Annotated in this window: 46 protein-coding genes, 6 tRNA genes and 1 pseudogene (1 of these 53 cut by a window edge); 30 read left to right on the top strand and 23 right to left on the bottom strand. The window is 65.5% G+C overall.

From position 1 onward, the window contains the following. A protein-coding gene (locus tag V6F88_RS25565) for a DnaJ C-terminal domain-containing protein (RefSeq protein ID WP_332613327.1) crosses the window boundary here: on the bottom strand, positions 1-929 show its 5' portion. Its footprint begins 13 nt before the window's first position; only the first 929 of its 942 coding nucleotides appear in the window; the start codon lies at positions 927-929; its stop codon lies beyond the left edge, outside the window. A gap of 222 nt (positions 930-1,151) precedes the next feature. Here V6F88_RS25565 and V6F88_RS25560 point away from each other — a divergent pair, with 222 nt between their 5' ends. From V6F88_RS25560 to fabI, 6 genes are all read left to right on the top strand, one after another. Continuing rightward, positions 1,152-1,481 (top strand): DHCW motif cupin fold protein, encoded by a 330-nt coding sequence (locus V6F88_RS25560; RefSeq protein WP_046804375.1) that lies wholly within the window; start codon positions 1,152-1,154, stop codon positions 1,479-1,481. Between the two features lie 157 nt (positions 1,482-1,638). Continuing rightward, positions 1,639-2,274: a glutathione transferase gene (gene yfcF / locus V6F88_RS25555; protein ID WP_332613103.1), complete on the top strand. Its 636-nt coding sequence runs from the start codon at positions 1,639-1,641 to the stop codon at positions 2,272-2,274. 262 nt (positions 2,275-2,536) lie between these two features. Continuing rightward, entirely contained in the window at positions 2,537-5,164 is a 2,628-nt protein-coding gene (locus tag V6F88_RS25550; RefSeq protein ID WP_332613102.1) for a DUF3141 domain-containing protein, read from the top strand. Continuing rightward, positions 5,161-6,105 carry a phosphate acetyltransferase gene (locus tag V6F88_RS25545; RefSeq protein ID WP_332613100.1) on the top strand — a complete coding sequence of 315 codons (945 nt, stop codon included), beginning with the start codon at positions 5,161-5,163 and terminating at the stop codon, positions 6,103-6,105. Before V6F88_RS25550 ends, V6F88_RS25545 begins: the two co-directional genes overlap by 4 nt. A gap of 93 nt (positions 6,106-6,198) precedes the next feature. Beyond that, on the top strand, positions 6,199-7,392 hold the full coding sequence (locus V6F88_RS25540; RefSeq protein ID WP_332613098.1) for an acetate/propionate family kinase: 1,194 nt from the start codon (positions 6,199-6,201) through the stop codon (positions 7,390-7,392). An 11-nt stretch (positions 7,393-7,403) separates the two neighbouring features. After that, the gene (fabI, locus tag V6F88_RS25535) at positions 7,404-8,210 is read left to right on the top strand and encodes an enoyl-ACP reductase FabI (RefSeq protein ID WP_332613097.1); all 807 of its coding nucleotides are present in this window, start codon (positions 7,404-7,406) and stop codon (positions 8,208-8,210) included. Positions 8,211-8,212: 2 nt separating this feature from the next. Here fabI and V6F88_RS25530 read toward each other — a convergent pair whose 3' ends face one another. Beyond that, a complete protein-coding gene (locus V6F88_RS25530) occupies positions 8,213-9,904 on the bottom strand; it encodes a SulP family inorganic anion transporter (protein ID WP_332613096.1) in 1,692 nt (563 codons plus the stop codon). Between the two features lie 341 nt (positions 9,905-10,245). Between V6F88_RS25530 and V6F88_RS25525 the strand changes: the two genes are divergently transcribed. Further along, positions 10,246-11,229 carry a Bug family tripartite tricarboxylate transporter substrate binding protein gene (locus V6F88_RS25525; protein WP_332613095.1) on the top strand — a complete coding sequence of 328 codons (984 nt, stop codon included), beginning with the start codon at positions 10,246-10,248 and terminating at the stop codon, positions 11,227-11,229. 103 nt (positions 11,230-11,332) lie between these two features. Here V6F88_RS25525 and V6F88_RS25520 read toward each other — a convergent pair whose 3' ends face one another. The 3 genes from V6F88_RS25520 to tkt all read right to left on the bottom strand — a co-directional run bounded on the left by V6F88_RS25520 (position 11,333) and on the right by tkt (position 15,684). After that, positions 11,333-12,529: a phosphoglycerate kinase gene (locus V6F88_RS25520; protein ID WP_332613093.1), complete on the bottom strand. Its 1,197-nt coding sequence runs from the start codon at positions 12,527-12,529 to the stop codon at positions 11,333-11,335. 93 nt (positions 12,530-12,622) lie between these two features. After that, positions 12,623-13,633 (bottom strand): type I glyceraldehyde-3-phosphate dehydrogenase, encoded by a 1,011-nt coding sequence (gene gap / locus V6F88_RS25515; RefSeq protein WP_046804368.1) that lies wholly within the window; start codon positions 13,631-13,633, stop codon positions 12,623-12,625. A gap of 14 nt (positions 13,634-13,647) precedes the next feature. Continuing rightward, entirely contained in the window at positions 13,648-15,684 is a 2,037-nt protein-coding gene (gene tkt, locus V6F88_RS25510; protein WP_332613090.1) for a transketolase, read from the bottom strand. A gap of 217 nt (positions 15,685-15,901) precedes the next feature. Here tkt and V6F88_RS25505 point away from each other — a divergent pair, with 217 nt between their 5' ends. Beyond that, positions 15,902-16,633 carry a 16S rRNA (uracil(1498)-N(3))-methyltransferase gene (locus V6F88_RS25505; RefSeq protein WP_332613088.1) on the top strand — a complete coding sequence of 244 codons (732 nt, stop codon included), beginning with the start codon at positions 15,902-15,904 and terminating at the stop codon, positions 16,631-16,633. Positions 16,634-16,688: 55 nt separating this feature from the next. Here the strand turns inward: V6F88_RS25505 and V6F88_RS25500 are convergent, their stop codons facing one another. The 4 genes from V6F88_RS25500 to V6F88_RS25485 form a co-directional block, all read right to left on the bottom strand. Next, complete coding sequence (locus V6F88_RS25500) at positions 16,689-17,156, bottom strand: barstar family protein (protein WP_046804365.1); 468 nt, start codon at positions 17,154-17,156, stop codon at positions 16,689-16,691. Continuing rightward, a complete protein-coding gene (locus V6F88_RS25495) occupies positions 17,153-18,382 on the bottom strand; it encodes a patatin-like phospholipase family protein (protein ID WP_442880397.1) in 1,230 nt (409 codons plus the stop codon). Before V6F88_RS25495 ends, V6F88_RS25500 begins: the two co-directional genes overlap by 4 nt. Continuing rightward, positions 18,363-20,651, bottom strand: coding sequence for an NADP-dependent malic enzyme (locus V6F88_RS25490; RefSeq protein ID WP_332613086.1), 2,289 nt, complete (start codon positions 20,649-20,651; stop codon positions 18,363-18,365). The genes V6F88_RS25495 and V6F88_RS25490 overlap by 20 nt, the downstream gene beginning before the upstream one ends. A 143-nt stretch (positions 20,652-20,794) precedes the next feature. Next, positions 20,795-21,721, bottom strand: a complete 927-nt coding sequence (locus tag V6F88_RS25485; protein WP_332613084.1) for an FAD-binding protein — start codon at positions 21,719-21,721, stop codon at positions 20,795-20,797. 44 nt (positions 21,722-21,765) lie between these two features. On the opposite strand from V6F88_RS25485, the gene V6F88_RS25480 reads away from it, so the two are divergent. Beyond that, on the top strand, positions 21,766-22,926 hold the full coding sequence (locus tag V6F88_RS25480) for a pyridoxal phosphate-dependent aminotransferase (RefSeq protein ID WP_332613082.1): 1,161 nt from the start codon (positions 21,766-21,768) through the stop codon (positions 22,924-22,926). A gap of 103 nt (positions 22,927-23,029) precedes the next feature. On the opposite strand, the gene V6F88_RS25475 is transcribed toward V6F88_RS25480, so the two are convergent. Beyond that, positions 23,030-23,848, bottom strand: coding sequence for a lytic transglycosylase domain-containing protein (locus V6F88_RS25475; RefSeq protein ID WP_046804361.1), 819 nt, complete (start codon positions 23,846-23,848; stop codon positions 23,030-23,032). 83 nt (positions 23,849-23,931) lie between these two features. Between V6F88_RS25475 and ubiD the strand changes: the two genes are divergently transcribed. Beyond that, a complete protein-coding gene (ubiD, locus tag V6F88_RS25470) occupies positions 23,932-25,476 on the top strand; it encodes a 4-hydroxy-3-polyprenylbenzoate decarboxylase (protein ID WP_332613080.1) in 1,545 nt (514 codons plus the stop codon). Between the two features lie 150 nt (positions 25,477-25,626). On the opposite strand, the gene V6F88_RS25465 is transcribed toward ubiD, so the two are convergent. From V6F88_RS25465 to V6F88_RS25425, 9 genes and pseudogenes are all read right to left on the bottom strand, one after another. Beyond that, positions 25,627-25,977: a hypothetical protein gene (locus V6F88_RS25465; RefSeq protein ID WP_332613079.1), complete on the bottom strand. Its 351-nt coding sequence runs from the start codon at positions 25,975-25,977 to the stop codon at positions 25,627-25,629. 3 nt (positions 25,978-25,980) lie between these two features. Next, positions 25,981-26,394 (bottom strand): phage holin family protein, encoded by a 414-nt coding sequence (locus V6F88_RS25460; protein ID WP_332613077.1) that lies wholly within the window; start codon positions 26,392-26,394, stop codon positions 25,981-25,983. Between the two features lie 66 nt (positions 26,395-26,460). After that, positions 26,461-26,778, bottom strand: a complete 318-nt coding sequence (locus V6F88_RS25455) for a DUF883 family protein (protein WP_006221213.1) — start codon at positions 26,776-26,778, stop codon at positions 26,461-26,463. An 84-nt stretch (positions 26,779-26,862) separates the two neighbouring features. Next, complete coding sequence (locus tag V6F88_RS25450; RefSeq protein WP_332613325.1) at positions 26,863-27,588, bottom strand: hypothetical protein; 726 nt, start codon at positions 27,586-27,588, stop codon at positions 26,863-26,865. A 125-nt stretch (positions 27,589-27,713) separates the two neighbouring features. Continuing rightward, positions 27,714-30,443 carry a nitrate reductase gene (locus V6F88_RS25445; RefSeq protein ID WP_442880396.1) on the bottom strand — a complete coding sequence of 910 codons (2,730 nt, stop codon included), beginning with the start codon at positions 30,441-30,443 and terminating at the stop codon, positions 27,714-27,716. Between the two features lie 48 nt (positions 30,444-30,491). Continuing rightward, positions 30,492-31,715 (bottom strand): annotated as a pseudogene (locus V6F88_RS25440) (NAD(P)/FAD-dependent oxidoreductase); the annotation flags it as partial. Positions 31,716-31,738: 23 nt separating this feature from the next. Further along, positions 31,739-32,656 carry an ABC transporter ATP-binding protein gene (locus V6F88_RS25435; RefSeq protein WP_332613076.1) on the bottom strand — a complete coding sequence of 306 codons (918 nt, stop codon included), beginning with the start codon at positions 32,654-32,656 and terminating at the stop codon, positions 31,739-31,741. Between the two features lie 4 nt (positions 32,657-32,660). Further along, positions 32,661-33,491: a nitrate ABC transporter permease gene (ntrB, locus tag V6F88_RS25430; protein WP_332613074.1), complete on the bottom strand. Its 831-nt coding sequence runs from the start codon at positions 33,489-33,491 to the stop codon at positions 32,661-32,663. 27 nt (positions 33,492-33,518) lie between these two features. After that, a complete protein-coding gene (locus tag V6F88_RS25425) occupies positions 33,519-34,820 on the bottom strand; it encodes a CmpA/NrtA family ABC transporter substrate-binding protein (RefSeq protein ID WP_332613073.1) in 1,302 nt (433 codons plus the stop codon). A gap of 395 nt (positions 34,821-35,215) precedes the next feature. Between V6F88_RS25425 and V6F88_RS25420 the strand changes: the two genes are divergently transcribed. Further along, complete coding sequence (locus V6F88_RS25420) at positions 35,216-35,797, top strand: ANTAR domain-containing response regulator (RefSeq protein WP_332613071.1); 582 nt, start codon at positions 35,216-35,218, stop codon at positions 35,795-35,797. Between the two features lie 109 nt (positions 35,798-35,906). Next, positions 35,907-37,325 carry a siroheme synthase CysG gene (gene cysG, locus V6F88_RS25415; protein WP_332613070.1) on the top strand — a complete coding sequence of 473 codons (1,419 nt, stop codon included), beginning with the start codon at positions 35,907-35,909 and terminating at the stop codon, positions 37,323-37,325. A 144-nt stretch (positions 37,326-37,469) separates the two neighbouring features. Here the strand turns inward: cysG and upp are convergent, their stop codons facing one another. Continuing rightward, positions 37,470-38,108: a uracil phosphoribosyltransferase gene (upp, locus tag V6F88_RS25410; protein WP_332613068.1), complete on the bottom strand. Its 639-nt coding sequence runs from the start codon at positions 38,106-38,108 to the stop codon at positions 37,470-37,472. Positions 38,109-38,251: 143 nt separating this feature from the next. Continuing rightward, complete coding sequence (gene dacB / locus V6F88_RS25405; RefSeq protein ID WP_442880395.1) at positions 38,252-39,700, bottom strand: D-alanyl-D-alanine carboxypeptidase/D-alanyl-D-alanine endopeptidase; 1,449 nt, start codon at positions 39,698-39,700, stop codon at positions 38,252-38,254. Positions 39,701-39,893: 193 nt separating this feature from the next. Here dacB and queA point away from each other — a divergent pair, with 193 nt between their 5' ends. From queA to V6F88_RS25370, 7 genes are all read left to right on the top strand, one after another. Next, complete coding sequence (gene queA / locus V6F88_RS25400; protein WP_332613067.1) at positions 39,894-40,952, top strand: tRNA preQ1(34) S-adenosylmethionine ribosyltransferase-isomerase QueA; 1,059 nt, start codon at positions 39,894-39,896, stop codon at positions 40,950-40,952. Then, complete coding sequence (gene tgt / locus V6F88_RS25395) at positions 40,949-42,085, top strand: tRNA guanosine(34) transglycosylase Tgt (RefSeq protein WP_332613066.1); 1,137 nt, start codon at positions 40,949-40,951, stop codon at positions 42,083-42,085. Before queA ends, tgt begins: the two co-directional genes overlap by 4 nt. A gap of 250 nt (positions 42,086-42,335) precedes the next feature. After that, positions 42,336-42,680: a preprotein translocase subunit YajC gene (yajC, locus tag V6F88_RS25390; RefSeq protein ID WP_006221220.1), complete on the top strand. Its 345-nt coding sequence runs from the start codon at positions 42,336-42,338 to the stop codon at positions 42,678-42,680. Positions 42,681-42,790: 110 nt separating this feature from the next. Next, entirely contained in the window at positions 42,791-44,671 is a 1,881-nt protein-coding gene (gene secD, locus V6F88_RS25385; RefSeq protein WP_332613065.1) for a protein translocase subunit SecD, read from the top strand. A 54-nt stretch (positions 44,672-44,725) separates the two neighbouring features. Continuing rightward, positions 44,726-45,661 carry a protein translocase subunit SecF gene (gene secF, locus V6F88_RS25380; RefSeq protein WP_332613063.1) on the top strand — a complete coding sequence of 312 codons (936 nt, stop codon included), beginning with the start codon at positions 44,726-44,728 and terminating at the stop codon, positions 45,659-45,661. 539 nt (positions 45,662-46,200) lie between these two features. Further along, a complete protein-coding gene (locus V6F88_RS25375; RefSeq protein WP_332613062.1) occupies positions 46,201-46,878 on the top strand; it encodes a VOC family protein in 678 nt (225 codons plus the stop codon). 36 nt (positions 46,879-46,914) lie between these two features. Beyond that, positions 46,915-47,652: an alanyl-tRNA editing protein gene (locus tag V6F88_RS25370; RefSeq protein WP_332613061.1), complete on the top strand. Its 738-nt coding sequence runs from the start codon at positions 46,915-46,917 to the stop codon at positions 47,650-47,652. A 62-nt stretch (positions 47,653-47,714) separates the two neighbouring features. Here the strand turns inward: V6F88_RS25370 and V6F88_RS25365 are convergent, their stop codons facing one another. After that, entirely contained in the window at positions 47,715-48,482 is a 768-nt protein-coding gene (locus tag V6F88_RS25365; RefSeq protein ID WP_332613060.1) for a phosphatase PAP2 family protein, read from the bottom strand. Between the two features lie 192 nt (positions 48,483-48,674). Here V6F88_RS25365 and miaB point away from each other — a divergent pair, with 192 nt between their 5' ends. The 5 genes from miaB to lnt all read left to right on the top strand — a co-directional run bounded on the left by miaB (position 48,675) and on the right by lnt (position 54,341). Continuing rightward, positions 48,675-50,129 (top strand): tRNA (N6-isopentenyl adenosine(37)-C2)-methylthiotransferase MiaB, encoded by a 1,455-nt coding sequence (gene miaB / locus V6F88_RS25360; protein WP_332613059.1) that lies wholly within the window; start codon positions 48,675-48,677, stop codon positions 50,127-50,129. Further along, positions 50,126-51,151, top strand: coding sequence for a PhoH family protein (locus tag V6F88_RS25355; protein ID WP_104145559.1), 1,026 nt, complete (start codon positions 50,126-50,128; stop codon positions 51,149-51,151). Before miaB ends, V6F88_RS25355 begins: the two co-directional genes overlap by 4 nt. Next, positions 51,141-51,617 carry an rRNA maturation RNase YbeY gene (gene ybeY / locus V6F88_RS25350; protein WP_332613057.1) on the top strand — a complete coding sequence of 159 codons (477 nt, stop codon included), beginning with the start codon at positions 51,141-51,143 and terminating at the stop codon, positions 51,615-51,617. Before V6F88_RS25355 ends, ybeY begins: the two co-directional genes overlap by 11 nt. Before the next feature lie 205 nt (positions 51,618-51,822). Next, positions 51,823-52,713, top strand: coding sequence for an HlyC/CorC family transporter (locus tag V6F88_RS25345; RefSeq protein WP_332613055.1), 891 nt, complete (start codon positions 51,823-51,825; stop codon positions 52,711-52,713). Then, positions 52,710-54,341, top strand: coding sequence for an apolipoprotein N-acyltransferase (gene lnt / locus V6F88_RS25340; RefSeq protein WP_332613054.1), 1,632 nt, complete (start codon positions 52,710-52,712; stop codon positions 54,339-54,341). Before V6F88_RS25345 ends, lnt begins: the two co-directional genes overlap by 4 nt. Positions 54,342-54,353: 12 nt before the next feature. On the opposite strand, the gene V6F88_RS25335 is transcribed toward lnt, so the two are convergent. Continuing rightward, positions 54,354-55,409: an aldo/keto reductase gene (locus V6F88_RS25335; protein ID WP_332613052.1), complete on the bottom strand. Its 1,056-nt coding sequence runs from the start codon at positions 55,407-55,409 to the stop codon at positions 54,354-54,356. A 359-nt stretch (positions 55,410-55,768) separates the two neighbouring features. Between V6F88_RS25335 and V6F88_RS25330 the strand changes: the two genes are divergently transcribed. From V6F88_RS25330 to V6F88_RS25305, 6 genes are all read left to right on the top strand, one after another. Continuing rightward, positions 55,769-55,844, top strand: a tRNA-Ala gene (locus tag V6F88_RS25330). A 48-nt stretch (positions 55,845-55,892) separates the two neighbouring features. Next, positions 55,893-55,968: transfer RNA gene (locus V6F88_RS25325), tRNA-Glu, on the top strand. 69 nt (positions 55,969-56,037) lie between these two features. Beyond that, a tRNA-Asp gene (locus V6F88_RS25320) sits at positions 56,038-56,114 on the top strand. A gap of 104 nt (positions 56,115-56,218) precedes the next feature. After that, positions 56,219-56,294 (top strand) — tRNA-Ala (locus V6F88_RS25315). A 60-nt stretch (positions 56,295-56,354) separates the two neighbouring features. After that, positions 56,355-56,430 (top strand) — tRNA-Glu (locus V6F88_RS25310). A 77-nt stretch (positions 56,431-56,507) separates the two neighbouring features. Beyond that, positions 56,508-56,584, top strand: a tRNA-Asp gene (locus V6F88_RS25305). Positions 56,585-56,617: the final 33 nt, after the last annotated feature.

Genomic DNA, 56,617 nt, shown 5'->3' with positions numbered 1-56,617 from the left:
TGGCGTCGCGGGTTGAACGGCGCATCCTGTTGCAGCTTGCGATAGGCCGCCTTGGCCGCCTCGCTATCGGCGGGCGGCAACACCAGGTCCAGCACCAGATACAGGTCGCCCGGTGGGTCGCCGGGAATGCCGCGGCCGCGCAGGCGCAGCTTGCGGCCATTGCCGGACCCCGCCGGAATAGAAACTTCGACCGTACCACCGGGCGTGGGCGCGTTCACCTTTGCGCCCAGCGCGGCCTCCCAGGGGGCCACCGGCAGGGTCATGTAAAGATCACGGCCATCGGCGCGATAGCGCGAGTTCGGCTTGAAGCGCACCTCCAGATACAGGTCGCCGTTTTCGCCACCGCCGTAACCCGGCATGCCCTGCCCCGACAGGCGGATGTACTGGCCTTCGCGTACGCCGGCGGGAATGCGCACGCTGAGGGTGCGCGTCTTCATCCGCGGGCGTCCCTGCTCGTCCATTTCCATGGATCGCAGGCTGATGTCGCGCGTGGCGCCCTTGAGCGCGTCTTCCAGGTCCACTTCGATGGCGGCGTGATGGTCGTCCCCGCGCGCGCGAAACTCCTGTTGGCGCGCGCCGCCGCGTTGCCCACGGCCGCCGAACAACGACGAAAAGAAGTCGCTGAACTGCGCTTCGTCGCCGGGTGCCGCGCCTCGGTGGAATTCGAAACCTTCGTCCCATCCGGGCGGGGGCTGAAAGCCGCCGTCGGGCGACACGCCGGCCGCCAGGTTGTCATAGGCCAGCCGCTTTTCCTGGTCGCGCAAGACGTCATAGGCTTCGTTCACGTCGCGCATGCGGGTCTCGGCGTCGCTTTCCTTGCTGACGTCGGGATGGTATTTGCGGGCGAGTTTACGGTATGCGCGCCGGATCTCGTCTTCCGACGCGCCGCGCTCCACCCCGAGAATGCTGTAGTAGTCCTTGAACTCCATATGCCAGCTCACCTTAAGGGTTTCGGCCGCCGCGGGCTGTGCCGTATCCGGCCTGGGATATCAACAAGATAGGGGTTGCGGTCCGATTTATCAATGCGCAATATCAGACCAAGTCGCGGATGCGGCCTGTCACCCGAGTGGCGTAGTATTTGTTTTTTACCGGTGTTGTTACCGGTGTTTTGCCGGTGGCACGCCACCGCCCTACCCCACGCAGGATCCACGATGAAGATGAGCAACATCCCCTTCGGCACCACGGATTGGTCCGAAGTCGAACGCACCGAACACGCCGGCGACACGGGCATGGCCTACTGGCGCACCCGCCAGTTTGGCGACGTGCGCGTGCGCATGGTGGAATACACGGCGGGCTACCTGGCCGACCACTGGTGCACCAAGGGACACATCCTTTTCTGTCTGGAAGGCGAACTGCACACTGAACTGGAAGACGGCCGCCAGTTCGTGCTGACGCCCGGCATGAGCTACCAGGTGGCCGACCAGGCCGAGCCGCACCGTTCGTCCACCACCACGGGCGCCAAGCTCTTCATCGTGGACTGATACCGCCGCGCAACGCTGCGATGCCACGGGGACGCAGTGACGCGGCCACGCGACACGCAAAATTGCAGTTGCGTTACGCTTTGCAAATCATGCGGCACATCGCCGCGTGTCCATGCATTGCCACCCCGCCAGACCCTCGCCTGACCGGAGACTAGATTTGGGCGCCCCGATTACGCTTTACGTAGATTCCCAGTTCCTTAGCCCCTACGCCATGTCGGTGTACGTGGCGCTGACCGAAAAGCAATTGCCTTTCGAAGTGCGCCCCATTGACCTGAGCGCCGGCGAGCAACGGATGCAGCCCTACCAATGCCGGGCGCTGACCGCCCGCGTGCCCGCGCTGACACACGACGATTTCAACCTGACGGAATCCAGCGTCATCGCCGAATACCTGGAAGAAGTTTTTCCGGCGCCCAAACACGCGGCGCTATATCCGTCGGGCATGCGTGAACGCGCCCGCGCCCGCCAGTTGCAGGCCTGGTTGCGCAGCGACCTGGCCGCCCTGCGCCAGGAACGCCCGACCGAAACCGTGTTCTACGGCACGCCCGGGCAGCCCTTGTCGGACCCTGCGCACGCGGCCTCGGCCAAACTGATCCAGGTGGCCAGCTATCTGATCGGCGTGGGCCAGACCACGCTGTTCGACGACTGGTGCATTGCCGACCTGGACTTGGCCGTGATGCTCAAGCGCCTGGCGCTGGATGATTTGCCCGATCCATTGCGCGCCTACGCCGATGCGCAGTGGCAACGCCCCTCCGTCCAGAAATGGCTGGAGCACAACGCCGCCGCGCGCGACTAAGCGCCTGTCCGGGCCACGACGCCGTGGCACCAGGCACTGCACTACCGTCTTGCAAGCGGCGCTGCCACCCACCGGGGTGCGGCAGCGCTGTCGGACGCGTCTGATAAACCCGGGACGCGCCGCGCTTTTTTGAGGGCCACCGCCCAACTTATGTTGCGGCGCAGCATTCGTTGCGGTGTAATGGGGAGGTCAACTTGGCCGGTTCCACTCGGGGCCGGCCCGGCGGCACGTCGCCGCCGGAAGCAACTTACAGGAGATCGCCATGGCCGATTCCGGCAACGATCGCGTCCCCGCCCCGCCCATGAACCCCTGGACGGCCGCCTACGAATACGCCCTGGATGCCTGGCAACGCGGCGTGCTCTACGCCGACGTGCTGCGCCAGCGCGGCAACCAGTACCACGAACACATGGCCAAGCGCGCGCCCAACGTGCTTAGCATGGAGTCAGAGTTCGTGCTGGATGGCCGCGAGCTGCCTCGCCCCGTCAACTACGGGCTGCTGCGCATCAAGCCGCCCGAAGGCGTGGAAACCGACCCGATCAAGCGCCCCTTCCTGGTGGTTGACCCGCGTGCCGGACACGGCCCGGGCATCGGCGGCTTCAAGCCCGAAAGCGAAATCGGCGTGGCGATACGTGCCGGCCACCCCTGCTACTTCGCCACCTTCCTGCCCCAGCCCATGCCGGAGCAGACCGTCGAAGACGTGATGATGGCCGAAGCGCGCTTCCTGGAAGAAATCATCGCGCTGCATCCCGATGCGGAAGGCAAGCCCGTGGTGGTGGCCAACTGCCAGGCCGGCTGGCAGATCATGATGACCGCCGCCATACGCCCCGAACTGTTCGGCCCGATCATCGTGGCCGGCGCCCCGTTGTCGTACTGGGCGGGCTGGCGCGGGATGAATCCCATGCGCTATTCCGGCGGTTTGCTGGGTGGCAGTTGGCTGACGGCAATGACCAGCGACCTGGGCAACGGCAAGTTCGACGGCGCGTGGCTGGTGCAGAACTTCGAAAACCTGAATCCCGCCAACACCCTCTGGTCCAAGCAATACAACCTGTATTCCAAGGTGGACACCGAGGCCGAGCGCTACCTGAGCTTTGAAAAATGGTGGGGCGGCCACGTCTTCTTGAATGGCCCCGAAATCCAGTACATCGTGGACAACCTGTTCGTGGGCAACCGCCTGGCCACGGCCGGCCTGGTGACCTCGGACGGTATCCGTATCGACCTGCGCAATATCCGTTCACCCATCGTGGTGTTCTGCTCGAAGGGCGACAACATCACGCCCCCGCCGCAGGCGCTGGGCTGGATCCCCGACCTGTACCAAAACGAAGCCGAAGTGCTGGCGCATGGCCAGACCATCGTCTATGCCGTGCACGAAAGCATCGGCCACCTGGGCATCTTCGTGTCGGGCAGCGTGGCCCGCAAGGAACACCAGGAGTTCACGTCGAACATCGACATGATCGACGTGTTGCCGCCGGGGATCTACCAGGCGGAAATTGCCGACAAGACGCCCGACACGCCCAACGCCGACCTGGCGTTCGGCAACTACGTGCTGTCGTTCGAGCAGCGCACGCTGGACGATGTGCGCGCCATTGTTGACCGCAAGGAAGAGGACGATCGGCGCTTTGCCGCCGTGGCCCGCATTTCGGACATCAACCTGGGCATGTACCGCAGCTTCGTGCAACCGTGGCTGCGCGCCATGGTCACGCCGCAGTCGGCCGAATGGGCACAGCGCCTGCACCCCCTGCGCTTGCCCTACGAGCTGATTTCGGATCGCAATCCGGCCATCGCGCCCATTGCAAAGGTGGCTGAACAGGTGCGCGCGCATCGTCAGCCGGTGTCCGAGACCAACCCCTTCCTGATGGCGCAGGAAATGTTCTCGAACTGGGTCGAAACCAGCCTGAACATCTGGCAGGAAATGCGCGACTCGGCGGACGAGCGCACGTTCATGGGCGTGTACGGATCGCCGCTGGTGCAGGACCTGGCCGGACTGGGCGCGCGTTCCGGCCCGCCGCGCAAGCATCCGGGCGTGTCGCCCGAGCACCGCCGCTTCATGGAAGAACGCACGGCGGATCTGCGTTCGCTGTTGCAGGAAGGCGGCCTGCGCGTGGCCGCGATCCGCATGCTGCTGTACGTGTCCGGCGCGGAAGGTGGCCTGGACGAGCGCAGCTTTGCGCTGATCCGCAAAGTGCGCGCCGAGTCCGACAACGCCATGACGCTACAGGAATTCAAGGACACCATTCGTGACCAGGCCCTGATCCTGACGCTGGATTCCGACGCCGCCATCCAGGCCATGCCGCGCCTGCTGGACAAGTCATCCGCCGCCGCGATACGCGACGCGCTGACCACCATGAAGCGCGTGCTGGAAGCGGCTGAACCGCTGAGCCCGGCTGCGCGCGAAAGCCTGACGGAAATGGAGCGCATCTTCGAAGCCGCCGAACGCCGCGCCCAAAAGCGCGAGCAGGCCAACGCGCCCGCGCAGCTGACGCTGGCTCCGTCGCCGGCCGCGCCTTCGTTGACCCTGATCGACGCGGCTGCCCAGGTACCGGCCAAGACCGCCAAGCCACACCCGGCAGCCGCCAAATCGGCGGAGGACTCCGTGGCAAAGTCGGCACCGAAGTCGGCTTCGACCCCGGCTTCGACCCCGGCTTCGAAATCCGCTGCGAAGTCCGCTGCGAAGTCCGCTGCGAAGTCTGCTGCCAAGTCCGCTTCAAAGCCCGCTGCCAAGTCCGCTGCCGAATCGGCTTCAAAGCCCGCTGCCAAGTCCGCTGCCAAGTCGGCATCAAAGCCCGCCGCCAAGTCCGCTGCCAAGTCGGCTTCAAAGCCCGCCGGCAAGTCCGCGTCCAAGTCCGCCGGCAACGCCGCCGCCGGTCAACCCTCCAAGGCCAAGCGCGCATGACACTGCCGACCTCGACGCATTACGACACGCTGATCGCCCGCGCCCAGACGCTGGAGCCCGCCTTCTGCGCCATCGCCCACCCTTGCGACGAACCCTCTTTGTCCGCCGCCCTGGAGGCGCGTGACCTGGGCCTGCTGCACCCCATCCTGGTCGGGCCCGAAAAGAAGATCCGCGATACCGCCGCCCAGTTCAAGCTGAACCTGGGCGACGCCCGTATCGTGGACGCGCCGCATAGCCACGCCGCCGCCGAAACCGCCGTGGCGCTGGTGCGCAACGGCGAGGCCACGCTGCTGATGAAGGGCAGCCTGCACACCGACGAGCTCATGCACGAAGTCGTTGCGCGCACGACGGGACTGCGCAGCGGCCGGCGCATCAGCCATGTGTTCATCATGGAAGTGCCCACCTATGCCGGCCCGCTGTTCATCACGGACGCGGCCATCAATATTTTTCCCGATCTGGAAACCAAGGCCGACATCATCCGCAACGTGATCGACCTGCATCACGGGCTGGGCCTGGGCGAACCGCGCGTAGCCATTCTGTCGGCGGTGGAGCAGGTCACGCCCAATATCCCCAGCACCATCGAAGCGGCGGCCTTGTGCAAGATGGCCGACCGGGGGCAGATCTCGGGCGGCCTGCTTGACGGCCCCCTGGCCCTGGACAACGCCATCAGCCCCGAGGCGGCGCGCATCAAGGGCATCCGATCGCCCGTGGCGGGCGTGGCGCAGGTGCTGGTCGTGCCTGACCTGGAAGCGGGCAACATGCTGGCCAAGAACCTGACGTTCCTGGCCAACGCCGAAGCGGCGGGCATCGTGCTGGGCGCACGCGTACCCATCATCCTGACCAGCCGTGCCGACAGTCCGCGTTCGCGGCTGGCCTCGTGCGCGGTGGCGGCCATCTACGCGCACCACCTGAGCCAGCTGGCGGCCCGCCCGCTGGTCTGACTCGCGCCTATTGCCGCACGTATTGCCGCACGTATTGCCGCACCCATCGCCGCGCCTCTCGCCGCGCCCCTACTGCCACCGGAACCCAGAGCCATGAGTGACACCCGCGACACCATCCTCGTCATCAACGCCGGCAGTTCCAGCATCAAGTTCTACCTGTACGACATCGATGGCAACGAGCAACTTGCGCCGCGCCTGGGCGGGCAGCTTGAGGGCATCGGCACGTCGCACCCCAAGCTGCGCGTGCGTGACGCGGCGGGCCAGACGCTGGTCGAACGCGCCATCGCGCCCGGCCACGCGCCCGACGTGCCCAACGCCCAGGAAGTCGTGGGCACGTGGCTTAGCGGGCACCTGGGCGGCACGCCGCTGGCGGTGGGCCATCGGGTGGTGCATGGCGGGCCCGACCTGTCCGAACCCGTGCTGATCGACGACAGCGTGCTGGCCAGGCTGGACACGTTCACCCCGCTGGCTCCGCTGCATCAGCCCAACAACCTGGCTCCCATCCGCGTCATCCGCGAGCGCCGGCCGTGGATCCCGCAGGTGGCGTGCTTCGACACGGCATTCCATCGCAGCCATTCCGACGTGGCCGACCGCTACGCGCTGCCCGAATCGCTGTACCAGGAAGGCGTGCGCCGCTACGGCTTTCACGGCCTGTCCTACGAATACATCGCGCAGCGCTTGAAGCAGGCGCTGCCCGACCTGGCGATGGGCAAGATCATTGCCGCGCACCTGGGGTCGGGCGTGTCCGCCTGCGCCATGCAGGAAGGCAAAAGCGTGGACAGCACCATGGGCTTCACGGCGCTGGAAGGCTTGCCCATGGGCACGCGCCCGGGCCGCCTGGATGCCGGAGTCGTGCTGTGGATGATGGAACGCGGCATGGACCACGACCAGATCGAACACCTGCTTTATCACGACTGCGGCATGAAGGGCCTGTCCGGCATCAGCAACGACATGCGTGAATTGCTGGCTAGCGACGCGCCCTCGGCCCAACTGGCGCTGAAGTACTTTGCGTGGCGCGTCGCCGAAGGCATGATCGGCATGGGCTGCGCCATGAACGGTATCGACGGCATCGTCTTTACCGCCGGCGTGGGCGAGAACTCGCCCCAGATCCGCCAGATGATCGCGGACCACTGGGGCTGGCTGGGCATCAAGCTGGACCCCGAGCGCAACGCCCATCAAGGCCCGCGCATTTCCACCGACGACAGCCGTATCGGCGTCTATGTCGTGCGCACGAACGAAGAGCTGATCATCGCGCAGCACACACTGGCCCTGGTGCGCCAACGATGAAGGCGCCAACGATGAACTCCCCCGCCCCCGGCCCCGCCAACTCCGCTAGCGCGACGCTGCCCCTGGCCGGCAAGCGCGGCCTGGTCACCGGCATCGCCAACGCGGATTCCATCGCCTGGGGCTGCGCCAAGGCGTTTCGCGCCATGGGCGCCGAACTGGCCGTGACCTATCTGAACGATAAGGCGCTGCCCCACGTCGAGCCGCTTGCGCGCCAGGTCGATGCGCCATTGCTGATGCCGCTTAACCTGCTGAACGAGGGCGAACTGGAAGCCGTGTTCGACCGCATCACGGCCGAATGGGGGCAGCTGGATTTCGTGCTGCATTCCATTGCGTTCGCCCCGCGCGCCGACTTGCACGGCCGCGTTACCGACTGCTCGCGCGCAGGCTTCCTGCAAGCGATGGACGTGTCGTGCTGGTCGTTCATCCGCATGGCGAAACTGGCCGAACCGTTGATGAAAAAAGGCGGCGCGCTGTTCTGCATGAGCTACTACGGCTCGCAGATGGTCGTCGAACATTACAACATGATGGGGCCGGTCAAGGCCGCGCTGGAATCCGCCACACGCTACCTGGCGGCCGAGCTTGGCCCGCAGGGCATCCGCGTGCACGCGATCTCGCCGGGGCCATTGAAAACGCGTGCGGCCTCGGGCATAGCCGAATTCGATGCCCTGCTGGACCGCGCGCAATCCAAGGCGCCCGCGCGCAGCCTGGTGTCCATTGACGACGTGGGCGAAGCCACCGCCTGGCTGGCCACCGACGCCGCGCGCCTGATGACGGGCCAGACGCTGTACATCGACGGCGGCTATCACATCATCGATTAGGCTCAGGCCAAGGTGACCGGCGGCGCCTGGCGCCAGCGCTCGATGGCTTCGACCGCCTGTTCGGGGGTGCCAAAGATCTTGTCGCGGCCAATCTTCTTGACCAGCCCCGAACGCTCAAGCGCCATGCGGAACTGGCCATGCCCGCCCGCCACCAACAAGGTGATGTTGCGGGCGTCCAGTTCGCGCTTAAGTTCGTAAAGCGCTTCGACTGCATCGGCGTCCGCCTGCGTCATGGCCTCGGCATCCAGTACGAACCACTGCGTGTCGCCCGCCGCCTGCGCAATGACGTCGCGCGCGCGGCGCCGAAACGCATCGGCGTTGAAAAACCAGATCGACGATTCAAACAGCCAGATGACCGTGCCGGGCACGGGATGCGCATCCGGATTCAAATGCAGCTTGCCCAGCACGGACTCGCCGGGCAGCCGGCCCAGCAGCGCATCGCGCGGGTTGCCCGACACGTACATCGCGTACAGCAGCGTTGCGCCTACCGACACCGCCACGCCTTGCAAGACGCCAAATCCCACCACGCCCACGGCGGCCAGGATGCCAAACGCCAGTTCAATGCGAGAAATTCGCGCCAGCCGCATAAAGGCCGTGACGTCGAACAGGCTGGCGGCCGCCAGCAACAAAATGGCCGACAGCACCGCCTGGGGCAACCAGAACAAAGGCGCGCTCAGCAAGCCCACCACGATGGCCAACGCCAACGCCGCGCTGACGCTGACCAGCGGCGACGAGCCGCCGGCCACCAACCCCACCGCCGTGCGCGAATCCGCCCCCGTCACGACAAAACCCTGGAACAAACCGGCCGCCACATTGGCCGCGCCAAAGCCGACCAGCTCGCGGTTGGGATCCACATGCTCGCCCGTGCGCGCCGCAAAGCTGCGCGCGGTGACGATGCCGCTGGAAAAGCTGACCACCAGCACGCCCGCCGCGCCCAACAGAATGCTGTCGACGCCTTCCAGCCGAACGGGCAGGCTGATGCCCGGCAAGCCGGCAGGCACTTCGCCCACCACCGCTATGCCCAAACCGGGAAAATCGAACAGCCACGACAACAGGCAGCCCCCCACCACCAGCAGGATCGGCCCCGGCCAGGTCGGCCGCCAGCGCTTGAAAGCCACCAGCAGCAGGCAGGACGCCAGCCCCAGGCAGAGAGTGGGAATCCGGATTTCCTGAACACGGTGCGATAGCTCAAGAAACGGGTGCACCAGCCCGCTGTTGCGCAGCCCCACCCCGGTCAGCCCGCTCAGTTGCGACAGCCCCAGCGTGATCGCCACGCCCGCCATGTAGCCGATCAGCACGGGGCGCGACAGCAGGTTGGCCAGGACGCCCAGCCGCAGCACGCGCGCGATCAGGCAGCCCACGCCCACGGTCAATGCAATGCCGGTGGCGGCCACCAGCCGGTCCTCGGGGGAGGTCAGCGCCATCCCGGTCAAGGTGGCGGCGATCAACGTGCAGGTGGCCGTGTCCGGCCCCACGATCAGCGTGCGCGACGAGCCGAACAACGCGTAGCCCAGCATGCCCGCAATGGCGGCCCACAGGCCAGCCACGGGTGGCACGCCCATCATCGCCGCGTAGGCCAGGCCCACCGGCAGGCCGACGGCGGCCACGCTCAAGCCCGCCATGATGTCGCGTCGCGCCGACTCCCGCGTCATGCCGCGAAAATTATTCAGGCCGGGAAAGAAACGTAGGTTCATGGTGCTGCAAACGACCTGATCGAAGAGAGCGCGCGACAACACGCATAGACCGCAAAGGCTACACCAAGCCCACGACGCGGAACCGGCTTCAGATCAAGCGGCGGCGAAATCCGGCAGGCTTTTTCGCCGCCTTCAGAAAGACAAGCCAAAGACCGGAGAGGCCGTCACATTCCCAAAGGGAATGAAGATCGTTGCGTTTTTCTCTCTTTTATCGAAAAGCGGGATTGCGTAGAGTCCTGCGCATAAGAAAAGCGGCGCCACGCCGCGCCATTGCACACCGACACGGCCTACCGCCCTTGCCTGCCCGGCGCGGACCCAAGGCCGGCATTTCAGGAGACTCCATGTCCTTGCCCTTCCTGCGGCGCGTCAGCCGCGCCCTGGTCCTGGCCGCGCTTGCCGCCGGCATCGCCCCCGCTGTCCACGCCCAGACTTACCCCGAACGCCCCATCAAGCTGGTGGTGCCCTGGCCCCCGGGCGGCGCCACCGATTCCCTGGCGCGCCTGCTGGCGCAGCGCCTGACCGATCGCCTGGGCCAGACGGTGATCGTGGACAACAAGGCGGGCGCGGGCGGCAATATCGGCACGGCGTCGTTCGTGCGCGAAAAGGCCGACGGCTACACGCTGCTGATGGCTACCAGTTCGACCAACGCGGCAAACCCCCATCTGTATTCCCGCCTGGGCTTCGATGCGTCCAAGGACTTTGCGCCTGTGGCGTTCGTGGCCGAGATCCCCAACATTCTTGAAGTGCCCAAGCAGTCGCCCTTCAAATCGTTGGCCGACCTGATCGCCGGCGCGAAGGCCGAGCCCGGCAAGCTGAACTATGGTTCGGGCGGCGTGGGGTCTTCGCAGCATCTGGCGGGTGCGATGTTCAAGCACCTGACCGGCGCCGACGTGCTGCACATTCCGTACAAGGGCAGTGGCCCCGCCGTGTCGGATCTGCTGGCTGGGCAGGTCGACATGATGCTGGACACCGGCTCGCTGGCACAGGTTCAGGCGGGCGCGTTGCGCGCGCTGGCCGTGGCGTCGCACCAGCGCTTGCCGGCGCTGCCGAACGTGCCCACATTCGAGGAAGCGGGTGTGCCCAAGATGTATGCATCCGCCTGGTACGGCATCGTTGCCCCCGTCGGAACGCCGCCCGACGTGGTGCAGCGCCTGAACCGGGAAGTGAACGCCGTGGTGGCCGATGCGCAAGTCAAGCAGCGCATGGAAAGCATGGGCGCGCTGGTGCCCGCCGGCCAGACGCCCGAGCAGTTCAGCGCCTTCATCCAGTCCGAAATCGCGCGATACGCGGACATTGTGAAGATCTCGGGCGCCAAGATGGAATAACGGCGACCTGGCGCGCAGACGAAAAAAAACGCCCCGCAAGGGGCGTTGTTGCATGCGGCCGCGCGCGGCAGCCGCCGCGACGCGGGCGCCACCGCACCGCCGCTTACTTCGCGGCGCGCGCTTCCAGCACGGCCACGGCGGGCAGCGTCTTGCCTTCCAGGAACTCCAGGAACGCGCCACCACCCGTCGAGATATAGCCAACCTGCTCGCCGATGCCGTACTTGGCGATGGCAGCCAGCGTGTCACCGCCGCCGGCGATGGAAAAACCATCCGATTCCGCGATCGCGCGCGCCACCACTTCGGTGCCGTTGGCGAACTGGTCGAATTCGAACACGCCCACCGGGCCGTTCCAGACGATGGTGCCGGCCTTCTTCAGGATCTCGGCCAGCTGCGCCGCGGTCTGCGGGCCGATGTCCAGGATCATGTCGTCTTCGGCTACGTCCGTGGCCGCCTTGACGGTGGCTTCGGCATCCGCGCCGAATGCCTTGGCGCACACCACGTCCACCGGAATCGGCACGGCCGCGCCGCGCTGCTTCATCATGTCGATCACGGCGCGCGCCTGCTCGACCTGGTCGGGTTCCGCCAGCGACTTGCCGATGGGCAAACCGGCGGCCAACAGGAACGTGTTGGCGATACCGCCGCCCACGACCAACTGGTCAACCTTGTCGGCCAGCGATTGCAGGATGGACAGCTTGGTGGACACCTTCGAGCCGCCCACGATGGCGACCAGGGGGCGCTTGGGTTCGTGCAGCGCACGTCCCAGGGCGTCAAGCTCGGCTTCCAGCAAGGGACCGGCGCAGGCCACGGGCGCAAAGCGCGCGATGCCGTGCGTGGTGGCTTCGGCGCGGTGGGCCGTGCCGAACGCGTCGTTGACATACACGTCGCACAGCGCGGCCATCTTCTTGGCCAGCGCTTCGTCATCTTTCTTTTCGCCGACGTTCACGCGGCAGTTTTCCAGCAGCACGACCTGGCCGTGATCGACCTGGACGCCATCGACCCAGTCGCGCACCAACTGCACGGGCATGCCCAGGAGTTCGGACAGGCGCTGGCCAACCTTGGCCAGCGAATCGGCGTCGGTCAGCACGCCTTCTTTCGGGCGGCCCAGGTGGGACGTAACCATTACGGCAGCGCCGGCGTCCAGCGCCAGGCGGATGCCGGGCACGGAGGCGCGGATGCGCGTGTCTTCGGAAATGCGGCCGGCGTCGTCGAACGGCACGTTCAAGTCGGCGCGGATGAACACACGCTTGCCGGACAGGGCGCCGGACTTGGCCAGCGCGGACAGGGTATTGACCTTGGACATATTTGCTTTCCTACGATAGGCGAACAAAGGGGACGAACCCATTTTCCGCATTGGCGGAAAACAAATCCGTCCCCTATGGACTGACCGTGTTGCTTACTTGGCCGACATCAGCGCGACGGTGGTGTCGAGCATGCGGTTCGAGAAGCCCCACTCGTTGTCGTACCAGGACGAGACCTTGACCAGGCGACCCGAGACCTTGGTCAGCGACGCGTCAACGGTGCTGGAGGCCGGGTTGTGGTTGTAGTCCACCGAAACCAGGGGCTCGGTGTTGTAGTCCAGGATGCCCTTGAGCTCGCCTTCCGACGCGGCCTTCAGGATGCTGTTGACTTCTTCGGCGGTCGTGTCGCGGCTGGCCACGAACGACAGGTCGACCAGCGACACGTTGATGGTCGGGACGCGGATGGCGTAGCCGTCCAGCTTGCCGTTCAGTTCCGGCAGCACCAGGCCCACGGCAGCGGCAGCGCCGGTCTTCGTGGGGATCATGCTCATCGTGGCCGAACGCGCGCGGCGCAGATCTTCGTGGTAGACGTCGGTCAGGACCTGGTCGTTGGTGTAGGCGTGAACGGTCGTCATCAGGCCGTTTTCCAGGCCCAGCTTGTCGTTCAGCGGCTTGACCAGCGGGGCCAGGCAGTTGGTGGTGCACGATGCGTTCGAGATGACCGTGTCGGTCGACTTGAGCACGCCGTGGTTCACGCCGAACACGATGGTGGCGTCCACATCCTTGCCGCCCGGGGCCGAGATGATGACTTTCTTGGCGCCGCCCTTGATGTGCGCGCCGGCCTTTTCCTTAGTCGTGAAGAAGCCCGTGCATTCCAGCACGACGTCAACCTTCAGGTCGCCCCAGGGCAGTTCAGCCGGGTTGCGGTTGGCCAGCACGCGGATCTTGTCACCGTTGACGACCATGAAGTCGCCGTCGACTTCGACGGTGCCCGGGAACTTGCCGTGGGCGGTGTCGTAGCGCGTCAGGTGCGCGTTCGTCTTGGGATCGCCCAGATCGTTGATGGCGACGATTTCGATATCGTGCTTCTTGCCACCTTCGTAGTGGGCACGCAGGATGTTGCGGCCGATGCGACCGTAACCGTTGATGGCGACGCGAATAGTCATACTAAGCTCCTTTTTTACAAAACCTGTTTGACGGTCTCGGCCACCTTGTCGGCGGTCAGCCCGAAGAACTTGAACAATGCGCCGGCCGGGGCGGATTCACCGTAGCGGTCGATACCAACCACGGCGCCTTCCAGGCCCACGTACTTGTGCCAGAACGCGGTCACGCCGGCTTCCACGGCCACGCGCGGCAGACCCTTGGGCAGCACGGATTGCTTCCAGGCGGCGTCCTGCTTGTCGAACACGTCGGTGCTGGGCATGGAAACCACGCGCACGGCGATGCCTTCCTTGGCCAGTTGGGCTTGCGCGTCCAGTGCAATGGCCACTTCCGAGCCGGTGGCGATGATGACGGCGCGGGCGCCTTCGGCATCGCGCAGCACATAGCCGCCGCGCGCAATGGCGTCCACGGTGGCGGCATCGCGCGGCACGAACGGCAGGTTCTGGCGCGACAGCAGCAGCGCGGTCGGGCCGCCGTCATGCACGTCCATGCCGATGCTGGTCGGGCGCGTCACGGCGGCGTTCCAGGCCACGGCGGTTTCAGCCGTATCGCAGGGGCGCCACAAAGACAGGTTGGGGATCAGGCGCAGGCTGGCGGCGTGCTCGATGGATTGGTGGGTCGGGCCGTCTTCGCCCAGGCCGATCGAATCGTGCGTGAACACGTGCACCACGCGCTGCTTCATCAACGCGGCCATGCGGATGGCGTTGCGCGAGTAGTCCGAGAACGTCAGGAACGTGCCGCCGAACGGCAGGTAGCCGCCGTGCAGGGCCACGCCGTTCATGATGGCGGCCATGCCGAATTCGCGCACGCCGTAGTTGATGTGGCGGCCGAACTGAATGCCCTTGTCGCCGGCGCGAACGGCGCCCACGCCCTTCCAGTCGGTGAAGTTGGAACCGGTCAGGTCGGCGGAACCGCCCAGCATTTCGGGCAGCAACGGGGCCAGCGCGGCGATCGCGAACTGCGAGGCCTTGCGGGTGGCGACGGTTTCGGCCTTTTCCAGGGTCGAGGCCAGGAAAGCCTTGAACTGGTCGGCGTAGCCCTGGGGCATTTCGCCCTTCATGCGGCGCGTGAATTCAGCGGCTTCGGCGGGGAATGCGGCGCGGTAGGCGTCAAACGCGGCTTGCCATTCGGCTTGGGCGGCAGCGCCCGACTTGCGGCCATCCCAGCCGTCGTAAACGTCTTGCGGAATCTGGAAGGGTTCCGACGACCAGCCCAGCGCGGCGCGCGTGGCGGCGATTTCATCCTTGCCCAGCGGCGCGCCGTGCACGTTGTGCGTGCCGGCCATGTTGGGCGAACCCTTGCCGATGACGGTGCGGCAGACCACCAGCGTGGGCTTTTCCGACTGCGAACGCGCGGCCTTGATGGCGGCGTCCACGGCGGCGACGTCGTGGCCGTCTACGCCACGGATCACGTTCCAGCCGTAGCCTTCGAAACGCTTGGCGGTGTCGTCGGCAAACCAGTGTTCGACGTGGCCGTCGATGGAGATGCCGTTATCGTCATACAGCACCACCAGCTTGGACAGCTTGAGCGTGCCGGCCAGCGAGCAGACCTCGTGCGAGATGCCTTCCATCAGGCAGCCGTCGCCCGTGAAGGCGTAGGTGTGGTGGTCGACGATGGTGTGGCCGGGCTTGTTGAATTCAGCGGCCAGCAGCGCTTCGGCCAGCGCCATGCCCACGGCGTTGCCCAGGCCCTGGCCCAACGGGCCGGTGGTCGTTTCCACGCCCGGGGTGATGCCCACTTCGGGGTGACCCGGCGTCTTGGAATGCAGCTGGCGGAAATTCTTGAGTTCGTCGATCGACAGGTCGTAACCCGTCAGATGCAACAGCGCGTAGATCAGCATCGAGCCGTGGCCGTTGGACAGCACGAAGCGGTCGCGGTTGGCCCAGGCGGGGTCCTTCGGGTTGTGGCGCAGGTTGCCCGTCCACAAGGCCTGGGCGATTTCCGCCATGCCCATGGGAGCACCCGGATGCCCGGAGTTCGCTTGTTGCACAGCATCCATCGCGAGGGCGCGGATGGCATCCGCCAAGGCAAGTTTAGGGGCGGTCGGATTGCTCATTCGGAAGGCTCTTTGAAGCTGGCGCGCCTACGGGAAATATAGGGGCCAGTTGAGTGGGTTGCGAAGCAGACGATTTTAGCATCAGGGGATTTCCCTCACGCCATCGCCCTTAAGCGCGATGTAAACAAGCGTGTCCTCGGGAATCAAAGTGGTAGGCTACGCGCTCGAATAATCCGATTGCCCGCGCCCTCGTAGCCGCCCTCTTCGCCCGAACCTCATGTCCGCCCCCCGCTTTTTCTGCGACATCGCCCTTTCCGCCGGTACCCGCATCGCCTTGCCCGACGCCCTGGCGCACCACGCGCTGCGCGTGCTGCGCTTGAAAGCGGGCGAAACCGTTGTGCTGTTCAATGGCCAGGGCGGCGAATACCCGGCCGTGCTTGAAGTCGAGGGCAAGGCGGGCTACGCCACGCTAGGCGACTTCAACCCGCGCGAAGCCGAGCTTGCCGGGCGCGTCACGCTTGTGCAGGGCTTGCCTTCCGGCGACAAGATGGACTGGGTGGTGGAAAAAGCGGTTGAGCTGGGCGCCGCCCGCGTCAGCCCGATTGCCGCGCAACGCAGCGTGTTGCAGTTATCGGGCCCTCGGCTGGACAAGCGCGTGGCGCATTGGCAGCGCATTGCGCAATCGGCCGGCGAACAATGCGGCCGTAACCGCCTGATGGCGGTGGATGCGCCGCAAAGCCTGGCTGATTGGCTGGCCCAGCCGGCGGACGGCCTGCGGCTGCTGTGTCACCCGGAAGCCAGCGACGATCTGGCCGGCAAGCTGCGCGCCACGCCCGGCTTGCAAGCGTTGACGTTGCTTGTGGGCCCCGAAGGGGGGTGGTCGGACAAGGAACTGGAACTAGCCCGCCAGGCCGGCGTGCAGGCCGTGCGCTTTGGTCCCCGCGTGCTGCGTACCGAAACGGCCGGGCTGGCGTTGCTGGCGGCAGTCAGCGCGTTGATGGGCTGGTAGCGCAAGGATGCGCGGTTAATTGTCCGCGCCCGCAGATAATCGTTTTCGGCCGCGGTTAATCGTTTTCGCCATAGGGCGCTGCGGCGATGCCGGGTTCCGGGTCGGGGTGGCGCCCCGCGTGTTCGATGACGAACGCAAAGATGCGGCCATTTTCACGCGCAAAGTCGGCAGCGTCCGAACACACGGTTTCAATTTTGGCGGCGTCTTCTTCCAGAACCGGATCGCCGGAGTGCAGGCGGTACAGCCACAACACCACGCCCGTCTTGTGGTCCAGGACCGTGTCGCACAGGCAGTCGTACAGCGCATCGAGGTTGCCGCCGAAGTACTCGGGGAAATCCACCGCCTTGACGATGGCGCGAAGCACCGCGGAACGGCTGCGGGCGGGGTCGCAGTTGGCAACGAACAAGGACAGGCCAAGCTCGTGCGAGGCGTCAACGACGGCCTTCTTGTCCAGCCCCTCATGAGGCAGCGCTCCCCCGCGCAGAAGCTGCTTCTGCAACGTAGATTGGCCATTGCGCGTCATGCCTGAGCCTCCTTGAAAAAGGCGATCACTTCTTCGTTACGCTGCATCGTATCGGCATAACCCAGTTCGATCAATCGCTTGGTGTAGCTGGATTCGAACAGCAGATACGACATCAGCGCACCGCCACCAGGACGGCCTGGGTCGGACGATACACCGAGTACGCGGAAAAGAGCACGGGCTTGCGCCGGCATGTCCTGCAAGTGCTCAAGCGCCATCGTGTCCAGCGACTGGCTGGGGGTGATGGTCAGCACCTGGATGCGGCGCACGTTGATCTGCGCGCCGTCCGGCGATGCGTGGTCCATCAGGTAGTTGATGCGTTCCAGGCGCTCGACGTCCACCGACAACCCATCCAGGAAGATGCTGGACAACGCATGCCCGCCTACCTGCGCCAGCGAAGGATACGGTGGGGAATCTTCGCGGTTCTCGGGATGGGTATCATCACGAAACCCCGTGCCGATCACCAGCACGCGATGGGCGCCCAGGTGGATTGCCGGGCTGATCGGCGCCAGTTGTCGCATGGAGCCGTCGCCGCACCACTCGCCCTTGCCGTGCACCGGCACCTGCCGCGCCGGAAAGACGAACGGGATGGACGACGAGGCCATCAGGTGGTCGATGCCGATAGGCGTGGGTATGGCCAGCCGCAAGTAGCGATGCCACGGTTCGATGGGCGTGTGCGCCTGGTAGAACGTCAGGTGCTCGCCGCTGGTGTAGCCCGACGCCGTGATCGCCAGCGCCGACAGCGACCCGCGCTCCAGGTTGCCGCGCAGGTGGTCGAAGTTCAGCACGCGGCCCAGCAGCGCTTCCATGGGGCTGTTGTCCAGCAGCGACTGCGGCCGCTTGCGCGTCAGCCCCGAATACATCCAGCCCAGCGCCAGCAACCCCAGCCAACGCACGCCCGTGCGAATCAGGCCGGGCGCGTCGGCGCGGTAAATCATGTCGGTGTTCAGCGACGACCACAACCGGCGGATGCGGCGCACACCCAGGTGCGGGCGGTCGGCGCGGCACGCCAGCGCGGCGGCGTTGATGGCCCCGGCCGAGGTGCCGCAGATGATGTCGAAGGGATTCTGAAAGCGCGAATGCCAGTCGGGGTCCAGCAAGTCCATGATGGCGCTCAGCACGCCCACCTGGTACGCGGCCCGCGCGCCCCCACCCGTCAGGACCAGACCGGTCGGCGTGCGCGGGCACGCCGGACCGGCGGGACTCACTTCAACGTGGCGTGTTGACATCGACCACAGTCATCGCGGTCATGTTCACAATGCGGCGCACGGTCGAGCTTGAGGTCAGGATGTGCACCGGCGCGTTGCAGCCCAGCAGGAACGGGCCAACCGCCACGTTGCCGCCCGCCGCCGTCTTGAGCAGGTTGTAGGCAATGTTGCCGGAATCCACGTTCGGGCACACCAGCAGGTTGGCTTCGCCCTTGAGCGTGGACGACGGCAGGATGCGCATGCGCAGCGCTTCGTCCAAGGCGCAATCGCCGTGCATTTCGCCGTCGATTTCCAGCTCGGGTTCTTTTTCGCGCACGATTTCAAGCGCGCGACGCATCTTGGCGCCCGACGCGGAACTACCCGATCCGAAATTCGACCGCGACAGCAGCGCCACCTTGGGCGCCAGGTACATGCGGCGCATTTCGTTGGCGGCCGCGATGGTGAATTCGGCGATCTGCTCGGCCGTGGGCTCGTCGTTGACGTGCGTGTCCACCAGCACCACCGTACGCTCGTTAAGCAGCAGGATGTTCATGGCCGCGTACACGTTGTGGCCCGGACGGCGGCCGATCACTTCGTCCACAAATCGCAGGTGGTCATGGTACGCGCCCACAGAACCGCAGACCATGCCGTCGGCATCGCCCAGGTGCACCATCATCGCGCCGATCAAGGTCATGCGGCGGCGCATTTCCACGCGCGCCATTTCCTTGGTGATGCCACGTCGGCACATGCGTTCCCAGTACGTCGTCCAGTACTGATGGAAGCGTTCGTCGTATTCGGGGTTGGTGACTTCAACGTCTTCACCCAGGCGCAGGCGCAGACCCAGCTTTTCGATGCGGGTCAGCAGCACGGACGGGCGTCCCACCAGAATGGGACGCGCCAGGCCTTCGTCCACCACGACCTGCACCGCGCGCAGCACGCGTTCGTCTTCACCTTCAGCGAACACGATGCGCGCCGGGCCGCCTTCGCGCACGATGCGCTTGGCGGCCGAGAACAGCGGCTTCATGAATGCGCCCGAGTGGTACACGAACTGCTGCAACTGTTCTTCGTAGGCTTCCAGGTCGGCCAGCGGACGCGTGGCCACGCCGCCTTCCATGGCCGCCTTGGCCACCGCCGGCGCGATGCGCACGATCAAACGCGGGTCGAACGGCTTGGGGATCAGGTATTCCGGGCCGAAAGAGATATCGAACGTGCCGTAGGCCGCGGCCACGACTTCGTTCTGTTCTTCCTGAGCCAGTTGGGCAATGGCGTAGACCGCCGCCTTTTCCATTTCACGCGTGATGGTGGTGGCGCCCACGTCCAGCGCGCCCCGGAAAATGTACGGGAAGCACAGAACGTTGTTGACCTGGTTCGGGTAGTCGGAACGGCCGGTAGCCATGACGACGTCATCGCGAACGGAATGCGCCAGTTCCGGCAAGATTTCCGGGGTGGGGTTGGCCAGCGCCAGAATCAGCGGGCGCGTGCCCATGGCCGCGACCATCTCGGGCTTGAGCACGCCGCCGGCGGACAGGCCCAGGAACACATCGGCGTCCTGAATCACTTCGGCCAGCTTGCGGGCATCGGTCTTTTGCGCGAAACGCGCCTTGTCCGGGTCCATGAGTTCGACACGGCCTTCGTAGACCACGCCTTCGATGTCGGTGACCCAGATGTTTTCCAGCGGCAGGCCCAGGTCCACCATCAAATCCAGGCACGCCAGGGCGGCGGCGCCCGCGCCCGAGGTCACGACCTTGACCTTCTTGATGTCCTTGCCCACGACCTTCAAGCCGTTGATGAACGCGGCCGATACCGTGATGGCGGTGCCGTGCTGGTCGTCGTGGAAAACGGGGATCTTCATGCGTTCGCGCAGCTTGCGCTCGACGGTGAAGCACTCCGGCGCCTTGATGTCTTCCAGATTGATGCCGCCGAAAGTAGCTTCCAGCCCGGCAATGATCTCGACCAGCTTGTCCGGATCGGTTTCGTTGATTTCGATGTCGAACACATCCAGGCCGGCAAACTTCTTGAACAGCACCGCCTTGCCTTCCATGACGGGCTTGGACGCCAGCGCGCCGATGTTGCCCAGGCCCAGCACGGCCGTGCCGTTGGTGATCACGCCCACCAGGTTGCCGCGCGCGGTGTAGCGAAACACATTGGCCGGATCGGCCACGATTTCTTCACAGGCCGCCGCCACGCCGGGCGAATACGCCAACGCCAGGTCGCGTTGGTTGGTCAGCTGCTTGGTCGGGGTGACCGAGATTTTTCCGGGGCGACCGTGCTCGTGATATTCAAGGGCGGCTTTGCGAAGGTTGGCATCCATAGGGCGGCTACTGGCGATAAGTGAAACAGAGGGAGGAATTCTATTCCCATGGCGCGCGCGGCGATACGTTTGCGAAAGCGCACGCGAGAGCGCGCCCACTGGACAGGGCAAGCGCCGAAATCTTACAGCAACCTGAACGAATTTCAGGTTTCATTGGGCAGGAATAAGGGAAATCGCCCAGCAGGGTCGAACAGCGTCTTCACGCGACCATCCAGCCGAAACGTCGCCAGGCCGGGGGTCGCCCGGGAACGAACATTTACGCCGGGCTGGGGCTCCGGGTGGGGCTGCGGCTGCGGCAGCGCGAAGGGAGGTGCATCGGTCAGCGTGACGCCTTGCACCCAGGCCAGCGTGCCGCCATGACCCAACAGCAGATGCGCCAGATTCACCGTGGCCGGCGCTTGCGGTTTCAGGGCGTCCAACCGATAGCGGCCCAGCCAGTGATAACCGTCGTTGGTGGCGAACGCGTCGCCGCCCGAGGCCAGTTGGAACAGCGCGGGCACCAGGGCCTGCACGGTGGCCGATCGCAAGGGCTGCACGTCGGCCTCGCCGAACGGCCCCAGCGTTTCCTCGACGCCGTCGGCCAGCATCACGTCCACCGCCAGCACGCCCGAGGCCGCGCAGCAACCCGCCGGCCAGGGCGCCGGTGCAGCCAGCCATTCGGCCAGGGTCATGGCGTCAGGGAAACCGGCAAACTGCCGCAGCCCGGCCTGGGCCAGCGCGGCCATCGGCACGCCCGGCTGCGCCCGCCAGCGCGGGATGTCGCCGGCCAGGCGCGCCAAACCCGCCATCCGGGATGGGTCGATACGCAAACGCGGCGCGCTGCTCGGCGCGTAAGGCCCCGTTGCGCCCTCCAGCGCCATCACGACGCGATATTCGGCGCACAGCGCGCGGGCGTGCGCCACGTCGCCGTCACGCGCGGGCGTCAGAATGGCTTGCGCGCCACCCGGGCCGTTCTCGCCCAGATCAACAACCTGGCCTTGGCACAGCAGCTTCAGCCGCTGCATGAAGGCGGCCCATGGCGTTTGCGCGGGTCGCCTGCCAAGCAGGAAAGCGCGCCGGGATGGCTGCATGACTACAATTCCTTTTTGCTTCAAAGACGCTTTTCGAGAATCCGATGCCCCGCCTTGCCGCTCGCACTCAAGACTTTCTGACATTCCAGGTAGTGGAACTATTCAAGCAGGCGCAGGCGCTACAGGCGGCGGGCCACGACATTATCAGCCTGGGCATCGGCGAACCGGACTTTACCGCGCCGCCCCAGGTGGTGGAAGCGCTGGAACGCGCCGCCCGCGCCGGGCTTAGCGGCTACGGCCCACCCGCCGGGCTGATGCCGCTGCGCGAGGCCATTGCGCAGTTCTACCATGACAAGTTCGGCGCCAGCATCAATCCGGCGCGCGTTATTGTCACGGCGGGCGCATCCGGCGCGCTGACGCTGGCGTGCGCGGCGCTGGTCAACCATGGCGGCGAAGTCCTGATGCCGGACCCGTCCTACCCGGCCAACAGCAACTTCGTGCTGGCAGCGGGCGGTGTGCCGCGTTTGATTCCCAGCTCTGCCGCCAAGCGCTTCCAGCTGTCGGCCGACGACGTGGCCCGGCACTGGACGCCGGCGACGCAGGGCGTGCTGGTGGCCTCACCCAGCAACCCCACCGGCACATCCATCGCACACGAAGAACTGGCGCAACTGCTGGCCGAGGTTCGTGCTCGCGACGGCTTTGCCATCGTCGATGAAATCTACCTGGGATTGTCATATGAAAATGCGCCGCGATCCGCGTTGACGCTGGACGATGACATCATCGTCATCAACAGCTTTTCCAAATACTTCCACATGACCGGCTGGCGCCTGGGCTGGATGATCGTGCCGCAAGACATGGTGGCACCCGTGGAAAAAATTGCCGCCAGCCTGGCGATCTGCGCGCCCACGCTGGCCCAGCACGCCGCGCTGGCATGCTTTACCGAACAGGCAATGAAAACCTTCGAGCACCGGCGCGAAGCGTTCAAGCAGCGGCGCGACTACCTGTTGCCCGAATTCGAACGCCTGGGCATCCACGTGCCGGTCAAGCCGGACGGCGCGTTCTATATCTATGCCGACATCAGCAACCTGGGCATGGACAGCGCCACGTTTTCGCAGCAGCTGCTGCTGCAAGCGGGCGTGGCTGCCGTGGCAGGCCTGGACTTTGGACCGGCCCACGGCAAGCACACCATGCGCTTTTCCTACGCAACGGGGCTGGACCGCCTGGAAGAGGCCGTAGCCCGGATCGGCAAGCTGCTGCAACGCTGATCCACAACGTGCCGCCGCATCGGTCAACCGGTGCAATGCCGGCGCCACAAAAAAAGCGCGCTCGGTAAAGAGCGCGCTTTGTCGTTCCGCGTAGCGGGAAGGATCAGTCCCGAGCCAGGGCAATGCCCGATGCCAGGGCAAGCCGCCGGCGTTCCGCCTGCACCTTGGCACCGTAACCGTTGTCGTCGGGCCCCGTGGACCCCACGTAACAGGCCAGTCCGGCGTCTACCGAACCGCGGCGGTTGATGCAGTCCCGCAGAATTGTTGCCCCCACGCCGATGTTGGCGGCCGGGTCCAGGGCGGTCTTGCCCACGGCGTCGAATTTGTCCTGGTGGACGCTGGTCATCACCTGCATCAAGCCTTGCGCGCCCACATGGCTTTCGGCCAGGGGGTTGTAACGCGACTCGATGGCGATGACCGCCAGCACCAGCAAGGGGTCCAGCTGCTTTTCGCGGCTGACCTTGTAAACGGTGTTCAACAGCGGGCCGGTGGCGTCATACGCCACCTTGTATTTGCGCGAGATATAGTTGCGCAACGCTTCGGCCTGCGGACCGGTCGCCGACAAGGCGGGCTTCTTGGGCACCGGCGGCGCGACGCGCGCCGGCCCCAGCATGCCCGTGGCATTGCTGGCGGGAGCAGTTGGTACGGCCATGGCAATTGCCGACGCAGTGTCGGAACCGAGTTCGGAGCCGGTGTCGGGTTCGACGCCGGTTTGCATGGATGAAGGCGCTAGGGCGGTCAACAAGGCTTTGTGCACTTGCAATGCCTGGTCGCGCAAACCTGGCAGGGCAAATCCCATGCTTACCGTCACAATCACCGCGATGCCCAGATAGACTGAGCAGATACGCAAGGACTCGGCAAGATATTCGTGCACTCCTTGGGCCATATTCCTGAACAGGCTGGCCACTGACGCATCGGGCATGAAAACCTCCTGCGTGGAAAAAGAGGGAGTCAATGTTAACCTCTCTTTCGACCTCAAATGTAACCAAATCGCTGGGATCTGTAGTGAAATACCGCGACCTTAGAGACTTCCTCGCCCAACTTGAACGCATGGGCGACCTCAAACGCATTGCCGCGCCGGTGTCCACCCGGCTGGAAATGACCGAGATTTCCGACCGCGTGCTGCGCGCCGAAGGGCCGGCCCTGCTGTTTGAAAAAGCGCTGCACGACGGCCAACCGGCACAGATGCCGGTGTTGACCAACTTGTTCGGCACGCCGTCGCGGGTAGCGCGCGGCATGGGCGCCGACAATGTCAGCGCGCTGCGCGATATCGGCGAACTGCTGGCGTCGCTGCGCGAGCCTGAAGCCCCCAAGGGCCTGCGCGACGCGCTGGCCAAGGTGTCGATGCTGAAGGCGGCGCTGTGGGACATGAGCCCGAAAAACGTCAAAAGCCCGGCCTGCCAGGAAATTGTCTGGGAAGGCAAGGACGTGGACCTGACCCGCTTGCCCATCCAGACCTGCTGGCCCGGCGATGTAGCGCCGCTTCTGACGTGGGGCCTGGTGATCACGCGCGGCCCTAACGCCAAGCGGCAGAACCTGGGCATCTACCGCCAGCAGCTGCTGGGCCCCAACAAGCTCATCATGCGGTGGCTGTCGCATCGCGGCGGCGCGCTGGATTTCCGTGACCACGCGCTGGCCCACCCCGGCACCCCGTTCCCGATCGCCGTGGCGTTGGGCGCCGACCCGGCCACGACGCTGGGCGCCGTCACCCCCGTGCCCGACAGCCTGTCCGAATACCAGTTCGCCGGCCTGTTGCGCGGTTCGCGCACCGAAGTCGCCCAGGCGCTGGGCAGCAACCTGTCGGTGCCGGCGTGGGCCGAGATCGTTCTTGAAGGCCATCTGCTGCCGTCCTCCGACCCGCGCGCCATCAAGCCCGTGGTGCCGGAAGGTGTGAACCCGCCGCCCAACAGCGACTACGAGATGGCGCTGGAAGGGCCGTACGGCGACCACACCGGCTACTACAACGAGCAGGACTGGTTTCCGGTGTTCACCGTCGAGCGCATCACGATGCGGCGCAACCCCATCTACCATTCCACCTACACCGGCAAGCCGCCCGACGAACCCGCCGTGCTGGGCGTTGCGCTTAACGAAGTGTTCGTGCCGCTGTTGCGCCGCCAGCTGCCGGAAATCGTCGACTTCTATCTGCCGCCGGAAGGGTGCAGCTATCGGCTGGCGGTGGTGTCGATCCGCAAGCAGTACGCGGGGCACGCCAAACGCGTCATGTTCGGGCTATGGAGCATTCTGCGCCAGTTCATGTACACCAAGTTCATCGTGGTGGTGGACGAAGACATCAACCCGCGCGACTGGAAGGAAGTGGTCTGGGCGATGACGACGCGCATGGACCCCGTGCGCGATACGCTGCTGGTGGAAAACACCCCCATCGATTACCTGGACTTCGCCTCGCCGGTATCGGGTCTGGGCGGCAAGATGGGCCTGGACGCCACCAACAAATGGCCCGGCGAAACCAACCGCGAATGGGGCACGCCCATCACGATGGATGCCGACATCAAGAAGCGCGTGGACGATATCTGGGGCCAGCTCGGCCTGTAGCAATGGCTGTAGCTGTAGCTGTAGCTGTAGCTGTGGCCCTCCGTAGCCCGACGCCGCACAGCCCGGCTTCGATGCTCGCCATAAAAAACCCCGCCATGCAGATGCAGGCGGGGTTTTTTTTTAGCGCAAGCCGAAGCAAGGTTGAACGCGTTATTCGTCGTCCTCGCGCGAGCCCTGCCACATCTTGAACAGCTGCCAGCCGACCAATGCGCCACCCGCGATCTTGAGCAGCTTGAAGCGCTTGCCGCCACGCATCAGCAAGGTCGACAAAGACGAGCTGACGACGGGATAACGGCGCGCCAGCGTAATGGCCTGCAATGCCCAGCGTGACGCCCCGCCGGCAGCCAGCCGGGGCAGCAGCCCGCGGATGATGGCGGCGGGTTCCAGCCGATGGCCGGTCGACACGATGTCATGCACCAGCGATTCGCGTTCGATGGCGGCGCGGGCGCGCAGCAGTTCGATACGCACGGCACGATCAACGACAGGAGACCTTTTTGACATGGTTCAGCCCTCCTCGCGTCGACGTGGCGGCGGCTCGTCGTCCTGGGCGTCGCGTACCCGTTCAAGCAGTTCCGCGTCGCGGCTCAACTCTTCAAGGGTGGCCGCGAAAGGCGCCGCGCCATAGACCAGCCCATGGCGCACGACCAGCAACAAGACGATGCCCACAATGCCGTAGAACGCCGCCAGCAGGCCCAAGGCCATGTAGCGGTCTTCGGTGGGCCAGAACAGCACGGCCACCGTGATGGTGAATACCAGCACCGCAAGCGTCAGAAAGAGCAGCGCCGCGAAGGCCATGCCCAGCAGCTTGAGCAGGCGCGCCTTTTCGTCGGCGGCTTCCAGCCCAAGAAGCTCCAGGCGTGTGCGCAACAGCCCGACCAGGCTGGACGCGACTCCGAAAACAGATTTTCGTAGACCCATGTTGTCAGGAACGTCGGGCGGGCAGCGCCGGCATGCCGACGTTGCCCGCCCGAACGTTCAAGCCAATCAGCGGCGGCTGATCAGCAAGCCGAGCAGCAGGCCGGTCACGCCTGCGATGCCGATGGCTTGCCAGGGATTGTCATGCACGTAGTCGTCGGTGGCGCGAGCGGCTTTGCGGCCACGTTCGAGCACGGCGTCTTGCGCTTCGTAGAGGGCTTCGCGCGTGCGCTTGAGCGAGGTCATGGCGCGGTCACGCAATTCGTTGGCCTTTTCGCCCGTGGTGCCGGCCGCTTCGCGCAGCAGGTTTTCGGCGTCGTTCAGGCTGGTCTTGACACTGTCGATCAGTTTTTCTTTTGCGACTTCTTCGGATTTTCTCGTGGCCATTTTTTTGAGCTCCTGTTGTGTGTCTATGACGAAAACATCATACCAGCCGCCCTGCCCGCAGCAAGACGTGCTTGATACCGTGTGCTACTTGATCTGCGTAATTTCAACCGCTGATTTCACGCCTGCTTGATCTATGTCTTGCTTCATCACCAGATTGACTGCCGGGCAGTACCAATCGGTGACCGTCGTGTTCATGCCGGGTATCGGAATGGTCAGGCCCTGGAACGTGGCCATGGTGGGGTCCGAGTTGCGCGTGTACGTGACCGGGTGGCAGGACTGATTGCCCAGGGCCGTGTTCAACGACGTCTTCTGGCCCACGCTTTTCTCGCCGATGCGCACCGTGGTGCTGGGCTGGCCGCCCACCGGCGCTTCCTTGCCGATCTTCAGGCGGAACGACGAGCCGGGCAACTTCTGGCCCGCGTTCAGTTTGCCGTCGTACGCGAACAGGCCCAGCATGCGCAGGTCGAATTGGCCCTCGGAAGGCTTGGGGGCTTCGCCTGCCGAGGCGTAGCGCAGGAAGGTGGCCTGCCCGCCCTTGACCGTCATCAGGTAATCCAGCTTTGACTTGCCCGGCGGCAGGCCCGCGTAGCCAAACGTGGCCACGCCTTGCACGCGCGCGCGGCAATTGTCGCCATTGCTTTTTGTAACCTCGGTGAAGGTCAGGTCCGCGCCCAGGGACAGGTTGCCCGAGCCGGTCAACTGCACCGCACCGCCGTCATGCATGAACTGGGCGTCGCACACGCCCGCCTGCACCGACGCGGTCGCGCCCATCGCGCCCGCGCACAACACCAAGGATGCGATTTTTTGCATCGTCACTAGCCACTCCAGAATTCGGGACATGCCGCGCGCTGCTGGCGGCGGCTGCTTGATACTACACCCGTTGCCGTGCCCGATATATGTCTACTCGTGTCGGCTGGCCCCGGGCGCAAAACCGATCAGGAACAGGCCACGGCCGTGGGCGCGCGGGCAATCAGCGCCCGCACTTCGGGCACGCACGACCCGCAGCCGGTGCCGCAGCCCAGCGTGGATTTCAGCGCATCCAGGTCGCAGCCGCGCGCGACGCCCGCCAGGATGGCCGCCTCGCTGACGCCGATGCAGACGCACACCGTGCGCGAGCGCGCCGCGCCACTGATGCGCCCGGACAGCAGCGCCGACACACTGGCTGGCGCCTGCCCGCCGGCCGCCCACGCCAGCAGCGCGTCCTGCGCGGCCAGGTCGCCCGCCAACAGGAATGCAGTCGGCCCGCCCGCATCGACCGCCACCCGGCGCAACCTGCCGCGCGCCGGGTCGTCAAACATCACGTCGGCCTGACCCAGCCCAAGCGCCTGCGCCAGTTCGGTCAGTACCCCGGCGTCCGGCGCTTGGGCGGCCGCCAGCCGAATGCGTACGCCGCCCGCGCCTACCGGCAACACGACCGCATAGTCGAAACGGCGCAACCACGGCGCCAAGCGCGCGCGCAAGGTCGCCGCATCGCCTTGCATCCAACCCGCCACCTGCCACGGCAGCCCGGCCGGTTCGGCGGATACGGCGGAGAACTTCAGCTCGGGTTGACGTGAGATCGGGTCCGAGGCCGATGTCGCCAGCGCGTTCACGCCCAGCCCGGCCATGAACGCGCTGCCCCAGTGCATCGGCAAGAACGCATGCCCGCGTTGCAGCCCGTCATCCGCCTGCACGGGTAGCACCACACTGCCCCGGCGCGAACGCATGCGCGTCAACGCGCCCGGCGCCAGATCGCACCGGCGCATGTCGTCGGGGTGCATCGACAGCCACGGTTCCTCGACGTGCTGAGTCAAGCCCGGTGCCAGCGACGTGCGCGCCAACGTGTGCCAGTGGTCGCGCAGCCGGCCGGTGGTCAGTTGCAGCGGAAATTCCGGCGTCAACGCGTCGGCGGGCGGTTGATGGCGCACGTTGCAAAAGCGCGCGCGCCCGTTGGCGGTGGGGAACACCCCATCGCCGTACAGGCGCGGCTTGCCCTGGCCGCCTTGGTACGGCCATTGCGTCGGGCCGTTGCGGTCCAAAATGTTGTAGTCCAAGGCGCTGTAGTCCAGGTCTTGCCCCGCCGTCATACGAACGTGCTCGGCGAAAACGTCGCTTTCATCCGCGTAGGCAAAACAGGCGGACTTGTGCGGGGCGACGCGTGCGGCCAGCCGCTGTGCCACCGCCTGCGCCAGCCGCCAGTCGGGCTGCGCATCGCCCGGCGGGGCCACCGCCGCGCGCACGCGGCTGATGCGGCGTTCGGAATTGGTGACCGTGCCCGATTTTTCGGGCCATGTCGCGGCGGGCAATATCAGGTCGGCATAGGCCAGCGTCTCGGTGCCGGCAAACGCCTCTTGGACGATCACGAAGTCCGCCCGCGCCAGCGCCTGGCGCACACGGGCCTGGTCGGGTAAGGATTGCGCCGGGTTGGTCGCGGCGATCCACAACACCTTGATGCGCCCGTCACGCGCGGCGTCGAACAGATCCAGGGCCGTGGCCCCGCGCCCGGCGGGCAGCGCATCCACACCCCATAACGCGGCGACCTCGGCCCGGTCCTCCGCCAAGGCCGGATCCCGGTGCCCGGGCAGCAGCGTGGCCATGCCGCCGGCCTCGCGCCCACCCATGGCGTTGGGCTGGCCCGTCAGCGAGAACGGGCCGGCGCCGGGCTTGCCGATCTGGCCCGTGGCCAGATGCAGATGGATCAACGCGGCGTTCTTGTCAGTGCCCTGGGTCGATTGATTCAAGCCCATCGTGTACAGCGACAACGCCGCGCCGCCGCCGCCGAACCAACGCGCGGCCTGGATGATGTCGGCGGCGGGCACGCCGCAGATTTGCTGCGCCGCCTGGGGGGTGACTGCCTGAACGGTGGCCATCAACGTGTCGAACCCCTCGGTGTGGAGCTTGACGTAGTTGCGGTCGACAAGGCCTTCGCGCGCCATCACGTGCAGCATGGCGTGAAACAGCGCCACGTCGGAGCCGGGCGTAATGGCCAGGTGCAGGTCGGCAAACGTGGCCGTGTCCGTGCGGCGCGGATCCACGACGATTACCTTCATGCCCGGTCGGCGCGCGCGCGCCGCCTCCAGCCGGCGGAACAGCACCGGGTGCGCGTACGCCATGTTCGACCCGGCGATCAGCACCGTGTCGGCCAGGTCCAGGTCTTCGTAGCAGGCGGGTGGCGCGTCGGCGCCCAAGGTGCGCTTGTAGCCCGACACGGCGCTGGACATGCACAGGCGCGAGTTGGTGTCGATATTGTTGGTGCCCACCAAAGCGCGCGCCAGCTTGTTGAAGACGGCGTAGTCCTCGGTCAGCAATTGGCCGGACAGGTAAAAGCCCACGGCGTCCGGACCGTGCGCAAGCATCGCTTCGGCCAAGCGCTGCGCCGCGATGTCCAGCGCCTGGTCCAGGCTTATCTGCCTGAGCGGTGCCGTCCGATCCGCGCGCCATTGCGCCGACAGCACGCGCGCGCCGTCGCGCCGCACCGTATCCGCCAGCGCCAGGCCCTTGCTGCACAGCTTGCCGTGATTGGCGGGGTGGCCGTCATCCCCGCGCACCCCTAGCACCGCGTTGCCCCGCGCCTGCACGCGCACGCCGCAGCCCGTGCCGCAGTAGCAGCACACCGAAGCCACTTCGCGGACGCCGTCATCGACGGCGATGGGCAGCATTTTTTGCAGCGGCATGTCCATGGCCATGGCTTATACGCCTGCCCCGGCGGTGATCGGCACGGGCGACGCGTGTTCGTCGTCCACCATCATGTCCCCCGCCATCAAGCGGTCGCGCAGCGCGCCGATGCCGCGCCCTTCGCGGATCAGGCGCACGTACCAGTTGCTGTCCGCCGTGTCGCCATACAGGCAGGCGCCGACCAGTTTGTCGTCATGCAACACCAGCTTCTTGTAGACGCCGTCGATGGCGTCGGCCAGCACGATCGTCTCTGTTTGCGCCCCGCCCATGAAATCTCCCGCCGAAAAAAGATCGATGCCCGTCACCTTCAATTTCGTGGACGTGACGCTGCCCTCATAGCGGCCGATGCCGTGCATGGCCAGGTGGTTGGCCGCCACCTTCGCCTGCTCGAACAGCGGCGCGACCAGGCCATAGGCCGTGCCGCGATGGCTGGCGCATTCACCCACCGCGTAGATGCGCGGGTCGTAGGTCTGCAAGGTGTCCGACACCACAATGCCGCGATCCACGCGCAGCCCGCAGCCCTGCGCCAACGCCGTGTTCGGGCGCACACCCACCGCCATCACCACCAGGTCCGCCGCGACTTCCTGGCCGTCGGTGAAGCGCAGCGCGCGCACGCGCCCGTCGCCGCCCGCAACGATCTCGCGCGTCTGGCGTTGCAGCAAGAAAGTCAGGCCGCGCGCTTCCAGGTTGCGACGCAACAAGGCGGCCGCATCGCCGTCAAGTTGGCGGTCCAGCAGTGTTGCGCCCAGGTGCACGACAGATACCTTCATGCCGCGCGCGGCCAAGCCGTTGGCCGCTTCCAGGCCCAGCAGGCCCCCGCCGATGACGACCGCGTGGCGATAGCGCGAGGACGCTTCGATCATCCGGTTCACGTCGTCGATATCGCGAAACGCCACCACGCCGTCCAGGTCGTGGCCCGGCACGGGCAGGATGGTGGGCGTGGAACCCGTGGCCAGCAGCAGCCGGTCATACGCGGCTTGCGTGCCGTCATCGCAGCTGACCGTGCGCCTGGCCCGGTTCACCTGCGTTACGCGCCGGTTGCGCAGCAGCCGGATGCGATGGCGGGCATACCAGGCTTCATCGTTCAGCACGATGTCGTCCAGCGTCTGCTCGCCCGTCAGCACGGGCGACAGCAGGATGCGGTTGTAGTTGGTGTAGGGCTCGGCGCCGATCACCGTGATGTCGTACAGGTCGGGCGCCTGCGCCAGCAGTTCTTCTACCGTGCGGATGCCCGCCATGCCGTTGCCCACCACGACCAGCTTTGGCTTTGGCTTCGTGTTCATGTGCGTGCCTGGCTTGCGCGGGATCAGGCCGCCGCCCGCGCCGCGTCGGGATGGCTGGCGGCGGGGTTGGCCGCTTGGGCCGCTTGGGCCGCTTGGGCCGCGAGATGACCGGCGGGATGCGCCTCGGCATTGATCTGCGCCACCTCTTGCGAGCGTTCGGGATTGCCGTGGCGGCGATGCAGAAAGTCCACCACCGACGCGCGGCACGCCAGGTAGGTGGCGTCGTTGGCCAGCCGCACGCGGTCGCGCGGACGCGGCAAGGGCACGGGCAGGATGTCTCCGATGGTGGCGGCCGGGCCGTTGGTCAGCATGACGATGCGGTCGGACAGCAGCACCGCTTCGTCCACATCATGCGTGACCATGATGGTGGTCGTACGCGTCTTGGCCACGATCTTCAGCAGTTCGTCTTGCAGATGCGCCCGCGTCAGCGCGTCCAGGGCGCCAAAGGGTTCGTCCATCAGCAGCACGCCCGGCTCAATGGCCAGTGCGCGCGCAATGCCCACGCGTTGTTTCATGCCGCCGGAAATCTCGCGCGGCAGCTTGTTCTGCGCGGGCAACAGGCCCACCAGTTCCAGCGCCGCGCGCGTGCGCTGCTCCAGCCGCGCACGCTTTTCCTTGGCGGCAAAAACGCGTTCGACGGCCAGATACACGTTCTGGAAGCACGTCAGCCAAGGCAGCAGCGAATGGTTCTGGAACACCACCGCGCGGTCAGGGCCCGGGCCGGTGATCTCGCGCTCGGCGCACAGCAGCACACCGCTGGTGGGCCGGGTCAGGCCCGCGATCAGGTTCAGCAAGGTGGATTTGCCGCAACCCGAATGGCCGATCAGGGTGATGAATTCGCCCTGTTCCACCGTCAGGTCGATATCGCGCAGCGCCACGAAGGCGCCCTTGCGGGTGTGAAAGGTCTGGCCCACGCTTTCGATGCGTACGAATTTCTTCATGGCGCTATTCCTCGGTATAGGTGAACCGGCGGGCCAGCGCCACCAGCAGCGTTTCAAGCAACAGGCCCACGATGCCGATCACGAAAATGGCGATGACGATGTGTTCGACCTTCAGGTTGTTCCATTCATCCCACAGCCAGAAGCCGATGCCGGTGCCGCCCGTCAGCATCTCGGCCGCCACGATCACCAGCCACGCGGTGCCGATCGACAAGCGCACGCCGGTCAACACATACGGCAGCACGGCGGGCAGCAAGACCTTGGTCGTCAACTTCCATTCCGACAGGTTCAACACCCGCGCCACGTTCAGGTAATCCTGCGGCACGCGCGACACCCCGACGGCGGTGTTGATGATCATCGGCCAGATGGAACAGATGAAAATCGCCCAGATGGCGGCCGGGTTGGCGGCTTTGAACAGCAGCAATCCCAAGGGCAGCCAGGCCAATGGCGACACCGGCCGCAACAAGCTGACGATGGGCGAGAACATGGCGTTGATGGCGGCGTAGCGGCCGATTGCAAAGCCGGCCGGAATGCCGATCAACGCCGCCAGGCCAAAGCCGATCGCCACCCGTTCAAGCGAAGCCACCAGGTTCCAGCCGATGCCCTTGTCGTTGGGGCCGTTGTCATAGAACGGATCCGAAAACAGCGTCACGGCGGCGTGCCAGGTCACCCCCGGCGTGGGGATTTCCGGGATGCGCATCGCCACCACTTGCCACACCAGCACGAACAGCGCGAAACCGGCCACAGGGCCGACCACGGCTTTCAGCACGGACTCCAGCCGCTCGCGGCCGGCTGCGATGAACGCGACGCCGCGACCCAGACTCGTTACGGTAGACATTGCATGCCCCTTGTTCAGTACAGCCGTTCAAACCTTGACCTTGAATCCGTCGGCATAGGCCGCCGGATTGCTGCCGTCCCACATCACGCCGTCTATCAACGTGGACGACCGCGTTTCACTGGCGGGCAGCGCCACGCCCGCGGCCTGCGCGGCCTGCTTGTAGATGTCGATACGGTTCACCTGCCGCGCCATCGCCAGATAGTCCGGATGCTCTTTCAACAAGCCCCAACGCTTGTGCTGCGTCAGGAACCACATGCCGTCGCTCAAGTAAGGGAAGTTGGCCGAGCCGTCGGCGTAGAAGCGCATGGCGTGCGCGTCCGTCCACGACTTGCCCAGGCCGTCTTCGTACCGGCCCAGCATGCGGTCCACGATGCCGCTGGCGTCCGTGTTCACGTAGGACTTGGCGGCGATGGTTTCGGCCGTCTTCTGACGGTTGGCGGGCGAGGCGTCGATCCACTTGCCGGCTTCAAGAATGGCGGCGGTCACGGCGCGCGCCGTGTTCGGGTTGCGCGCCACGAAATCCGCGCTGGTGCCCAGCACTTTTTCCGGGTGGTCCTGCCAGATGCCCTGGGTGGTCACGGCGGTAAAGCCGATTTTGTCCATGATGGCGCGCGCGCCCCACGGTTCGCCCACGCAGAAGCCGTCCATGTTGCCCACGCGCATGTTGGCGACCATCTGCGGCGGCGGCACGGTAATGACCTTGGCGTCCTTCATCGGGTTGATGCCGTACGCGGCCAGCCAGTAATACAGCCACATGGCGTGCGTGCCGGTGGGGAAGGTCTGCGCGAAGGTGTATTCGCGCTTGTCGGACGCCATCAGCTTGGCCAGCGATTCGCCGTCGCGCGCGCCGGCTGCCAGCACCTTGTTCGATAGCGAGATGGCCTGGCCGTTCTGGTTCAGGCTCATCAAGACGGCCATGTCTTTCTTGGGGCCGCCGATACCCATGTGCACGCCATAAACCAGGCCATACAACACGTGGGCCATGTCCAGCTCGCCGTTCATGAGCTTGTCGCGCACGGCCGCCCACGAGGCTTCTTTGGACGGCGTGATCGTCACCCCGTATTTCTTGTCGATGCCCAGCACGGACGCCATCACGACCGAGGCGCAGTCGGTCAGCGGGATGAAGCCGATTTTCACTTCGGTCTTTTCCGGCGCGTCCGTGCCGGCAGCCCAGGCGCCCGCGCGCACCAGGGGGTCGACCAGCGACAGCAGGCCGGCGCCCGCCACCGCGCGGGCCGTGCCGCTTAACCATTTGCGGCGGCCGGCGTTGGTGCCGGCCTGGGCGTGGGCGGCAGGGTCGGTAAAGGGGCTTCGTGTCACTGGCGTCATGCAATGGCTCCTGGCAAAAAAAAACGTCCCGCGCGCCATGGAATCCAATCCATTGGCGCTGCGGAACGTCGTTGTCCCTTGCCGCGTACGGCGGCGCGTTGCGTTGGCGACCGCCGTTGGCCGCCCAGCTTCCATCAAGCAAACGCTGTGCCAGGCGCGTGGAAAATGCCCGTCAATGCTCGCAAGGCCGCGCCGGCGTTGACGATGGCGCGGATAAGGGGCGCTCGTTCGCGGCATCGCGGCGACGGCACCAGACCCAAGTTGGTGCGCAACGCGATGCGGCGGCGCACCATGGCTGTGCCACGCGCGCCCCGGTGCTGTGCGTCGCGCGGCTGCGGCGTAGGCGATCACGGATGGCATGGAACTTGCATGAATCCCCACATCGGAGGGGTTCCATGCTGAAGGTGATGCTGCTTAATGATGGCGAGGGGCGCGCGGCGTCGCTGCGGCAGACGCTGGCTGCGGCCGGGGTGCACGTGGTCTCGGAGGTGGCGCCCGGCATGGACCTGGCCAGCGCCATCGCGCAAGCCGCCCCGGACGTGGTGTTGATCGACAGCGACGCCCCCGGGCGCGACACCTTGGAAAACGTCTGTGTGGCCAGCGAGCACAGCGACCGCCCCGTCGTCATGTTCACCGACGACGGCAACCGCGACACCATCCGTACGGCGCTGCGCGCCGGGGTGGCCGCTTACGTGGTCGGCGATGTGCCGGCCGCTCGCATCGAACCCCTGCTGACGGTGGCGATCGAGCGTTTCGCCATGGAGAAATCCCGGCGCGAAGAACTGCGCGACGCGCAACTGCGGCTGGCCGAGAGGCAGTGGGTGGAGAAAGCGAAAGGCATCCTGATGAAGACCCGATCGATTCCCGAAGAGGAAGCGCATCGGCTGCTGCGCGAGCGCGCCATGCAAAGCCAGAAGCGGCTGGGCGACGTCGCGCGCGAGGTCGTCGAGATGAGCCAATGGCTGGGCAACGCCTGACCAAATAAGTTTTGGATATATGAATTCAAGAAATCAAAAGTTGTGGGGATGTAAGCCCGTCCCTATGATCGGGTGATATTTTGCCGGGTACGCCCGAGGCGGGCACAAGATGCAGCTTTTTCCGATTTTTGCTGACCTGAAGGGGCGGCGGGTGCTGGTGGTGGGTGGCGGCGCGGTAGCCGAACGCAAGACGCTTGCGCTGCTGGAAGCCTCTGCCCAGGTGGTGGTGGGCGCGCCTGAACTGACCCCGGCATTGACTGAACTTGCGGCCCAGGGCCGCATTCATTATTTGCCGGGCCGCTTTGACGCCGCCTGGCTGGACGATGTGTGGCTGGTGGTGGCCGCCACCGACGACCGCGCGGCCAACGCCGCCGTATCCGAAGCGGCCGGCGCGCGCCGCATCTTTACGAACGTGGTGGACGACCCGGAGCTGTCCTCGTTCCAGGTGCCGTCCATCGTCGACCGCTCGCCTGTCATCGTGGCCATTTCGTCGTCGGGCGTGGCGCCCGTGCTGGCGCGCCGCGTGCGCGAGCGCATCGAATCGCTGTTTGACCACACGTTGGGCCAACTGGCCGCGTTGGCCGCAACCTATCGCAAGCGTATCCGCGCCGGCCATCCCGATCTGGGCGCGCGTCGCCGTTTCTATGACTGGTTGCTGGACGGCCCCGTGGCCGGCTTGCTGCGCCAGCAACAACCCGCCCAAGCCGAAGCCGCGCTGGCACAGGCGCTGGACACCCCGCTTGCGCCCGCCGAAGGCAGCGTCGTGCTGGTGGGCGCCGGCCCCGGCGACCCCGGGCTGCTGACCTTGAAGGCGCTGCGCGCGCTGAACGAAGCCGACGTCATCCTCTATGACCGCTTGGTCAGCGACGACGTCATGTCCTTGGCGCGCCGTGACGCCGACCGCATTTGCGTGGGCAAGCTGCCCGGCGAAAACCATCACGCCACGCAGGCTCGCATCCACGCCCTGCTGGTGGAACACGCGCAAGCGGGCAAGCGCGTGGTGCGGCTGAAAGGGGGCGACGCCTTTATTTTTGGCCGAGGCGGCGAAGAACTGGAACATCTACGCGCGCATGGCGTGCGCTTTGAGGTGGTGCCCGGCATTACCGCGGCGCTGGCCTGTGCGGCCTACGCGGGCATTCCGCTGACGCATCGCGAGCACGCCCAATCGGTGCGGCTGATCACGGCGCATTGCCGCGAAGACGAAGACAACCTGGACTGGCCCGCGCTGGCGCGTGAAAAGCAGACCTTGGCTTTCTATATGGGCGTGGGGCAGCTGGAACTTCTGACCCGGCGTCTATTGGGCCATGGCCGAGCGGCCGACACGCCGTTCGCGCTGATCGAAAACGGCAGCCGGCCAGAACAGCGGGTGCTGTCGGGCACGTTGCAAGCGCTGCCGGAACTGGCGGCGGAACATGCCATCCGTTCCCCCGCCCTGCTGATTGTGGGCGAGGTTGCCGGGCTGGCGCCGAAACTTCGGTGGTTCGGCCAACACATCGACGGGGCCGAGGTCAGGGCGCCGGGCGCGTAAGGCGCGCCCCGCCAGACGCGCCGGCTGCTGGAAGCCGGGCTGCTGGAAGCCGGGCCGCTGGAAGCCGGGCTGCTGGAAAGCCTGCCTGGCCGCTGAAGAGCGGCCGCCGGCCCCCGGATCGCCGCAGGCCGGACAGGCAAGCGGTCAGACCGTCTTCTGAGTGGTGCCGAAGATGCGGTCGCCCGCGTCGCCCAGGCCGGGCATGATGTAGCCGTGTTCGTTCAGGCCGTCGTCGATGGACGCCGTATAGATATGCACGTCGGGGTGCTTGGACAGCACGGCCTCGATACCCACGGGCGCGGCCACCAGCACCAACGCGCGGATTTCCTTGCAGCCGGCGCGCTTGAGCAAATCAATCGCGGCCACCATCGAACCGCCGGTCGCCAGCATCGGGTCGACGATCAGCGCCAGGCGCTGGTCCAGTTCGCCAACCAGGCGTTCCAGGTAGGTATGGGCTTCCAGGGTTTCTTCGTTGCGGGCCACGCCCACCACGCTGACCTTGGCGCCCGGTATCAGGCTGAGCACGCCGTCCAGCATGCCGATGCCCGCGCGCAGGATAGGCACCACGGTGACTTTCTTGCCGGCAATCTTCTCAACCTGGACTTGTCCACACCAGCCCTCGACGGTGGCGGGCGCCAGCGGCAGGTCCTTGGACGCTTCGTACGTCAGCAGCGCGCCCACTTCCTGCGACAACTCTCGAAAGCTCTTGGTGCTGAGGTCGGCGCGACGCATGATCCCGAGCTTATGGCGGATCAGCGGATGGCGGATTTCGTGCACGGGCATGTGCGTAATTCTCCAGAATATTGAAATACAGGGTTTGTCGCCTCAGGCGGCCGTTCGCAAGCCGCAACTGAGGATCGTAATCGGTTTAAAGGCCTTGGGGGGAGCAGCAAGCGCACAGAGTGCGCGCGGCGCGCGGGCCACATTCATTGATCGGCCAGCCATGCAATCAGTGCGTCGTCGAAAGCCCGGACGGCGCCTGCCTGTTCGTGGTTCACGATGCTGACAACCACGTAACGCTTGCCGCTGGCTCCCAGCACGTAACCGGCGATGGATCGCACGTCGCGCAGCGAGCCGGTCTTCAGGTGCGCCATGCCCTGCGTGCCATCGCCCTTCAGGCGGCGGCGCACCGTGCCGTCCACCCCGGCAATCGCAAAGGAAGATATGTATTCGGGCATGACCGGCGAATTCCACGCCACGGTCAGCATCGACGCCAGGCTGTCGGCCGACACCCGGGCCTCGCGCGACAGCCCCGCGCCGTTGTCGATGACCAGTTCGGGCATGTCCAGGCCCTGCTTGACCAGCGCGCCCTTGGCCGCCGCCTCGCTGCTGGTCACCGTGGCCGGCCGGCGGCCGCGCTCGGCGCCCAGCGTCAGCAGCAGCGTGCGCGCCATGACGTTGTTGCTGCGCTTGTTGATCTGGCGGATGACCTCGGACAAGGTCGGGGATTCATGCGAGGCCAGCACCACGGCGTCCGCCGGCACCATGCCCGATTTGACCTGCCCCTTGAACGTGCCGCCCAGTTCCTTCCACAACATGCGGAAGATTTCGGTGGCGTAATCCGGCTGCGACAGCGCCAGCCGATACAGGCTGAATTCGCCGCAGGACCCGGCCACCTTGCCGCCGACGCGGATCGTCACGCCCTGCTGGGTGATGAGCGGTTCGGTCGTGACGACCGGCGGGCCGGGACAGCGGATGTCGCTCCATTGCACGCTGCCTTCAATCTTCAGGCCGGGCAAGGGCGGGTCGATCAACGGCACCCACTTCTGGGCCACGGGGTCGGGGGTGAACAACAGGCGCAGCGCGCCAAAACCCACCATCAGCGCATCGGGGCTGGCGTTGTAGGCGCGGTCCGGGGCGCCGTCGAAAGCGCCCGGGTCCGTGGCGACCTGGCCGAATATGCTGCGGTCGATAATCAGGTCATTGATCTGCTTGACGCCGCGCAGGCGCAGTTCGCGCAGCAGCGCCCACAGGTCCTGCATCAGAAACTGGGGGTCGCCGCCCGCGCGCAGATACAAAGGGCCGGCCAGGACGCCACGGGCATCGGGCCGGGCGCCGGGCGCCGTCATGAATTCGGTGCGCCAGACGTAGTTGGGGCCCAGCTCGGACAACGCGGCCCACGTCGTGACCAGCTTCATCACCGACGCCGGGTTGCGGGGTTCTTTCGCGTTCAGCGCAATCAACCGCTGTCCGCCCAGCTCTTGCACCACCAGCGACAACGAACTGTCGGGCAGCTTGCTGGCTTTCCAGGCATTCACGACGTTGGGCGGCAGGCCCTGGACCTGCGCGCAGGCGGCGCCGGCCGACAGGGCCATCAGCGCGCCGGCCAACCACCGCTTCAGCCCGCCACACCGCTTCATCGCTTGTCCCGTCATGCCTAGTCCACCGGTTGCTATTGCTCTCAAGACCGAGAGCATACAAAACCTGGGACGGTTACGGGCGGCAGGCCGATCCGGCCCTGATAACCTTCGCCTTTACAATAGCCGGTTGCCCCGAGCTTGCCCGGCCGCCGCCATCAGCGTTTACCGGGCCGCCCCTCCTGACAGACAGATACCCGCAGATACCCGCGTGACCCAGTCCCTGACCGTTTCCGACTTCAATTACGAGCTGCCGCCAGAACTTATCGCGCAGACGCCCGCCGCCCAGCGCACGGGTAGCCGCCTGCTGCATCTGGATGCCGCCAGCCAACTGCACGACCGACAGTTCGCCGACCTGGTCGGCCTGCTGCGTCCGGATGACCTGCTGGTGTTCAACGACACCCGCGTCATCAAGGCGCGGCTGGCGGGCCATAAGATCACCGGCGGCAAGATCGAGGTGCTGGTCGAACGCATCACCGAGTCCGACCGCGTGCTGGCCCATGTGCGCGCCAGCAAATCGCCCGGCCCGGGCATGGTGCTGCGTCTGGCCGACGCCTTTGACGCCACCGTGCTCGGCCGCGAAGGCGAGCTTTTCGACATCCGCTTTCCCGGCCCGGTGCTGGACCTGCTGGACGCGCACGGCGCCACGCCGCTGCCGCCCTACATCACGCACGCGGCCGACGCAGGCGACGACGACCGCTACCAGACCGTCTACGCCCGCGAGCCCGGCGCGGTCGCCGCCCCCACGGCGGGCCTGCACTTTGACCAGCCCACGCTGGACCGCCTGGCCAGCCTGGGCATCGCGCGCGCTTTTGTCACGCTGCACGTGGGCGCGGGCACCTTCCAGCCGGTGCGGGTCGACAACCTGGCCGACCACATCATGCACGCCGAATGGTTCACCGTGCCCCAGGCCACCGTGGACGCCATCGCCGCCGCCCGCACCAAGGGCGGCCGGGTGATCGCCGTGGGCACGACCAGCGTGCGCGCGCTGGAATCGGCGGCGGCGCAATCCGAAGGGCGCACCGCCCCCGGCCTGCCGCTGGCCGCCGCCCAGGGCGACACCCGCCTTTTCATCACCCCCGGCTACCGGTACCGCGTCGTGGACGCCCTGGTCACCAACTTCCACCTTCCCCAGTCGACCCTGCTGATGCTGGTGTCGGCGCTGGCCGGCGTTGAGCCGATCCGCCGCGCCTACGCCCATGCGGTGGCCCAGCGCTACCGCTTCTTCAGCTATGGCGACGCCATGTTTATCGAGTCCCCCGCCCCATGACCGGTCTGAACTTTGAACTGCTAGCCACCGACGGCGGCGCCCGCCGCGGCCGCATCACGCTGAACCACGGCGTGGTCGAGACGCCCATCTTCATGCCCGTGGGCACCTATGGCAGCGTCAAGGCCATGATGCCGCACGAGCTTAAAGAGATCGGCTCGCAGATCGTGCTGGGCAACACGTTCCACCTGTGGCTGCGCCCGGGCACGGACATCATGGAAAAGCACGGCGGCCTGCACGGCTTCATGCAGTGGGACAAACCCATCCTGACCGACTCGGGCGGCTTCCAGGTGTTCAGCCTGCAAGGCATGCGCAAGATCACCGAGGAAGGCGTGAAGTTTGCGTCACCCATCGACGGCGCGCGGCTGTTCCTGACGCCCGAAGAATCGATGCGTATCCAGCGTTCGCTCAATTCCGACATCGTGATGGTGTTTGACGAATGCACGCCGTATGAAATCGACGGGCGCCCCGCCACCGTGGAAGAAGCCGCCCGGTCCATGCGCATGTCCTTGCGCTGGGCGCGCCGCTCGCGCGATGAATTCGACCGCCTGGGCAACCCCAACGCGCTGTTCGGCATCGTGCAAGGCGGCATGTACGAATCCCTGCGCGACGAATCGCTGGCCGGGCTGCAAGACATCGGTTTTCACGGCTACGCCATCGGCGGCCTGTCGGTGGGCGAGCCCAAGGAAGACATGATGCGCATCCTGGCGCACGTCACCCCCAAGCTGCCGGCCCAGGCGCCGCGCTACCTGATGGGCGTGGGCACGCCGGAAGACCTGGTCGAAGGCGTCAGCCGCGGCGTGGACATGTTCGATTGCGTCATGCCCACCCGCAACGCCCGCAACGGCTGGCTGTTTACCCGTTTTGGCGACGTCAAGATCCGCAACGCCAAATACCGCGACGACACCCGGCCGCTGGACCCCAGCTGCGCCTGCCACACCTGCGGCAACTTCTCGCGCGCCTATCTGCACCACCTGCAACGGGCCAACGAGATCACCGGCGCGCGCCTGAACACCCTGCACAACCTGCATTTCTACCTGACGATCATGCAGGAAATGCGCGAAGCCATCGCCGAAGGACGCTTTGAAGCGTGGCGCGCGCAGTTCGCGGCCGACCGGGCGCGCGGCATCGAATAAACCGGCCTTTTTCCAGGGGGGGTCTTTTTTATTGGGATTCCGTCCCCATAGATTGGGATCCATCCCTAGTGAAAGGCCGGCAATAACATAGATACAATAGTCGGCTTGCCCTATCCATGGCTCGCGCGGGGATGGGCGCATAACAACACAGCTAAGGGGTTTGGCAATGACCCACGGTTACATAGAGAACCCGGGCATGGCCGGCCGTAGCAACAAACAACCCACACAGACTTAAACGCAGGAGAATTCAATGTCCGTTATCGATACCGCAAGCCTCGTCGTGGCACAAGCCGCCGCCCCTGAAGGTAATGCGTTGATGGGCATGTTGCCCATCGTCCTGATGTTCGTGATCCTCTACTTCCTGATGATCCGCCCGCAGATGAAGCGTCAGAAGGAACACCGCAACCTGATCGCCGCCCTGGCCAAGGGTGACGAAGTGGTCACGGCCGGCGGCATGCTGGGCAAGGTCACCAAGGTCAACGACAGCTACGTGACCGTTGAAGTGTCCGAACTGGCCGACAAGCCCGTTGAAGTCATCATGCAGAAGTCGTCGGTTTCGACGGTGCTTCCTAAAGGAACCATCAAGGCCCTTTAAGCGTCTAATAGAGCCCCCGTCGGGCTCTTACGTTTGATGGGACCCACCGCCGCCCGCCGCGTTCATCGCCCGGGCGGCCCTTTTATCACCCTGACATGAAGTAGCCGGCAATGAACCGCTATCCCCTCTGGAAGTACATTACGGTCCTGATCGCGGTCATCATTGGCCTCTTGTACACGCTTCCGAATTTCTACGGCGAGTCTCCCGCGGTCCAGGTTTCCAGCGCCAAGGCCACCATCAAGGTGGATGCGGCGATGTTGAGCCGGGTCGATCAAATCCTGACCGAAGCCAAGATTCCGAACGAAGGCGTCTTCTACGAACAAAACGGCACGCTCGGTACCGTGCGCGCCCGTTTCTCCTCGACCGACCTGCAATTGCAGGCGCGCGATCTGCTCGACAAATCCCTGAACACCGTTGCCGGCGACCCCCACTACACCGTGGCGCTGAACCTGCTGCCCGCCTCGCCCGCCTGGATGCGCGCGATGGGCTGGTTCGCCCCCAAGCCGATGTACCTGGGGCTGGACTTGCGCGGTGGCGTGCACTTCCTGCTGCAAGTGGACATGCAGGGCGCACTGACCGCCCGCTACGACTCCCTGGCCGCCGACGTGCGTTCGGTGTTGCGTGACCAGAAGGTCAACGTGGCCGGCGTCGAGCGCTCGGGCATGGGCGTGGCCGCCACGTTCGCCAACACCGACGACCGTGACCGCGCCATCGCCACCCTGCGCACCCGCCTGCCCGATCTGGAATTCACGGAACGCGAAGAAGGCGGCAAGCAAGTGCTGCTGGGCGCCCTGAACCCGGCCGCCGTCCAGCGCGTGCAGGATTCCGCGCTGAAGCAGAACATCAACACCCTGCACAACCGCATCAACGAACTGGGCGTGGCCGAACCGGTCATTCAGCAACAGGGCGCGGACCGCATCGTGGTGCAGCTGCCCGGCGTGCAGGACGTGGCCAAGGCCAAGGAACTGCTGGGCCGCACCGCCACGCTGGAAATCCGCATGGTTGACGACACCCCCACCGCGCAAGCCGCGCTGTTGGGCGGCACCGTGCCTTTCGGCCTGGAACGCTACAACGATCGTGACGGCCGCCCCATCCTGGTTCGCCGCCAGGTCGTGCTGACGGGTGAAAACCTGCAAGACGCGCAGCCGGGCCGCGATTCGCAAACCCAGCAAGCCGCCGTCCACCTGACGCTGGATTCCAAGGGCGCGCGCATCTTCCGCGACGTCACCCGCGACAACATCGGCAAGCGCATGGCCATCCTGCTGTTTGAAAACGGCAAGGGCGAAGTGGTCACGGCGCCGGTCATCCGCAGCGAAATCGCGGGCGGCCAAGTGCAGATCTCGGGCAGCATGAGCTCCGAAGAAGCCGCCGACACCGCCCTGCTGCTGCGCGCCGGTGCGCTGGCCGCGCCGATGTCGATCATCGAAGAACGCACCATCGGCCCGAGCCTGGGCGCCGACAACATCTCGAAGGGCTTCCATTCGACGCTGTACGGTTTCCTGGCCATCGCCGTCTTCATCATCCTGTACTACCACCTGTTCGGTGTGTTCTCCACGGTGGGCCTGACGCTGAACGTGCTGCTGCTTCTGGCGCTGCTGTCCATGCTGCAAGCCACGCTGACCTTGCCGGGTATCGCCGCTATCGCGCTGACGCTGGGCATGGCCATTGACTCAAACGTGCTGATCAACGAGCGGATACGGGAAGAACTGCGCGCCGGGGCGACCCCGCAGCAGGCCATCCACCAAGGTTTCGAACGCGCCTGGGGCACGATTCTTGACTCGAACCTCACGACGCTCATCGTCGGTCTGGCGCTGCTGGCCTTCGGCTCGGGTCCGATCCGGGGCTTCGCGGTGGTGCACTGCCTGGGCATCCTGACGTCGATGTTCTCGTCGGTCGTTGGCGTGCGCGCCCTGGCCAACCTGTACTACGGCCGCAAGAAGAAGCTCTCCACGATCTCCATCGGCGAGATCTGGAAACCGAAGGCAAACTGACAATAAGGCGGACGGCCCACAGCCGTCCGCCATAAAAAGAACCGAAGGCGAAAAATGGAATTTTTCCGTATTCACCGCACCATCCCGTTCATGCGCCATGCGTTGGTGCTGAACATCATCAGCCTCGTCACGTTCGCGCTGGCGGTCTTCTTCATCGTCACGCGGGGCTTCCACCTGTCGATCGAATTCACCGGCGGCACGGTCATGGAAGTCAACTACGCCCAGACGGCGCAGTTGGAAAACGTGCGTGGCGCGGTGTCCAAGCTGGGCTACTCCGACTTCCAGGTGCAGAACTTCGGCACCTCGCGCGACGTCATGATCCGCCTGCCGCTGCAGGAAGGCCAAACGTCGGCCACGCAAAGCGAAAGCGTGCTGGCCGCGCTGAAGACGGCCGATTCCAGCGTCGAGCTACGCCGCGTGGAATTCGTCGGGCCGCAGGTCGGCCAGGAACTGCTGCACAACGGCTTGATGGCCCTGCTGGTCGTGGTGATCGGCATCATGGTGTACCTGGGCTTTCGCTTCGAATGGAAGTTCGCCGTCGCCGGCGTGATCGCCAACTTGCACGACGTGGTGATCATCCTTGGCTTCTTCGCCTTCTTCCAGTGGGAATTCTCGCTGGCGGTGCTGGCGGGCGTGCTGGCGGTGCTGGGTTACTCCGTGAACGAATCGGTCGTCATCATGGACCGGATCCGCGAGAACTTCCGCAAGTACCGCAAGGCCGACGTCACCGAAGTCATCAACAGCGCCATCACCCAGACCATCTCGCGAACCATCATCACCCACGGTTCGACGCAGATGATGGTGCTGGCCATGCTCTTCTTCGGCGGCCCCAGCCTGCACTACTTCGCCATGGCACTGACCATCGGCATCTGGTTCGGTATCTATTCGTCGGTGTTCGTCGCCGCCGCGCTGGCCATGTGGATGGGCGTCAAGCGCGAAGACCTGATCAAGCCGGTCAAGAAAGAAGGCGAGGAAGGCGAAGTCGCCTGATCCCAGCCCGCTGACCCCACCTCCCGATTCCGGTCGGGCCGCAAACAAAAACCCGTCGCATGCGCGACGGGTTTTTGCTTTTGGGGCGGCGTGCAAGACGCTTCAAAAAATCCACAGCCGCCACGAATAGTCGCGTTGCCCCTAAGCGCTTGCCTTTGCCGTTCTCGCTACGGGGCGTATTTATTTTTATATCTGAACAGATATATTCATGTGAACGGACATCCCCAAGATGTTGTCCTGGGAAGGCGCATCAAAAAAGGACTTCAAGGCTTTTTCCCTCTCCGTCCAAAAGAGCATGCGAATGCGGCTGTTCGTTGTGCAGGCGGACGGATGACTCCTGGTACCAAACACGTCCTGTACGACCTCGGTTTTGAAGATGCCGCCGACCGGTCTGGATCAGCATGTTGAAATCCGGGTGCGAAAAGCGCGGCAATCCGACACGGCCGGCATCTCCGTCACGGCGTGATCGGCACTGTACCGTTTGGTGTCGTTCTGGTGTACGGGTACGAATCCGCCGGCATTCGCTACCATAGGTCCCCATGAAACTCACCATTGATCATCTCGTCATCGCCGCGGCGGACCTTGCCAGCGGTACGGAATATGTTGCCGGGCGGCTGGGCATCGCGCCACAAACCGGCGGCGCGCACCCGCGCATGGGCACCCACAACCGCGTGCTGGGCATGGCGGGCGGCATGTATCTGGAGGTCATCGCCATAGACCCGGACGCGCCCGCGCCTGAGCGGCCGCGCTGGTTCGGGCTGGACCAGGGCGCCATGCGCGCACGGCTGGAACAGGGCCCTTTCCTGGCGCACTGGGCCGCGCGCGTTCAAGCGCCGCTGGATCTGACGCGCATGCAGGCCGAACACCCCGAGCGTATCGCCCCCGTCATCCCCATGACGCGCGGCGATCTGCGCTGGCGCTTGACGGTGCCGGACGACGGCAGCCTGCCGGCATGGCGCGAGGCGGGCCATGCCGCCGGCGACGGCTTGCTGCCCACGCTGATCCAATGGGATGTGGAAGCCTACCCCGGCGTCAGCCTGCCGCCGCAGCCGTTGACGCTGGTGCGCCTGACGGGATGCCACCCGCAGGCCGGCCTGTTGCGCCAAGGGCTGACCTGGATGGGTGCGGACACCCTGATCGACCTGGAACAAACCGACGGGCAGCCGCGTCTGACCGCGCTGATCGACACGCCGCAAGGGCAGAAGACCCTGGCGTAACCCCCCCGCACATCGCATTCAAACCGGAGACCCCGCATGACAACTACAGCCACCGCCACCGCTACCCGCAAACGTTTCGACGACGAACCCTATCTGGACCAATGCCAGGCCACCATCACGGCCGTCGGCCCCGAAGGCGTCGAGCTGGACGAGACCGTTTGCTACGCGCGTAGCGGCGGGCAGGCGGGCGACAGCGGCACGCTGACGCTGACAGATGGACGCGTGCTGACGTTGGCGGACACGGTGTACGCGGACGACCGCCAGCGCATCCTGCACGTGCTGAGCCTGGCCGAAGGCGACACGCTCCCGCAAGTGGGCGACCGTGTCACCGTGGCCATCGATTGGGAGCGCCGCCATCGCCTGATGCGGCTACACACCTGTCTGCACTTGCTGGGCGCCCTGGTGCCCGCGCCCGTGACCGGTTGCAGCATCTCGGCCGACTCCGCCCGCATCGATTTCGACCTGCCCGAATCCACCCTGGAAAAGACGGAGCTGGCCGAGCGACTGAACGCGCTGATCAACCGTGGCCTGGACGTCACCGTCACCGCCATCACCCCCGAAGAACTGGCGGCGCAACCCGACCTGGTGCGCACGGTGGGCGCGGCGCCCCCGACGGGCACGGCCAAGATCCGCATTGTGGATATCCCCGGGGTGGATCGCCAGCCCTGTGGCGGCACCCACGTGCGCAACACCGGCGAAATCGGCGCGGTGACCATCGCCAAGATCGAAAAGAAAAGCCGCACGAATCGGCGCGTGGTCGTCAACTTTGCATAAGCAACGCGCGATAAAAAAGGGCCGCGATGTTATCGCGGCCCTTGTATAAAGAGCGCCCGGGTTCACGCTTTTTTCCACCAACGCCACGGCGCGCGCAGCGGCCATTGATACTGGCTGCCCAACACGCGGGGCGCCAGCAGATGTCCCACCAGCACCGCGATGCCCGCCGCGGTCATCACGTCGGAAAGGTAGTGGTCCAGGTTGACCAGCCGGCTCATCGCCACCAGCGCGGCCAGCAGCAGGAACACCACGCGCCAGCGCGGCGCCAGGATGCTCAGCACCACGGCCACGGCAAAGGCCGCATAGGTGTGGCTGGACGGAAAGGAATTGAACTGCTGCACGCGTGAAAACGATTCGCCCAGCCCGTAGATTCCTTTTTCGAAGAACAACTCGGGACGCGCGCGGGCCACCGACCGCTTGAGCAACAACACGATCACCCCGCCCACGGCCATGGTCGAGAGCATCAGCAAGCTGCCGCGCGCCATGCTGGCGTAGCTCATGCGCAGCGGGTTGCGCCAGCCGCGCGCCAGACCAATCAGGCCGACCACGTAGAACGCCAGCGCCACGCCGATATACGGGCCGCTTTCGCCCAATTCGCCAACCCATTCGAAGGATTCGTTCACCCCGACGGACACCGACTGCTTGATCCAGATGGCAAGGGGCAAGTCCACCCATCGCGCACTGGCGCCTGCCAACAACGCCAATGCCGCAGCCAGCAACAGCCAGGTCGTCCAGGAAAAGGGGTTGCGGATCGGGTTTTGCACAGCGGGGCCGCGCGCGGCAGGGGGCACGGACGCGGCGGCCCGGGGCGTCAGGGGGTTCGGTGTCATCGGTGCCGCTTACGGGAAAATAGGAACGCTTGAGGAAAAACAGGAATATTACTTGCGGCTGGAATTCAGCCGGCCCGCTATCGTAACGGCGGCGCACCCGCCGGGCCAAGAAACAATTTCCTGGCAAGGGTTAAAATTCCGCCTTTCCACCCCTTTCAGCCCCCGGGATCTACACCCGTCACGGCGACACTCATGCAAGCTACCTCCCTTAAGCGCGCCAACGCGCCCAGCGCCGGCGACTCCGCCGCCGCCGCCCTTCCGGACACTGCCGCCACTGACGCAGGCACCGGTTCCCCCCGCAAGCTGTACATCCGCACCTTCGGCTGCCAGATGAACGAGTACGACTCGGACAAGATGGCCGACGTGCTGCGCGGCGACCAGGGCCTGGAACTGACCGACAACCCCGAAGAAGCCGACGTCATTCTCTTCAACACCTGTTCGGTGCGCGAAAAGGCGCAGGAAAAAGTGTTCTCGGACCTGGGCCGGGTGCAGCACCTGAAAAAGACCAATCCCAACCTGGTGATCGGCGTGGGCGGCTGCGTGGCCAGCCAGGAAGGCGCGGCCATCGTCAAGCGCGCGCCCTATGTTGACGTGGTGTTCGGCCCGCAGACGCTGCACCGCCTGCCCGACCTGATCGCGCGCCGCCGTGCCGAAGGCCGGTCGCAAGTGGACATCAGCTTTCCGGAAATCGAAAAGTTCGACAACATGCCGCCCCCGCGCGTCGATGGCGCCACGGCGTTCGTGTCCATCATGGAAGGCTGTAGCAAGTATTGCAGCTTCTGCGTGGTGCCCTACACGCGCGGCGAAGAAGTCTCGCGCCCCTTCGAGGACGTGCTGATCGAAGTGGCCGACCTGGCCGACCAGGGCGTGAAGGAAGTGACGCTGCTGGGCCAGAATGTGAACGCGTACCGCGGCAAAATGGAAGGCTCGGACGAGATCGCCGACTTTGCCATGCTGCTGGAATACGTGCACGACATCCCGGGCATCGAACGCATCCGCTACACCACGTCGCATCCCAAGGAAATGACCCAGCGCATGGTGGACGCCTACGCCCGCCTGCCCAAGCTGGTGTCGTTCCTGCACCTGCCCGTGCAAGCCGGCAGCGACCGCGTGCTGGCCGGCATGAAGCGGGGCTACACCACGCTGGAATTCAAGTCGGTGGTGCGCCGCCTGCGCGCGGCCCGCCCCGACCTGACGCTGTCGTCCGACTTCATCGTGGGCTTTCCCGGTGAAACGGAAGAAGACTTCGAAAAGACCATGAAGCTGATCGAAGATGTCGGTTTCGACACCTCGTTCTCGTTCGTGTATTCGCGCCGGCCGGGCACGCCCGCCGCCGACCTGACGGACGACACGCCGCAGGACGTCAAGCTGCGCCGCTTGCAGCGCCTGCAAGCGCTGATCAACGAGCAGGCGGCCACCATCGCCCGCAACATGGTCGGCACCCGCCAGCGCCTGCTGGTGGAAGGCCCCTCGCGCCGCGACCCCAACGAACTGATGGGCCGCACCGAGAACAATCGCATCGTGAACTTCGCCGCGCCCGCGCGGCTCATCGGACAAATGGTCGACGTCATCATCACCGAAGCGCACACCAATTCGTTGCGCGCCCGGGTGGCCGATGTGGACCGCGTTCCCCAAGAGGCCGAATGACCACTCCCCGTTCCCGCGCCCGTCGCAGCATGCCCGCCGTCGTCAACCTGGACGGCGACAACACCCACCTGGCCAATCTGTGCGGCCCCCTGGACGAGAATCTGCGCCAACTGGCCGACGGCATGGGCGTGAAGCTGTCGCGCCGAGGCAGCCGCGTCACCATCGAAGGCGAACGCGCCGAACTGGCCGGCCGGGTCTTGCGGCGCTTTCACGAGCAAGCCGTGCACCGCGCCCTGTCGGTCGATGACATCCAGCTGGGCCTGGTCGAAATCGGCGTTGGACGCCAGGAAGACAAACCACAGGAAGCGCAGGTGCGCGAAGCCGATGCCTTGCCGGCCCTGGACGACGACAGCGACAGCATCGCGCTGCGCACCAAGCGCAGTGACCTGCGCCCGCGCACGCCGCGCCAGCGCGACTACCTGAACAACATCCTGAAGCACGACATCACGTTCGGCGTCGGCCCGGCCGGCACCGGCAAGACCTGGCTGGCGGTGGCTTGCGCGATCGATGCCATGGAACGCGATACGGTGCAGCGGCTGGTGCTGACGCGCCCAGCCGTCGAAGCCGGCGAGCGCCTGGGCTTCCTGCCCGGCGACCTGGCCCAGAAGGTGGACCCCTATCTGCGCCCGCTGTACGACGCGCTGTACGACCTGATGGGCTTTGAAAAGGTGCAGCGCCTGTTCGAAAAGCAGACCATCGAAATCGCACCGCTGGCTTATATGCGCGGCCGCACGTTGAACCACGCGTTCGTCATCCTGGACGAAGCGCAGAACACCACGCCGGAACAAATGAAGATGTTCCTGACGCGGATCGGTTTCGGCAGCAAGGCCGTCATCACCGGCGACCCGTCACAGGTGGACCTGCCGCGCGGTCAGGACAGCGGCCTGGCGCATGCGGTCAAGGTGCTGGAAGACGTCCAGGGCATTGCCACCACCCGCTTCACCAGCCGCGATGTCGTGCGCCACCCGCTGGTCGCCCGCATTGTCGACGCCTATGATCGCGCCTCTGAAAATGAAGCCTGATCTGTCCCTGTCCGTTCAATACGGGGTCGAGGAAGCCCGCCTGCCCCGCTGGCGCCTGCGCCGGTGGGCCGAGCGCGCGCTGGCGGCGGCGGCCGAAGACGGCCTGGTGGACTTTTCGGCGGCGGAACTGAGCCTGCGCCTGGTCGGCGCTGCCGAGGGCCGGCGCCTGAACCGCGATTTCCGCGAACGCGACTACGCCACCAATGTGCTCACCTTCGAGTACGGCGTGGACCCGTTGGGCGTGGCGCGCGGCGATATCGTGATGTGCGTGCCGGTGCTGGTGCGCGAGGCGCGCGAACAGCGCAAACCGCTGCTGGAGCACGCGGCCCACCTGACGATTCACGGCGTGCTGCATTCGCTGGGCTACGACCACATCAAGGCACGCGACGCCAAGCGCATGGAAGCCCTGGAAACGGCCACGCTGGCGCGGATGGGCATCGCTGACCCGTACGTGGTGGCCGCTTAGGCCGCCCGGCCAAGCTTGCTCCGAACGCCGCCCGCGTTCGGGCATGCCGCTTGCGGCCCCCTCGGGTCAACCCCTAGCTTCTAGCGAAAAATGGCGTCAAGCAACGCGCAGATGTCGTCGTTTGCCCGCATTTTCAGGGCCGTCGTTACAAAAGCCACGCCAGTTTCGGTTATGCTGGCCCCTCCATAACTTGTCCTCCCGGACGATGTCTGACCCCTACCCTGCTCCTGAAGCGACCTCTGCTCGCTCATCCAAACCCGCCACCAAATCCCTTCTAGACCGCCTGCTTTCCCTTGTGCGCCGAGAGCCCGAGGACCGCGAAGGCATCAAGGCCATTCTGGAAGCTGCCCACGACCGCAACCTGCTGGATGCGGAGTCCTACAAGATGATCAAGGGCGCGCTGGCCGTGTCCGAAGGCACCGTTGGCGACATCATGGTTCCGCGTTCGCGCATGGACCTGCTGGACGTCACGCAGCCCATCCCGTACCTGGTGGCCTCCGTCATCGAAACCGCGCACTCGCGGTTCCCGGTGTACGAGGGTGATCGCGACAACATCATCGGCATCCTGCTGGCCAAGGACTTGCTGCGCTGCATGCTGGAACCCGGCATCGAACTGCGCACGCTGGTCCGCCCGGCCGTGTTCATCCCCGAGTCCAAGCGCCTGAATGTGCTGCTGCACGAATTCCGCGCCAGCCGTAACCACCAGGCCATCGTCATCGACGAGCACGGCGGTATTTCAGGGCTGGTCACGATGGAAGACGTACTGGAACAGATCGTCGGCGACATCGAAGACGAATTCGACGAAACCGAAGAAGACGAGATCTTCCCCGAAGGCGAAAACCAGTGGCGCGTGATGGCGGCCACCGACATCTCGCACTTCAACGAGGTCTTCGGCTGCCAGCTGCCCGACGACGAATACGACAGCGTGGGCGGCTGGATGGGCGGCCAACTGGGCCGCATTCCACGCCGTGGCGACGTGGCCGAATTCGACGGCCTGCGCATGGAAGTGGCTCGCGGTGACGCCCGCCGCGCCATCTGGTTGCGCGTCAAGCGCAACGTGCCTGCCCCAACCTCCCGCCCCAACGACGACGCATGAGCCGTACCCCGCGCAGCATCCTCCTGCGCGGCGCCGCCGGCTTGACGCTGGCGGGCGCCGTGCACGCCCTGACCTTCGCGCCCGGCCCGTTGCCGGATTGGGCGCTGGCCATCACGCAGATACTCATGCTTGCCATCGCGGCGCGCGTCACGCTGACCGCGCCGTCGGCCAAGCAAGCCTGGCTACGCGCCTGGCTGTTCGGCTTTGCCACCTACGCGGTGGGCCTGTATTGGCTGTTCATCAGCATGCATCGCTACGGCGATCTGGCCGCCCCGCTGGCCGTGGCCGGCGTGCTGGCCCTGTCCGCATTTCTAGCGCTGTTTCCCGCCACCGCCAGTGCGCTGACGCGCCGCTACGTTCCGCTGACGGCGGGCGCCACGCCGCTGGGCAGGCTGTCATCCACGCTGGCCTGGGCTGCGCTGTGGGCCGCCTTCGAATGGCTGCGCGCGGTTTTGCTGACCGGCTTCCCGTGGCTGAACATCGGCTACGCACAGGTGGACAGCCCGATTGCGGGATGGGCGCCGATTCTTGGCGTGCACGGCATGGCCTTCTTGGCCGCGTTCGCCGCCGCCGCCATCGCCAGCCTGTGGCAGCCGTCCCGCAAAAAGGCCATGGACTCGCGCCAGGCCCTGGCGGCCGGCGTCGCAGTGGCACTGGCCGCCGTGGGTTGGCCGCTGTCGCGCATCGATTGGTCTTCGCCCACCGGCGACCCGCTTAACGTCAGGCTGATCCAGGGCAACATCGAACAATCACAAAAGTTCGACCCCGCGCTGCTGGAACAAAGTCTGGTGCGCCATCTGGAAATGACCGCGCTGCCGCCCGCGCCCGGCGTGCCCGCGCCGCAGCTGGTGATCCTTCCCGAAACCGTGATGCCGGTTTTCCAGGACCAGCTGGATCCGCGCATCTGGGACGCCTGGCGTGGCGTGGCCGCGCGCGGCAACATGACGATTGCGATGGGCGTGCCGCTGCACGACCGCGTCAATGGCCGCGACCGCTACACCAACAGCGTGGTGGGATTCGACGGCAACACGCCGGTCCAGCAATTGCTTGCCGGCAGCACGGCCATGCGTTACGACAAGCGCCATCTGGTGCCGTGGGGCGAATACGTGCCGCCCGGGTTTCACTGGTTTGTCGACATGCTGAACATTCCGCTGGGCGATTTCGATCGCGGCGCGGCGCGGCAGACGCCGTTTGCGGTTGGCGGCCAGCACATCGCGTTCAACATCTGCTACGAAGACCTGTTCGGCCCCGACCTTTTGCCCGCGCTACAGCCGGGCGCCAATGGCGAGCCCGGCGCAACCATCCTGGTCAACGTCAGCAACCTGGGCTGGTTCGGCAATTCGTGGGCGTTGCGCCAGCACTTGCAGATCGGCCGCCTGCGCACCATGGAAACCGCGCGGCCCATGCTGACGGCCACCAACACCGGCATCACCGCCGCTATCGACGCCAAAGGCCACGTGGCGGCGCAGCTTGCGCCGTTGCAGCCGGGCATGCTGCCGGTATCGGTGCAAGGCATGACGGGGCTGACCCCGTATGCCCGCTTCGGCGACAAACTGGCCTTGGCCTTGATGGGCCTGATTCTGATCGCGGCCATAGGCGGCCACCGCAAGGCTCGGCCCGCCAACTGATCGCTGGGTTTCCTAGCCGAACAAATTTTCCGGCAGCCTGCCGCTGTCTTGCGGCGGGCGCACAGGCCCCTCGCCCGCGCCCGTCAACTCGATGGCTTCGGCAATGGCGTCCATGTCGTCGCTATCCAGTTCCAGTTCGGCAGCGCCCAGCAGGCCATTGACCTGCGCGGCACTGCGCGCGCCGACAATGGCGCCCGTGATGCCCGGCCATGCCAACGTCCATGCCGCGGCGACGGCGGCCACCGTCGTGCCGTGATGTTCCGCGATGGGCTTCATCGCATCTGCCAGCGCCAGGTTCCGGGCAAGGTTCGGCGGCGCGAATTCGGCATTGCGCGCGCGCCAGTCGTCCGGCGGCAGCGCCCGGGCCCGCTCGGCGGAAAAGGCGCCCGTCAGCAGCCCCGACTGCATCGGGCTGTAGACGATCACACCTACGTCATGCTGCGCGCACCAGGGGATCAAGTCGGCGGCCGCGCCACGCTGGATCGCCGAGAAAGGCGGCTGCAGGGAATCCACATGGCCCAGCGCCTCGGCATCCTGCAACTGCGCCAGGTTGTGGTTGGACAGGCCAATGGCGCCCACCTTGCCTTCCTGCTTGAGGGTCAGCAGTTCCTGCCAATAGGTTTCGAGCGGCGTGCCGTCGCCGGCCGGCCAGTGCATTTGATAAAGGTCGAGGCGCTCGACGCCCAGCCGGCGCAGCGACCCTTCGATTTCGCGACGGATGCTGGCCGGCGCACCGGTACGGCGCGGCATCGCCCGCGGGTTGTCGGTCGACCACGTCAGCCCGCATTTGGTGAACACATAGGGCCGTTCGCCGGGCGCCATCTGCGCCAGCGCGCGCCGCACGACGTCTTCGGAATGGCCCAGCCCGTAAACCGCCGCCGTATCGATCCAGTTGATGCCCCGGTCCACGGCCAGGCGAATCGCGGCGATGGAATCGGCGTCGTCTTGCGGGCCCCATCCTACCGCCCAGCCATTGCCGCCAATGGCCCAGGCGCCCAATCCGATACGCGTGATGTCCATGCCGCTTCGGCCCAGGGGCTGGGTGGGAAAAGAAGTCTTTGTGCTCATGCCGGAATTCTCAGGTTGTCGCGCGGTTTTCACGCCAAAGCCGCAGGATGTCGAAAATTTTTTATCGTCCACGATAGCATCCGCACAAGCCTTTGATTTTTCTGGATTCCACGAACCGGAGGCGGGCTCGCGGCGGCCTGATTTCGCTCACAAAATAAGCAGAAAAAGGCATCCCACCCCCATTTTTTTTGTCGTTTTATGATTTTTGCCCGCGATCGACTTGCACACCCGATTTTGTTCGTGCATAATCTCGTTTCTTCGCCAACGGCACTAAACAAAACCGGCAACGAACTACGAAAAAGCGCACAATAAAACGTGTGTTTTGACCGTAAAACGTAGCAGGAATTGATTAGAGAAACGGGGGTATAGCTCAGCTGGGAGAGCGCTTGCATGGCATGCAAGAGGTCAGCGGTTCGATCCCGCTTACCTCCACCAGTCAACAGCGAAGAATGCGGTACCAGTAATGCAGTACAGCAAGTCCAAGTCCCCTTCGTCTAGAGGCCTAGGACATCACCCTTTCACGGTGAGTACAGGGGTTCGAATCCCCTAGGGGACGCCAGTTCACTGGCAGCAGTAAAGAAGTAGATAAGTGCAGTTGAAGTGACAAAGTAGTTGAGTAAGCCGCTGCGGAGCGGTAGTTCAGTTGGTTAGAATACCGGCCTGTCACGCCGGGGGTCGCGGGTTCGAGCCCCGTCCGCTCCGCCAAAAGCTCTCGCTCTGAGTCTTTCAAGAGCTCCGTCTTCGGGGCTTTTTGCTTTTATAGAGTGTGAGACCTTGTTGTTTTCAGTTCAGAACATCAAGGCGCCCTGGGGGGTATAGCTCAGCTGGGAGAGCGCTTGCATGGCATGCAAGAGGTCAGCGGTTCGATCCCGCTTACCTCCACCAGCACTCAGCACCGTAGTACGCAGTACCGTAGTAAAGTTCTTTGCAGTTCTGTTAGTTCAGGTCCCCTTCGTCTAGAGGCCTAGGACATCACCCTTTCACGGTGAGTACAGGGGTTCGAATCCCCTAGGGGACGCCAGCTTTCTGGCATGTAGTTAAAGCTGCCTTGACACCGCAGCGTAGTGATGAAGTTGAAGTTGTTGAGTAAGCCGCTGCGGAGCGGTAGTTCAGTTGGTTAGAATACCGGCCTGTCACGCCGGGGGTCGCGGGTTCGAGCCCCGTCCGCTCCGCCAAGCACTTTAGTGTTTGCCAGCATGCAGCATGAA

It is taken from the genome of Achromobacter sp. ESBL13, assembly GCF_036668755.1.
Classification (GTDB): domain Bacteria; phylum Pseudomonadota; class Gammaproteobacteria; order Burkholderiales; family Burkholderiaceae_B; genus Achromobacter.
This window is presented reverse-complemented; position numbering and strand designations above follow the sequence as displayed.

Bases quoted from the DNA above. Each gene is read 5' to 3' on its own strand.
- V6F88_RS25560 (WP_046804375.1), top strand. From the start codon at position 1,152: ATGAAGATGAGCAACATCCCCTTCGGCACCACGGATTGGTCCGAAGTC.
- V6F88_RS25550 (WP_332613102.1), top strand. From the start codon at position 2,537: ATGGCCGATTCCGGCAACGATCGCGTCCCCGCCCCGCCCATGAACCCC.
- V6F88_RS25545 (WP_332613100.1), top strand. From the start codon at position 5,161: ATGACACTGCCGACCTCGACGCATTACGACACGCTGATCGCCCGCGCC.
- V6F88_RS25540 (WP_332613098.1), top strand. From the start codon at position 6,199: ATGAGTGACACCCGCGACACCATCCTCGTCATCAACGCCGGCAGTTCC.
- fabI (WP_332613097.1), top strand. From the start codon at position 7,404: ATGAACTCCCCCGCCCCCGGCCCCGCCAACTCCGCTAGCGCGACGCTG.
- V6F88_RS25530 (WP_332613096.1), bottom strand. From the start codon at position 9,904: ATGAACCTACGTTTCTTTCCCGGCCTGAATAATTTTCGCGGCATGACG.
- V6F88_RS25525 (WP_332613095.1), top strand. From the start codon at position 10,246: ATGTCCTTGCCCTTCCTGCGGCGCGTCAGCCGCGCCCTGGTCCTGGCC.
- V6F88_RS25520 (WP_332613093.1), bottom strand. From the start codon at position 12,529: ATGTCCAAGGTCAATACCCTGTCCGCGCTGGCCAAGTCCGGCGCCCTG.
- gap (WP_046804368.1), bottom strand. From the start codon at position 13,633: ATGACTATTCGCGTCGCCATCAACGGTTACGGTCGCATCGGCCGCAAC.
- tkt (WP_332613090.1), bottom strand. From the start codon at position 15,684: ATGAGCAATCCGACCGCCCCTAAACTTGCCTTGGCGGATGCCATCCGC.
- V6F88_RS25505 (WP_332613088.1), top strand. From the start codon at position 15,902: ATGTCCGCCCCCCGCTTTTTCTGCGACATCGCCCTTTCCGCCGGTACC.
- V6F88_RS25500 (WP_046804365.1), bottom strand. From the start codon at position 17,156: ATGACGCGCAATGGCCAATCTACGTTGCAGAAGCAGCTTCTGCGCGGG.
- V6F88_RS25495 (WP_442880397.1), bottom strand. From the start codon at position 18,382: ATGTCAACACGCCACGTTGAAGTGAGTCCCGCCGGTCCGGCGTGCCCG.
- V6F88_RS25490 (WP_332613086.1), bottom strand. From the start codon at position 20,651: ATGGATGCCAACCTTCGCAAAGCCGCCCTTGAATATCACGAGCACGGT.
- V6F88_RS25485 (WP_332613084.1), bottom strand. From the start codon at position 21,721: ATGCAGCCATCCCGGCGCGCTTTCCTGCTTGGCAGGCGACCCGCGCAA.
- V6F88_RS25480 (WP_332613082.1), top strand. From the start codon at position 21,766: ATGCCCCGCCTTGCCGCTCGCACTCAAGACTTTCTGACATTCCAGGTA.
- V6F88_RS25475 (WP_046804361.1), bottom strand. From the start codon at position 23,848: ATGCCCGATGCGTCAGTGGCCAGCCTGTTCAGGAATATGGCCCAAGGA.
- V6F88_RS25465 (WP_332613079.1), bottom strand. From the start codon at position 25,977: ATGTCAAAAAGGTCTCCTGTCGTTGATCGTGCCGTGCGTATCGAACTG.
- V6F88_RS25460 (WP_332613077.1), bottom strand. From the start codon at position 26,394: ATGGGTCTACGAAAATCTGTTTTCGGAGTCGCGTCCAGCCTGGTCGGG.
- V6F88_RS25455 (WP_006221213.1), bottom strand. From the start codon at position 26,778: ATGGCCACGAGAAAATCCGAAGAAGTCGCAAAAGAAAAACTGATCGAC.
- V6F88_RS25450 (WP_332613325.1), bottom strand. From the start codon at position 27,588: ATGCAAAAAATCGCATCCTTGGTGTTGTGCGCGGGCGCGATGGGCGCG.
- V6F88_RS25445 (WP_442880396.1), bottom strand. From the start codon at position 30,443: ATGGCCATGGACATGCCGCTGCAAAAAATGCTGCCCATCGCCGTCGAT.
- V6F88_RS25435 (WP_332613076.1), bottom strand. From the start codon at position 32,656: ATGAAGAAATTCGTACGCATCGAAAGCGTGGGCCAGACCTTTCACACC.
- ntrB (WP_332613074.1), bottom strand. From the start codon at position 33,491: ATGTCTACCGTAACGAGTCTGGGTCGCGGCGTCGCGTTCATCGCAGCC.
- V6F88_RS25425 (WP_332613073.1), bottom strand. From the start codon at position 34,820: ATGACGCCAGTGACACGAAGCCCCTTTACCGACCCTGCCGCCCACGCC.
- V6F88_RS25420 (WP_332613071.1), top strand. From the start codon at position 35,216: ATGCTGAAGGTGATGCTGCTTAATGATGGCGAGGGGCGCGCGGCGTCG.
- cysG (WP_332613070.1), top strand. From the start codon at position 35,907: ATGCAGCTTTTTCCGATTTTTGCTGACCTGAAGGGGCGGCGGGTGCTG.
- upp (WP_332613068.1), bottom strand. From the start codon at position 38,108: ATGCCCGTGCACGAAATCCGCCATCCGCTGATCCGCCATAAGCTCGGG.
- dacB (WP_442880395.1), bottom strand. From the start codon at position 39,700: ATGACGGGACAAGCGATGAAGCGGTGTGGCGGGCTGAAGCGGTGGTTG.
- tgt (WP_332613066.1), top strand. From the start codon at position 40,949: ATGACCGGTCTGAACTTTGAACTGCTAGCCACCGACGGCGGCGCCCGC.
- yajC (WP_006221220.1), top strand. From the start codon at position 42,336: ATGTCCGTTATCGATACCGCAAGCCTCGTCGTGGCACAAGCCGCCGCC.
- secD (WP_332613065.1), top strand. From the start codon at position 42,791: ATGAACCGCTATCCCCTCTGGAAGTACATTACGGTCCTGATCGCGGTC.
- secF (WP_332613063.1), top strand. From the start codon at position 44,726: ATGGAATTTTTCCGTATTCACCGCACCATCCCGTTCATGCGCCATGCG.
- V6F88_RS25375 (WP_332613062.1), top strand. From the start codon at position 46,201: ATGAAACTCACCATTGATCATCTCGTCATCGCCGCGGCGGACCTTGCC.
- V6F88_RS25370 (WP_332613061.1), top strand. From the start codon at position 46,915: ATGACAACTACAGCCACCGCCACCGCTACCCGCAAACGTTTCGACGAC.
- V6F88_RS25365 (WP_332613060.1), bottom strand. From the start codon at position 48,482: ATGACACCGAACCCCCTGACGCCCCGGGCCGCCGCGTCCGTGCCCCCT.
- miaB (WP_332613059.1), top strand. From the start codon at position 48,675: ATGCAAGCTACCTCCCTTAAGCGCGCCAACGCGCCCAGCGCCGGCGAC.
- V6F88_RS25355 (WP_104145559.1), top strand. From the start codon at position 50,126: ATGACCACTCCCCGTTCCCGCGCCCGTCGCAGCATGCCCGCCGTCGTC.
- ybeY (WP_332613057.1), top strand. From the start codon at position 51,141: ATGAAGCCTGATCTGTCCCTGTCCGTTCAATACGGGGTCGAGGAAGCC.
- V6F88_RS25345 (WP_332613055.1), top strand. From the start codon at position 51,823: ATGTCTGACCCCTACCCTGCTCCTGAAGCGACCTCTGCTCGCTCATCC.
- lnt (WP_332613054.1), top strand. From the start codon at position 52,710: ATGAGCCGTACCCCGCGCAGCATCCTCCTGCGCGGCGCCGCCGGCTTG.
- V6F88_RS25335 (WP_332613052.1), bottom strand. From the start codon at position 55,409: ATGAGCACAAAGACTTCTTTTCCCACCCAGCCCCTGGGCCGAAGCGGC.